This window comes from Cereibacter sp. Soil_C_27 (genome assembly GCF_057657095.1).
Map to the genome: position 1 here is coordinate 272,716 of NZ_JBDGJD010000004.1, position 55,598 is coordinate 328,313.

The window sequence follows — 55,598 nt, forward strand, 5'->3', positions numbered from 1 at the left end:
GTGAAGATCGACACCGACCGGCATCTGGGGCCGGAAGGCGCGGTGGTGCGCGCGGCGGGCGAGGCCGTCGGCCATGTCACCACCGCGGAATACGGAAGCCAGATGCTGTCGCTCGGCGGGGTGCAGCACCTCACCGGCGGCTCGAAAGCCGAGGGCCGGGCGACCTGCGCCGCGCTGCTGGCGCTCTGCAACAGCGAAGCGGTGGAGCTTGCCATCGACGGCGGCTCGAGGGTGCTGGTGCAGGCCGGACAGGCCCCGGTGGTCGATGGCACGCGCGAAAGGCGGATGCGCGTCGGCTGCGGCTCGGCCACGATCGGCATGTTCGCGGTGCAATGGCAGGGGCTGGTGGACGAGGTGGTGGTGGTCGACGACCACATCACCGGCGTCGTGTCGGAGCATCAGGCGGGCAAGGTGCTGGGCTGGGCCGAGACCGGCATCCGCATCCTCGGCCACCGCTCGACGCCGGGCCGCTATTTCCGCGTGTCGGAGCCGGGGCTCGGCTGGGGTGGCACGCGGCTGACCGACCCGCTGGAGATCCTCGGGCCGTGGAACCCGAAGAAGGGCGCAAGGCCGGGGCTGACGCTGCTGATGGTCTCCACCACCGGCGAGGATCACGGCTATTTCGTGCTGGACGAGGCCCTGCAGCCGGTGCGGTATCCCTTGCCCGAGGCACTGCAGGCGACGGTGGGGCTGATCGCCGAGAATTGTGAACCCTCGCTTTGCACGGTGCTCTTCGTCGGCGGGGCGGGCGGCTCGCTCAGGGCGGGGGTCGCGCGCAACCCGGTGCGGCTGACCCGCTCGGTACAGGCGGGCGAGACGCGGCTGACCGCGGGCGGGGCCGAGTGCTTCATCTGGCCGGGGGGCGGGATCACCTTCATGGTCGATGTGACGCGGCTGCCCGCGGGCGCCTTCGGGTCCGTCCCCACCCCCGCGCTGGTGGCCCCGCTGGAATTCACCCTGCCCCGCGCCGCCTATCTGGCGATGGGCGGGCACGAGGCCGCGATCCGTTCGCTGGAAGGCATGCTGGCCGAAGGCGGCGAATATGCCACCGCCGCCCGGCTGGAGCCTTGGCCGGAGGAGCGGCGATGACCGCCGTCGCCGCCCTGCTGCCGGACGGCAGGCTGCATCTGCAGCACGGCCCGATCGACCTGATCCTCGGCGCTGACGGCGCCCCGGAGGCGGTGCGGCACGGCTTCCGCCGCGCGATCCGCCGCTTCGACGGGCTGTTGGAGGAGCTGGTGGCGGAACTTCCCGCCCTGCGCTCGCCCGAGGCCTTGCCCTTGCAGGGCCCTGTCGCCCGCAGGATGGCCGAAGCCGTCACCCCCTACCGCGCAGGCTTCATCACCCCGATGGCGGCGGTGGCCGGGGCGGTGGCGGATGCGGTGCTGGCGGCGCTGGCCGGGCCGGAGATCCTCAAGGCACATGTGAACAACGGCGGCGACATCGCGCTGCATCTCACGCCGGGACAGAGCCTGATCGCCGCCATCGCGCGCGGGCAAGCGCCTTCGAAGGATTTTGCAGGAGTTTTTCAAAACTCTTTCCCGCCCGACCGGCTGATGCTGCGCCATGCCGACCCGGTACGGGGCATCGCCACCTCGGGCTGGCGCGGGCGCAGCTTTTCCCTCGGCATCGCCGATGCGGTTACAGTGCTGGCCCGCACCGCCGCCGAGGCCGATGCCGCAGCCACCATCATCGGCAATGCGGTGGACCTGCCCGGCCACCCCGCCATCCTGCGCCGCCCCGCCTGCGAGATCCAGAGCGACAGCGATCTCGGCAATCGTCGGGTCACGACCGGCGTCGGGGCGCTGAGCGCCGCGGAGGTGGCGCAGGCCCTCGACCGCGGGCAATCGGTCGCAATCGCCCTGCACCGGCGCGGGCTGATTGCAGGGGCCGCGCTTTTCCTGCAACGTGAGGGGCGAACCCTCGGCCACGCTGCCCTGTCGGCCCAGATACCGGAGCCCTGCCTTGCCTGAGTTCACCCTGCGGAAGATGTCGATCCATCTGGAAGAGATCCACCACGACGGCGGCCCGCCCGGCATCACGCCGAAGCTGCGCGGCGCGATCCTCGCGGTGGTGAGGAACCCCTTCGCCGGCAGCCATGCCGCCGATCTGCAGCCCGCAATGGAAGACCTCAAGCCGCTGGGGCTGGCGATGACCGACAAGCTGATCGCGGCACTCGGCGGGCGCGAGGGGATCGACGGCTATGGCAAGGGCGCGCTGGTCGGCGCCGCGGGCGAGATCGAGCATGGTGCGCTCTGGCATGTGCCGGGCGGCTACGCGATGCGCGAGCGGCTGGGCGAAAGCCGGGCCATCGTGCCCTCGGCGATGAAGGTGGCGGGGCTCGGCGGCGCGCTGGATGTGCCCTTGGGCCATATCAACGCGGCCTATGTCCGCAGCCACTTCGACGCGATCACCGTCACCGTGGCGGACGGGCCGCGCCCCGACGAGATCGTCTTCGTGCTGGCCATGGCCAAGGGCGGGCGGGTGCACAGCCGGATGGGCGGGCTGGAGGTCTGGCAGGTCAAGGGCGAGGACGGGCTGCGCTGATGCGGGGGCTGGTGGCAACAGCCCTGTTGCTGCCGGGCACCGCCCTCGCCTGCGCCCTGCCGCCCTCCATCGTGATGACCCTGCCGACCGGCTACTACATGGCCGGCGCCGCCGCGACCGTGGCGCTGACCGCGCTTCTGGGCAGCGCCAAGGCCCTGCCGGAGATGCGCGACCACCGGATCTGGACGCGGCGGGTGCTGCTGCCGGTCACGGTGACGAGCTACGTGTCCTTCCTCGGCTTCCTCGCCCTCCTTCTGATCGGCTTCTTCGGCAGCCGCGATCCGATGCACAATCTGATGACGCTGGTGTTCTGGACGGTGATCTGGGTCGCCCTGCCCTTGGCCTCGATGCTCTTCGGCAATCTCTGGCGCCCGATCAACCCGTGGACAGCCCCGGTCCGGATCACCCGCACGCTCTTGGGCCGGCAGGGCGGCATCGGCCTGTCCCGCCTCGGGCATCTTCCGGCGGTGGCGGGATACCTCGGCTTCGGCTGGTTCCAGATCGTCTCGCTCTCGCCCGACGATCCGGCGGTGCTGGCCGGGGTGGCGCTGGTCTACTGGCTCGTCATCTTCGCGCTGGCGGTGGCCGAGGGCGAGGACTGGCTGGAACAGGGCGAGTTCCTGACCGTCTACTTCGGCTTCGTCGCGAAGATCGCGCCCTTCTGGTTGCAGGTCAGCGGGCGGCGGGCCGATCTGATGGCGGGGTTCCCCGGCACGCAGGTTCTGGCCATGCCGCCCCTCGCCCCCTCGGCCACGGCCTTCGTCACGCTTGCGCTGGCGGTGCTGACCTTCGACGGGCTGCGCGAGACCTTCTGGTGGATGGGGCTGATCGGGGTCAACCCGCTGGAGTTTCCCGGCCGCTCCGCCGTCATGGGGATCAACACGCTGGGGCTTCTCGCGACATGGGCGCTGACGGCGGCAACGATCCTCGGCGCACTGGCGCTGGGGCGCAGGCTCGGCGGCACCAACCATGGTCCGGTGATGCTCAGCTTTCTCGCCATCGCAGCGGGCTATCACGGGGCGCATTACCTCGTGACGCTGCTGACCTCGGGCCAGTTCACCCTCGCCGCGCTGAACGATCCGTTCTTCCGCGGCGATGCGCTCCTGGGGCTCTCGGCCTTCTACGTCTCCTTCGGCTTCATGACCGATGCCGCCAGCATGACCCTGATCTGGAACGCGCAGTTCGCGGCGATCCTCGGCGCGCATCTTCTGGCGGTGATCCTCGGGCTCAGACTGGCGGGATCGGTGCAACGGATCGCCCATCTTCCGGTCACCGCGCTGATGGTCGGCTATACGCTGCTCGGTCTCTGGCTGCTTTCTTCACCGACGGGGGCATGAGCATGGAAAATCCATCGACTTTGGCCCCCCGGCCCGACAGAGTTCGTCCCAAGGCATCGGCGCCGAAAGCCGAATGCCATCGTCCAACAGCGGAGACATGCGCATGAAATCCCATCTGATTGGCACCACCCCGTCGCGGCGCTCGGTTCTCAGGGGGCTGACGGCGGCCAGCGGCGCGCTGGCGGTCGGCGGCTTTCCCGGCTTCCTGCAGGCGCAATCCTCGGCGCCGATCAAGCTCGGGTTCCAGCTGCACCGCACCGGCATCGGCGCGGCCTACGGGCGCTGGTACGAGCGCACGACGCAGGCCGCGCTGAAGGTGCTTAACGAGGCGGGCGGGATCAACGGCCGCCCGGTCGAGGTGATCTTCGAGGATGACGGCACCGACCCGAAACGCGGCTCGGAAGTGGTGGAGAAGCTGGCGAGCCAGCATGGCTGCGACGCGATCTTCGGCCCGCTGTTCAGCCATGTTGTGATCGGCTCCGCCCCCCGTGCGGGCGAGCTGAAGGTGCCCTATCTGGTCTGCTCAGAAGGCTTCCACGTCGCCTCGGGCATGCTGAACCGCTGGACGCTGCAGCCGGGCATCACCGATGTGCGGGCGCAGGTCACCGCGATGGCGCCCTGGGTCACGCAGACGCTGGGCAAGAAGGTGACGATGGTCTTTCCCGACTACGCCTTCGGCCATGACCACCGCGACTTCTTCACCGCGGCTGTCGAGGCGCAGGGCGGCGAGGTGATCGCGCAACTGGCGATCCCGCCGACCGAGACCAGCTTCACCCGCTACTTCCCGCGCATCCCGGCCGAGACCGAGGTGCTCTATCACGTCATGGTCGGCCCGGCGGTGCTGACTTTCGTCAAGGAGCTGGGCGAGTTCTACGGCTCGGGCGAGAAGCCGCAGATCTTCGGCTTCATCGACTCGCTCGAGGCGGTCGATCTTGCCAGCCCGGGTCTCGAGTTCCTCGAGGGCACGCATTTCTGGGAAGGCCAGTGCCGCACCCAGCAGCCCGACGCGACCGAGGCCGAGATCGCCTATCGCGCCGCGGTGGGCGTCGACGCCAACGGCGCCTCGGTCGCCGACCCCAAGGACATCTCGACCTACAGCCACATGTTCTCCTGCTGGGAGACGCTGTTCATCCTGAAGGCCGGGATGGAGGCGGCGGGCTATCAGTCGACCGCCGACCGGCAGAAGCTGGTCGAGGCGATCGAGGCGATGACCACGATGAGCGCGGGCACCGAGCATCCGCAGGGCGACAAGCGCTTCAACGGCAAGACGCATCAGGTCTTCGGCCATCAGTTCATCAGCCGGGTCGAGGGTGGCAAGCTGATCCGCGTCCATACCACGAGCCTCGAGGACGGCATGTACGACGACATGGTGGATTACACCACCCAGTCGTTCTGAGAAAGGCAGGGGGCTCCGGCCCTCGCGGAACCCATTGGATTTCGGACCTTTTCTCCTTCTTGCCCTGATGGAAGGGCTGGTGATGGCGGCGGTGCTCGCCCTCACCGCCGTCGGGCTGTCGCTGGTCTTCGGCGTGATGCGCGTGGTCAACGTGGCGCATGGCGAATTCTTCATGCTGGGCGCGGTGGCGGCGTGGTTCGTCACCTCCTCTATGCCGGGGCCGCCCTGGCTCGGCTTCGTCGCGGCGCTGCTGCTGGCGCCGCTGGCCGTGGCGGCAATTGCGGCGCTGGCCGACCGGCTGGTGCTGAAGCGGCTGAACTACGACCCCGAGGCGACCATCGTCGCCACCATCGGCCTGCTCTACATCCTGCAGCAGGCGGCGCTCAGCCTCTACGGCCCCGATGCCCGCCCGGTGCCCGCGCCCTTCGAGCTGCGGCTGCAGCTGCCGTGGTTCGGCTATTCCGGCTACAAGCTCTTCGTCGTGGCGGCGGCGGGGCTGGTGCTGCTGGCCGTGTGGCTCATCATGACGCGCAGCCGGATCGGGCTGGTGATGCGCGCGACCCAGATCGATCGGCCGACGGCGCAGGCCTTCGGCATTGACGTGGACCGGGTCTATGCCGGGGTCTTCGCCATGGGAGCGGGGCTGGCGGCCATCGCGGCGGTGCTGATCGTGCCGATCCAGCAGGCGCATTACCTGATGGGGGGCGACCCGCTGCTCCTCTCCTTCATCGTGGTCATCATCGGCGGTCTGGGCAGCCTGCGCGGCACGCTGGTGGCGGCGCTGCTGATCGGGCTCAGCGACGGGGTGATCTCGGTCTTCTACGCGCCGACGCTGGCCAAGATCCTCGCCACGCTCTTCGTGGCCCTCGTGCTGGTCTTCCGCCCGCAGGGCCTGTTCGGAGCCAAGGCATGAAGGCGCTCGCCCTGCATCTGGCGCTGATCGCGGCGCTTCTGGCGGTGCAATTCGTGCTGCCGCCCTACCACTACACCAATGTGGCGCGGGTCATGGTGCTGGCGGTCTATGCCATGGGCTACAACATCGCCTTCGGCTACACCGGGCTTCTGTCGCTCGGCCACGCGCTGTTCTTCGCGGCGGGGATGTATGCCACGGGCCTTGCGGTGCAGGGTGCGCCGGCGCTGCTGGCCCTGCCGCTGGGCATGCTGGCCGGGGGGGCGATGGCGCTGGCCGTCGGGCTTCTGGCGCTGCGGACGGCGGGCGTCGCCTTCATGATCGTCACGCTGATGTTCGCGCAGGCCGGCTATCTGACCATCCTCTATTACGGGCCTGTCACCGGCGGCGACGAGGGCTTCGTGCTGGCCCGCGAGGCGCGGATGCTGGCGGGGCTCGATCTTTCCGCCGATGGGCCGCGCTATCTGACGGCGCTGGTGATCTTTGGCGTGGCACTGCTGGCCAATCTCGCGCTGGTGCGCTCGGGCTTCGGGCGGGTCATGGTGGCGATGCGCGAGAACGAGGAGCGCAGCCGGATGCTCGGCTACGACCCGTTCCGCACCAAGCTGATCGCCCTCACCCTCTCCGGCCTCTATTCCGGCACGGCGGGGGCGGCCTATGCGCTGATGTTCGGCTATGTCGGCGCCAGCTTCGCCGCGATCCAGTATTCGATCCTGCCGCTGCTCTGGGTGCTGCTGGGTGGGGCCGGCACGGTGCTCGGCCCGTTCGTCGGCGCGCTCCTGATGTTCTACCTGATCGACCTGAGCAGTTCGGTCACCGATGCCTCGAACCTCGTCGTCGGCGTGGCGCTGCTGGTTCTGGTGCTCTTCGCTCCGAAAGGCATCCTTGGCACGATCCGCGAGCGGGGGGCGAGATGGCTGCCATGATCCTCGAGGCGCGCGGGCTGACGCGGCATTTCGGCGGGCTGCGGGCGATCCATGCGGTCGATTTCGATCTGGCGCAGGGTGAAATCCACGCGCTGATCGGGCCGAACGGGGCGGGCAAGACCACCTTCGTCGGCCTCCTCTCCGGGCGCATCCCGGTCGAGGCCGGGACGATCCGCTTTGCCGGAGACGACATCACCCGCCTGCCCGCGCATCGGCGGGTCCGGCGCGGCATCGCCTATACCTTCCAGATCACCTCGATCTACCCCCGGCTCAGCGTCCACGACAACCTCGCGCTGGCCGTGAAGCAGCGGGGCACCGCCGACCTTGGGCGCGAGACGCTGGCGGCGCTGGAGCGTGTCGGGCTCGCCGGGCGGGCCGAGCAGGAGGCCGGAGCGCTGGCCTACGGTCACCAGCGGCTGCTGGAGATCGCCATGGGGCTTGCGCTCTCGCCCCGGCTTCTGATCCTCGACGAGCCGACGCAGGGGCTGGCCAATGCCGAGATCGACACCTTCAAGGCACTGGTCCGCTCGGTCGTGCCCGAGACGACGGTGCTCCTGATCGAGCACAACATGGATGTGGTGATGGATCTGGCCGACCGGATCACCGTGCTGAACTTCGGCGAGGTTCTGGCCTCCGGCTCTCCCGCGCAGATCCGCGCCAACGAGGCGGTGCAGACCGCCTATCTGGGGGGTTGAATGCTGCGGCTGGACGGGATCGACGCGGGCTATGGCAACGTGCAGGTGCTGCGGGGGCTGAGCCTGGAGGCTTCGCCGGGCGAGGTGCTCTGCGTCATGGGGCGCAACGGGGCGGGCAAGACGACGATGCTGCGCGCCATCATGGGGCAGGTGAAGTTGACAGCTGGCAACATCACGCTGGACGGGGCGCGGATCGACGGGCTGCCGCCCCACCGGGTGCCGCGGCAGGGCATCGGCTATGTGCCGCAGGGGCGACGGCTGTTCGGGCCGATGACGGTGGCCGAGAACCTCGAGATCGGGCTGATGACCCGTGGCAAGGGGGCCTCGACACGGGAGCGGGTGCTGGGGCTGTTTCCCCGGCTGCGCGAGCGGCTGGGGCAGGTCTCGGCCACGCTGTCGGGTGGCGAGCAGCAGATGCTGGCCATCGCCCGCGCGCTCTGCCTCGAACCGCAGGTGCTGCTGCTCGATGAGCCGACCGAGGGGCTGCAACCCTCGATGATCGCACTGATCCGCCAGACGGTGACGGCGCTGAAGGCGACGGGAGTGGCGACGGTGCTGGTCGAGCAGCGGGTGGAGGCGGTGCTGAGCATGGCCGACCGCGTCGCCTTCGTCGAGAACGGCGCGGTGGCCGAGGTTGTGGCAGCAGCGGGGCTGGCGGCGGATGCGCCGCAGTTCCGGCACTATGTGGGGATCTGAATGGGGTTGGTCGCAGGCGTCGATGTCGGCGGAACCTTCACCGATCTGGTGATCTTCGACACCGGCACGGGGGCGGTGCGGCTGGCCAAGGTGCCGACCACGCTCGACAATCAGGCCTTCGGCGTGCTGGCGGCGCTGGAGGCGGCGGGGGCATCGCTGCCCGAGGTCGATCTGATCGTGCATGGCACGACGACGACCACGAACGCGGTGCTGGAACGGGCGCTGTGCCGGACCGGGATGATCACCACCGAAGGCTTCCGCGACGTGCTGGAACTGGGGCGGCGGACGCGGCCCAACCCCTATGGGATGACCGGGCGCTTCGTGCCGGTGATCCCGCGCGACCTGCGGCTCGAGGTGCCGGAGCGGATGGATGCGCGGGGCCGGGTGCTGACGCCGCTGGACGAAGGGGCCCTGCGCGCGGCGCTGGACCGGCTGATCGCCGCGGGCTGCGAGTCGCTCGTGCTGCATTTCCTGCACAGCTACGCCAATCCGGCGCATGAGCGCCGTGCGGCCGAGATCGCCGCCGAGGTCTGGCCGACGCCCTATGTAACCATGGGCCATGCCCTTCTGTCGGAGAGCCGCGAGTTCGAGCGGGGGGTGACAGCGGCGGTCAACGCTTCGGTCCAGCCGCTCCTGGAGCGGTATGTCGCGCGGCTGGCCGGGGAGCTGGCGACGCGGGGTTATCGGCGTGATCTTCTGGTGATGAACGGCAATGGCGGGATGGTGTCGGCCGGGATGGTAGCGCAGGAGGCGGTGAAGACGGTGATGTCGGGCCCGGCCTCGGGGGTGATGGCCGCCGTCTACACCGGGCGGCGGGCGGGGATGCCGAACCTCGTCACCTATGACATGGGCGGGACCTCGACCGATGTGGCGCTGATCCGCGACGCGCGGGCGCCGGTGTCGAACGAGATCGAGCTGGAATATGCCATGCCGATCCATGTGCCGATGGTCGATGTGCGCACCGTGGGCGCGGGCGGCGGGTCGCTGGCGCGGGTCGATGCCGGGGGGATGCTGCGGGTCGGGCCGGAAAGCGCGGGATCGGTGCCGGGGCCGATCTGCTACGGGCGTGGCGGGACGCGGCCGACGATCTCGGATGCGAACCTGTTGCTGGGGCGGCTCTCGCCCGAGCGGTTCGGGGCGGAGCGGGACCGGGTGCGGGCGGCCTTCGCCGAGGAGATCGGCGCGCCTCTGGGCCTTGGGCCGGAGGCGGCGGCGGAGGCGGTGATCCGCATCGCCAACACCCATATGGCAGGGGCGATCCGCATGGTGTCGATCTCGATGGGCGCCGACCCGCGCGACTTCGCGCTGTTCGCCTTCGGCGGCGCGGGGCCGCTGCATGCCGCGGCTCTGGCGCGCGAGTTGGCGATCCCGAAGGTGCTGGTGCCGGCGCGACCGGGGATCACCAATGCGCTCGGCTGCGTGGTGGCCGATCTGCGGCACGACTTCGTGCGCACGCTGAACCGCCCGCTGGATCAGGCCGACATGGCCGAGGTGCAGGGCATCATCGCCGCCCAGGAGGCGCAGGGCCGGGCGCTGATCGGTGCCGAGACGCTGAGCCTGACCGAGGTGCGGGCGGAATACTCTGCCGACATGCAGTTCGTCGGCCAGACCCATCTGCTGCGGGTGACGCTGCCCAGCGCCACCCCCACCCGCGAGGCGCTGCAAGAGCTGTTCGAGCGCGCCTACCACGCGCGCTTCCGCGTCGATCTGCCGACGATCCGCGCCAATCTGGTGAACCTCAACGTCTCGGTGATCGGGCGGCGACCTGAGATCGACCTGTCGCGGCTGATCGACCCGGAGGGGCGGCGGGCCGTGGCGGAGCCTGCCAGCAGCCGCCCGGTCTGGTTCGGCGGCTGGCGCGAGACGCCGGTCTACTGGCGCGACCACCTGCCGCTCGACCCGCAGATCGTGGGCCCGGCGATCATCGAGCAGATGGACACGACCATCGTGGTCGAGCCCGGCGACCGGGTGACGGGCGATGCCGAGGGCAATCTCGTCATCCTGATCGGAGGTCACGATGCTTGATCCGGTGACGCTGGCGGTCATTCAGGCGGGGCTGCAGCAGGTCTGCGACGAGATGGACCTGACCTTCTCGCGCGCCGCCTTCTCGCCGGTGATCGCCGAGGCCGACGACCGCTCCGACGGAATCTATGCCGCCGAGGACGGCGCGCTGATCGCGCAAGGGGCGCGCGGGCTGCCGGTCTTCGTCGGCACGATGCAGTTCTCCACCCGCCACATCGTCGAGCGGATCGCAGCGGGGCTGACCCTGCCACCGGAGCCGGGCGACATCTATATCGTCAACGACCCCTATCTCGGCGGCACGCACCTGATGGATGTGCGCTTTGCCCTGCCCTTCTATCGGAACGGCAGGATCTTCTGCTGGCTGTCCAACACCGGGCACTGGCCCGACACGGGCGGTGCGGTGCCGGGGGGCTTTTCCGCCTCGGCGACCAGTGCCGAGCAGGAGGGGTTGCGGCTGCCGCCGGTGAAGCTGTTCAAGCGCGGGGTCATGGACCCGGAGCTATGGCAGGTGATCTGCAGCAACATCCGGGTGTCGGAGCAGCGGATCGGCGACGTGCAGGCCCAAGCCTCGGCGCTTCTGGTGGGGGCGGAGCGGCTGGCGGCGCTCATGGACCGCTACGGCGACGCCACGGTGGCCGAGGCGATCGCCGAGATGCGCAGCCTTGCGGCGCGGCAGATGCGGGCGAACATCGGGCTGATCCCGGAGGGCAGCTATCGCGCGACGGCGATGATCGACAGCGACGGGGTGGTGAACGAGCCCTTGACCATCGCGCTGACGGTGACGCGCGAAGGCGGGCGGCTGACCTTCGATTTCACCGGCTCGTCTCTGCCCTGCGCCGGGCCGATGAACTCGGTCCGCGCCACGACGCTGTCCTCGGTCTATCTGGCGATGCGGCACATCTTCCCCGATGTGCCGATCTCGGCCGGGGCCTTCGCGCCGCTGGAGGTGACGGGGATCGAGGGCACGTTTCTGGACGCGCATTATCCCCGCCCGGTCTCGGGCTGTGCCGCCGAAGTCAGCCAGCGGATCGCCGAGGCGGTCTTCGCCGCGCTGGTGCAGGCGATCCCCGATCGGGTGACGGCCTCGCCCGCCGGGACCAGCGGCAACTTCGGGCTGGGCGGGCATGACCCGGAAAAGTGCCGGGACTACGTGATGTATCAGATTTCGGGGGGCGGCTATGGCGGCAATGCCCGGGAGGACGGGCTGTCGAACGGCTGCTCGACCATCGGCATCTCGAAGGCGCCGCCGGTGGAGATCATGGAGCAGACCTATCCCGTGCTCTACCGCCGCTACGCGCTGCACGAAGGCTCCGGCGGAGCCGGAGAGCATCGCGGCGGCTTCGGGCTGGACTACGAGATCGAACTGTTGCGTGGGCAGGCACGGGCGAGCTTCGTGATGGATCACGGGCGGAGCGGGCCGCAGGGCGCGCTGGGCGGGCAGGACGGCGCGGTGAACCGGGTGGAGGTGACGCGGAGCGGCGTGGTGATGGTGCCGGAGCATCTGTCGAAGGCGCAGGACATCCTGATGCAACCCGGTGACCGGGTGCGGGTGCGCACGCCCGGCGGGGGCGGCTATTGCGACCCCGCGAGGCGCGATCCGGCGCTGGTGGACGAGGATGTGCGGCTTGGGCGCTATTCGGCGGAGGAGGCGGCGCGGCTGTTCGGCAGATAGCTGCCCTTCAGCCCGACGATCGCCTCCTGCAGGCGCAGAGCAGCGGGGCGCAGCCGGGCATCGACCGGATGCACGAGGAACCAGTGCCGCTCGATCGGCAGGCCGGGGGCGGAGAGCTGCACCAGTTGGCCGAAGCGCAGCTCGTCCATCACGGTGTGCAGCGACAGGAAGGCGATGCCGAGCCCGGCGATCACCGCCTGCTTGATGGTCTCGTTCGAGTCCATCTCCACGAGGTCGATCACCTGCCCGTCGCCCAGCCGGTCGAGGTAGCGCGACATGAGAAGCCGGGTGCCGGAACCCTCCTCGCGGGCGAGGAAGGTCTGGGTGAGAAGGTCCGGCACCGGCACCTCGCGCCCGGCCAGAGGGTGGTCGGGCCGCGCCACCAGACCGTGCGGATGCGGGCCCAGCGCCACCGAGGCGACCTCGGGCACGCGGGGGGGGCGGCCCATGATGGCCAGATCGACGACATGGCGCTGCAGGTCCTCGACGATCTGCTCGCGGTTGCGCACGCGGAGCGCCACGCGAATCTCGGGGCAGAGCTCCTGCAGCCTGCGCACGAGGAGCGGGGCGAAATAGCGCCCGGTGGAGACGACGCCCAGCGTCACCTGCCCGGAACGGCCCTCGCTGACCGCCATCACTTGGTATGAAGCCTGCGACAGAATGACATCGATCCGCTGCGCCGCCTCCAGCACCGCCTCGCCCGCCGGGGTCAGGGTGAAGGCGGTGCTCTCGGGGCCCCGGTTGAGCAGGGGGAGGGCGAAGACCTCTTCCAAGTTCTTGATCTGGTTGTGGATTGCCGGCGGCGTCAGGCCGATTTTCTCGGCTGCGGCGGTCAACGAACCACGCTCGGCCACCGCTGCCAGCGCGCGCAATTGCTTCAAAGTGAGGGCATCCAGCCGGATCATTCAGTTTTCCTGAAGCAAAGTTCAGTCTTATTAAATTCCATGGAACGCCGGTTTTGGCAAGGGTCGTCCCATCGAACGTGGGAGTTTACCGTGTTGTCCAAACCTGCGGCTCTGCCGACCCAAGCCGTCCCCGCCGCCCTGCATGAGGTCATGCTGCGGCTGGCAGAGGTCTCCATCGACATCGCGCATCGCATTGCCCGGGGCGGGATCGACGAGGATCTGGCCGGGGCGCGCGGGGTCAATTCGGACGGCGACGGGCAGAAGGCGCTGGACGTGATCGCCGACGATGCCTTCCGCGCGGCGCTGCAGGACACGGGGGTGCGCTACTACGCTTCGGAAGAGCAGGAGGAGGCGGTGGTGCTGAACCCTGCGGGAACGCTGGCGCTGGCCATCGATCCGCTGGACGGGTCTTCCAACATCGACACCAACCTGTCGATCGGCACGATCTTCGCGATCTATCCCGCCGAGGAAACTGCTGCGCAGAGCTTCCTGCGCAACGGCATCGACCTGCTGGCGGGCGGCTATGTGATTTACGGGCCGCAGTGCTGTCTGGTGGTCTCCTTCGGGGCGGGCACGCTGAAATATGTGCTCGACCCCGAGACGCAGGGCTTCGTGCTGGTGGATGCGGCGGTGAAGGTGCCGCCGAGCTCCAGCGAATTCGCGATCAACGCCTCGAACTACCGCCACTGGCCCAAGCCGATCCGCGCCTATATCGACGATTGCGTCGCGGGCACCGAGGGGCCGCGCGGGCGGAACTTCAACATGCGCTGGCTCGCGTCGCTGGTGGCCGAGACGCATCGCATCATCTCGCGCGGCGGGGTGTTCCTTTACCCGAGGGACAGCCGCAAGGGCTACGAGCAGGGGCGGCTGCGGCTGCTCTACGAATGCGCGCCCATCGCCTTCGTCATCACCCAGGCGGGCGGCGGAGCGACGGACGGGGAAAACCCGATCCTGACGGCGGCGCCCGCGCATCTGCATGCCCGCACCCCCTTCGTCTTCGGTTCATCGGAAAAGGTTGCCCGGATTTCGGCTTACCACGACCTCCCCGAGCACGAAACTTCCGCCCTCTTCGGCAATCGCGGCCTCTTCCGGAGCTGAGTTCATGAGCAAGAAACACCCCATCATCGCCGTCACCGGCTCGTCCGGCGCGGGCACATCGACGGTCAAGCACACTTTCGACCAGATCTTCCGCCGCGAGGGCGTCACCGCGGTGTCGATCGAGGGCGACGCCTTCCACCGCTACAACCGCGCCGAGATGAAGGCCGAGCTCGACCGTCGCTATGCCGCGGGAGACATGACGTTTTCGCACTTCTCCTTCGAGGCCAACGAGCTGGGCGAGCTGCAGCGGGTGTTCCGCGAATACGCCGAAACCGGCACCGGCAAGACCCGCACCTATGTGCATGACGCCACCGAGGCCGAGAAGACCGGCGTCGCGCCGGGAAACTTCACCGAATGGGCGCCGTTTCCCGATGACAGCGACCTTCTGTTCTACGAGGGGCTGCACGGATCGGTGGTGAACGACGAGGTGAACCTTGCCGAGCTGGCCGATCTGAAGATCGGCGTGGTGCCGGTGATCAACCTCGAATGGATCCAGAAGATCCACCGCGACCGCGCCACCCGCGGCTACACCACCGAGGCGGTGACCGACGTGATCCTGCGCCGGATGCATGCCTACGTCCATTGCATCACGCCGCAGTTCACCCGAACCGACATCAACTTCCAGCGGGTGCCGGTGGTCGACACCTCGAACCCGTTCATCGCCCGCTGGATCCCGACCGCCGACGAGAGCCTCGTCGTCATCCGCTTCCGCAATCCGCGCGGGATCGATTTTCCCTACCTGACCTCGATGATCCACGGCTCCTGGATGAGCCGCGCCAATTCCATCGTCATTCCCGGCAACAAGCTGGACCTCGCGATGCAACTGATCCTGACCCCGCTGATCGAGCGCCTCGTGCGCGAGAGCAGGCGCGCCTGAACCCGGAGGAAACCCGACATGGCCCTGATTACCCTCAGACAATTGCTCGACCATGCCGCGGAGCGCGGCTATGGCGTGCCCGCCTTCAACATCAACAACATGGAGCAGGGGCTGGCGATCATGAAGGCGGCGAAGGCCGTCGACGCGCCGGTGATCCTGCAGGCGTCCCGTGGCGCGCGCAGCTATGCGGGCGACATCATGCTGGTGCACATGGTGCAGGCGCTGGCCGAAACCTATCCGACGATCCCGATCTGCCTGCATCAGGACCACGGCAACAACGAGGCCACCTGCCTGTCGGCGATCCGGCACGGCTTCACCTCGGTGATGATGGACGGCTCGCTGGAGGCCGACATGAAGACCGTGGCCTCCTATGACTACAACATCGACATCACCCGCCGCGTCACCGATTGCGCGCATTGGGTAGGCGCCTCGGTGGAGGGCGAGCTGGGGGTGCTGGGCAGCCTGGAGAAGGGCGAGGCCGAGGCGGAGGACGGCTCGGGCGCCGAGGGCAAGCTCGACCACAGCCAGATGCTGACCGACCCGGATCAGGCGGTGGATTTCGTGCAGCGCACCGGGGTCGATGCTCTGGCCATCGCCATGGGCACGAGCCACGGCGCCTACAAGTTCAGCCGCAAGCCGGACGGCGAGATCCTCGCCATGTCGGTGATCGAGGAGATTCACAAGCGGCTGCCGGGCACGCATCTGGTGATGCACGGCTCGTCCTCGGTGCCGCAGGAGCTGCAGGACCTGATCAACCGCTACGGCGGGCAGATGCCGCAGACCTATGGCGTGCCGGTGGAGGAGATCGAGCGCGGCATCCGTCACGGGGTGCGCAAGGTCAACATCGACACCGATTGCCGCATGGCGCTGACCGGGCAGTTCCGCAAGGTCGCCATGGAGAACCCGGCGGAGTTCGATCCGCGCAAGTTCCTGATCCCAGCGATGAAGGAGCTGGAAACGCTGGTGCGCGACCGTTTCGAGCGGTTCGGCACCGCGGGCAATGCCTCGAAGATCACCGTCATCCCGCTGGATGACATGGCCAGACGCTATGCAAGCGGCACCCTTGATCCGGCGATCGGCGCCGCCAGGGCCGCGTGAAGGGAGGACGCATCATGGATACCAAGGCGACCGAAATCAAAGGCAAGGAACGCTACAAGGCGGGCGTGCTGAAATACGCGCAGATGGGGTATTGGGATGGCGACTACGAGCCGAAACCGACGGACCTGCTGGCCCTGTTCCGCATCACCCCGCAGGAGGGCGTCGACCCGATCGAGGCCGCCGCCGCCGTGGCCGGCGAATCTTCCACCGCGACATGGACCGTGGTCTGGACCGACCGGCTGACGGCCTGCGACCAGTATCGCGCCAAGGCCTACAAGGTCGAACCCGTGCCGGGCACGCCGGGGCAGTATTTCTGCTATGTCGCCTACGACCTGATCCTGTTCGAGGAAGGCTCCATCGCCAACCTGACGGCCTCGATCATCGGCAACGTCTTCTCGTTCAAGCCGCTGAAGGCCGCGCGCCTGGAGGACATGCGCCTGCCGGTGGCCTATGTGAAGACCTTCAAGGGGCCGCCGACCGGCATCGTCGGCGAGCGCGAGCGGCTGGACAAGTTCGGCAAGCCGCTGCTGGGGGCCACCACGAAGCCGAAGCTGGGGCTGTCGGGCAAGAACTACGGCCGGGTGGTCTACGAGGGGCTGCGCGGCGGGCTCGACTTCATGAAGGACGACGAGAACATCAACTCGCAGCCCTTCATGCACTGGCGCGACCGGTTCCTCTATTGCATGGAGGCGGTGAACCTCGCCTCGGCGCGGACCGGCGAGGTGAAGGGGCATTACCTCAACATCACCGCCGGGACGATGGAGGAGATGTATGCGCGGGCGGAGTTCGCCAAGCAGCTGGGGTCCGTCATCGTCATGGTGGACCTGATCGTCGGCTGGACGGCGATCCAGTCGATCTCGAACTGGTGCCGGGCCAATGACATGATCCTGCACATGCACCGCGCGGGGCATGGCACCTACACGCGGCAGAAGAACCACGGCATCAGCTTCCGCGTCATCGCCAAGTGGCTGCGGCTGGCGGGGGTGGACCATCTGCACGCGGGCACGGCGGTCGGCAAGCTGGAAGGCGATCCGCCGACGGTGCAGGGCTATTACAACGTGCTGCGCGAGACCAAGAACGAGGTCGACCTGCAGCGCGGCATCTTCTTCGAGCAGGACTGGGGCGATATCCGCAAGGTCATGCCGGTGGCCTCGGGCGGCATCCATGCCGGGCAGATGCACCAGCTTCTGAGCCTCTTCGGCGACGATGTGGTGCTGCAGTTCGGCGGCGGCACCATCGGGCACCCGATGGGCATCCAGGCGGGCGCCACGGCGAACCGCGTGGCGCTGGAGGCGATGGTGCTGGCCCGCAACGAGGGCAGGAACATCGACGTGGAAGGGCCGGAGATCCTCCGCGCCGCCGCGAAATGGTGCAAGCCGCTGGAAGCCGCCCTGGATACCTGGGGCAACATCACCTTCAACTACACCTCAACCGACACCTCGGACTTCGTGCCGACGGCCTCGGTCTCGATGTAAGGAGCGAACGGATGCGTATCACACAGGGCTGCTTCTCGTTTCTGCCGGACCTGACGGACCAGCAGATCACCGCGCAGGTGGAATACTGTCTCGGCAAGGGCTGGGCGATCGGCATCGAATACACCGACGAGCCGCACCCGCGGAACACCTATTGGGAGATGTGGGGCAACCCCATGTTCGACCTGCGCGACGCCAAGGGGGTGATGATGGAGCTGGACGAGTGCCGCAAGCTGCACAAGGACGTCTACATCCGCATCAACGCCTTCGACAGCACACGCGGCTTCGAGACGGTGACGATGAGCTTCATCGTCAACCGGCCCAAGCACGAGCCGGAAATCCGCATGATGCGGACCGAGGTGGACGGGCGGTCGATCCGCTACACCCACAGCATCGCCCGCTGATCCGCACCTCCCTGCGGAGCGCGGGCGGCAAGGCTGGGGGGCTTCGCGCCCCCCAGACCCCCCCCGGGATATGTAAGCCAAGATGAAGCTGCAGGAGTCTGCGATGAACGACGAAAGCCCGGCGCCGCCGACCAGCATCGATCTGCGCGCCGAGTACGAGAGCTCTGGCGCGCGCGAGGTGCTGGAGGAACTCGACCGCGAGCTGATCGGGCTGAAGCCGGTCAAGGACCGCATCCGCGAGACCGCGGCGCTGTTGCTGGTGGAAAAGGCGCGGCAGAAGCTGGGGCTGGCGCATGAGACGCCGACGCTGCACATGAGCTTCACCGGCAATCCGGGCACCGGCAAGACCACCGTCGCGCTGAAAATGGCGGGGCTTTTGCATCGGCTGGGCTATGTGCGCAAGGGCCATCTGGTCAGCGTGACGCGCGACGATCTGGTGGGGCAATACATCGGCCATACCGCGCCCAAGACCAAGGACGTGCTGAAGCGCGCCATGGGGGGCGTGCTGTTCATCGACGAAGCCTATTACCTCTACCGGCCCGACAACGAGCGGGATTACGGGCAGGAGGCGATCGAGATCCTGTTGCAGGTGATGGAGAACAACCGCGACGATCTGGTGGTGATCCTCGCAGGCTATGCCGACCGGATGGAGAATTTCTTCAACTCAAACCCCGGCTTCCGCTCGCGCATCGCGCATCACATCGAGTTTCCCGACTATACCGACGTCGAGCTGCACCAGATCGCCGGACATATGCTGGCCGACCAGAACTATCTGCTGACGCCGGAGGCCGAGGCGGCGCTGACCGATTACATCTCGCTGCGGCGGGCGCAGCCGCATTTCGCCAATGCCCGCTCGATCCGCAACGCGCTGGACCGGGCGCGGCTGCGGCAGGCGAACCGGCTGTTCAGCGGCTCCACCGGGCCGGTGGATGCGGCGGCGCTCTCGACCATCACCGCCGAGGATATCCGGGCGAGCCGGGTGTTTCAGGGCGGGCTGGAGAGCGAGCGGCGGCGGGTGGAGACCTCGGCATGATCAAGGCGATCATCTTCGACGTCGACGGCACGCTGGCGGAAACCGAGGAGCTGCACCGGCGCGCCTTCAACGACACCTTCGCCGCGATCGGGGTGGACTGGCACTGGGACCGTGACGACTATCGCGAGCTGCTGACCACGACCGGCGGCAAGGAACGGATCGCGCGGTTCCTGCGGCATCAGGCGGGCGATCCGGCGCCGATGCCGGTGGCCGAGATCCATGCGTTGAAGACCGCGCGCTATGTCGAGCTGATGGCGGCGGGGCAGATCGAGCTGCGGCCCGGCATCGCCCAGCTGATCCACGAGGCACAGCTGGCCGGGGTGCGGCTGGCGGTCGCGACGACCACGAGCCTGCCCAATGTCGATGCCCTGTGCCGCGCGGTGCTGCGCCGGCCCGCCGAGCGGATCTTCGAGGTGGTGGCGGCGGGCGACATGGTGCCCGCGAAGAAGCCTGCGCCCGACGTCTATCTGCTGGTGCTGGAGCGGCTGGGGCTGGAGGCCGCCGACTGCGTGGTGCTGGAGGATTCGCGCAACGGGCTGCGGGCGGCGAAGGCGGCGGGGTTGCGCTGTCTCGTGTCTCCGGGTTTCTATACGCGAACAGAGGATTTCACCGGGGCCGACCGGCTGCTGGCGTGCTTTTCGGAGCTTGGCGGGCTGGCCGGGCTGCAGGAAACGGTTGGGGCTTGAGGGAATGGCATGGCGGCGGTGATCTTCGATCTGGACGGAACGCTGGTCGATTCCGCCCCCGACATCCATGCGGCGCTGAACCGGACGCTGGCCGAGGAGGGCGCGCCGCCGCTGACGCTGCCGCAGGTGGTCGGCTTCATCGGCAACGGGGTTCCGGTTTTGATCGAGCGGGTGATGCAGGCACGGGGCGAGCCTGCCGATGCGGCGCGGCACCGCGATCTGCATGACCGTTTCATGCGTCATTACAATGCCGATCCGGCAACGCTGACCACGGTGTTTCCCGGCGCCGAGACCGCGCTGCGCGGGCTGGTGGCCGCGGGCTGGCGGATCGGGCTCTGCACCAACAAGCCCGAGGCGCCGTCGCGCGACATCCTGAGCCGTTTCGGGCTGCTCGACCTCTTCGCCATCGTCATCGGCGGCGACAGCCTGCCGGTGAAGAAGCCCGATCCGGCCCCGCTCCATGCCGCCGCGGCGGCCTTTGCCGAGGGGCCGGTGCTCTATGTCGGCGACAGCGAGGTGGATGCGGCGACGGCGGCGGCGGCAGGACTGACCTTCGCGCTGTTCACCGAGGGTTATCGCAAGACTCCGGTGCATGACCTGCCGCATCATGGGCTGTTCAGCCATTTCGACGAGCTTCCGGCGCTGCTGGAAACCCTCGCCCGCCGCTGAACCGGTTTTCCCTTTCCGGCAAAGACCTATATCCTCGGGTGACGGCCATTTGCCGCAAGGAGGAAACATGACGGCATCGCACTGGATCGGCACCGAAGGGCCGGAGCTGAACCGCAGACCCGCACATCGGCTCTGGCTGATGGATCAGGCGCGCAGCCTCTTCGATTTCTTCCTGCCCGCCTTCAACCCGGCAGGCGGTTTTTTCGCGCTCGACACCGAGGGGCGGCCGATGCCGGGCAGCCCGCGCCAGCTGCACGAGACGACGCGGATGGTGCATTGCTATGCGATGGGCCATCAGCTCGGTCTGCCGGGCGCCGACCGGATGGTGGATCACGGCATGGAATTCCTCTGGACCCGGCATCGCGATGCGGCGCAGGGCGGGTATTTCTGGGGGATCGACGACGCCGGGCCGACCAATGCGACGAAGCAGGCCTACGGCCATGCCTTCGTGCTGCTGGCGGCCTCCTCGGCCAAGGTGGTGGGGCATCCCGATGCGGACCGGCTCCTGGCCGATGTGACCGAGGTGCTGCACGAGCATTTCTGGGATGCCGAGGCCGGAGCCACGCGCGAGGAGTTTACGCAGGACTGGCAGCCGCTGAGCGGCTATCGCGGTCAGAACTCCAACATGCATCTCACCGAGGCGCTGATGGCGGCCTATGAGGCCACCGCGGATCTGACTTACCTCGGCATGGCCGAGCAGATCGCCGATCTGATCATCAACCGCCATGCCCGTGCCGCAGGCTGGCGGGTGCCAGAGCATTTCGATGCCAACTGGCAGCTCGACCGCGATTACGAGGGCGATCCGATGTTCCGCCCTGCCGGCACCACGCCCGGGCACGCGCTGGAGTGGAGCCGGCTTCTAGTGCAGCTCTGGCAGCTGGGCGGGCAACAGGTGGGCTGGATGCACGAGGCGGCCGAGGCGCTGTTCCTGACCACGGTGGCGACGGCGTGGGACCGCGAGCGCGGCGGCTTCTACTACACGCTCGACTGGGACGACCGCCCGTCGCGGGCCGACCGCTTCTGGTGGCCCTGCTGCGAGGGGATCGCCGCGGCCTCGGTGCTGGGGCAGATGAGCGGCGGTGCGCGGTTCGAGGAGTGGTATCGGCGGATCTGGAACTTCTCCGCCTCCCATCTGATCGACCGGGAAAATGGCGGCTGGTTCCCCGAGCTGGACCCCGACCTTCTGCCGGTGAACCGGGTTTTCCATGGAAAGCCCGACATTTATCATGCCGTGCAGGCCTGCCTGATCCCGCTCGTTCCGGCCAATGGCAGCGTCACCCGGGGGCTGCGGGACGGGCTTCCCAACCTTACCGCATGAAACAGAAAAAAACTTCAGGTTGTCGGGAACCTCTCGGCGGCGCGGAGGTTTTGCTGATATCCCCGTGGCCGGCGAGTATCCCCAAACGCCTGCCCTTTACCGCCACGGGTTATGCGCCGTCAGTGGGGCCATCCCTCCCTTACTGACGGCGCGCCCCTTTCCCCACATCGACGGTGCGGCGCACTCATCAGCGCACGTCCTGCAACGAAAAAGTCCCGGCAGGTGCCGGGCCTTATCTGTTGGTGTCCGGCGGCGCGCTGGCGCCGCCGGAAGCCGGATTAGCCGTCGATGCGGTCGGCCACGGCCTTTGCGAAAGCCGCCACGACGCCGGCGTAGACTTCGGTGCTGGTCGGCGGGATCACCGTGATGTCGGTGCCCGCGGGCATCATCGGCAGGGCCTGGTCCATCGTGACCGTCAGATCGAAGGTCTCGAAGTTGGAATTGTTGTTCATGTCGATCACGTTGACCGTGCCCTGAAGCTTGGTCTCGGCGCTGCCCACGGCGGCCTGGAAGTAGTTGGCCAGCTCGACTTCGGACATGTCGATCTTGATGTCCATGCCCTGATCGGCCAGACGGCCCACCAGTTGCGCCGCGATGGCGGCTTCCAGATCGGCGTCGAGCGTCTGCCAGTAGGCGGCAGCCTCGGGATTGTTGAGATCGTTGAGCGAGGTCTGCACGTCGATCGATTTGATCATCGGCAGGTCCTGCGCGAAAGCGGGAACAGCAAGGAGAGCGCCCAGAAGGGCGGGAGCAATAGCTTTGCGAAACATTGTAAGATCTCCGAACGTATGAGGAGGGATCATCCGGCGCCATGCCGGATCGTCCGACGCTTTAGAAACGCCCGGCGCGGAAGATCGGTTCCGTCTTTATCAAGCGATTACATGAGGGGGCGTTGTTCGACCCGTTCCAGATCGACGACGGCCAGCTGCGCCAGCAGGCGGCGGTCGCGGACCTGCAGCCGCCCGTCCGACCAGTTGGCCAGACCGGCCTCGCGCAGCTTGCGGATCGTCTTGTTGGTATGCACCAGCGAAAGGCCCAAGGCATCCGCCAGATCGTGCTGGCGGAAGGGCAGCGGCACTGTCCCACCCTCCAAGAGCCCCAGCGCCGAGAGCCGTTCGTGCATCCTGAGCAGCGCCCAGGCGACCCGCTGCAGCGCATCGCGCTGGCCCAGAGTGGCGATGGTCTCGCCCAGGAAATGCTCTTCCACCGCCGAGATCCAGGTCAGGTCGTAGGCGCGCTCGGGCGAGTCGCGGAACAGCTCCCAGACGCGGGCGCGCTCGAAGACGCAGAGCACCATCGGCGAGGAGGCCTCGGCGGAGTGGCGCAACTCGCCGGTGATCCCCGCCTGCAGGCCGAGGAAATCGCCTGGAAAGAGGAAGTTGATGACCTGCCGCCGCCCGTTCTCCAGCGTGGTGTAGCGGATGCCCTGCCCGCGCAGCACGGTATAGAGCTCGGACGAGGCGTTGCCTTCGCTCATCAGGGTGGTGCCACGCTCCACATGGCGTTCGGCGACCTTGAAGCTTTCCATGAAGGCCAGCTCTTCCGCCGAGAAGGGCTGGAAGATCGGCATTTTCCTCAAGGGACAGCAGCTGCAGGAAAGACTGTGCATCTCGACCTATCTTAACGAGTATATGTCACAGATTAATGCGCAATGCGCGGCGATGCCGCAAGGGTATGCTCCAATTCAGGAGAAAACCCATGACCCCGCCCTCAGCGGTCACCCCCACGTGCCTCATTGCCTTGAAACATTTCGTCGTGGCGCAGGACATCGCGCTCACCATCGCCGAGTTCGATCCGACCATCCATGTGATCCTCGTCACCGACCCGCAGAGCATCATGCTGTCTTCCGGGGTGGAGCGGCTGTGGCTGGCCTTTCTGGGGATCAGCCCGTCGCGGATCGACGACGACCCGCTGGCGCAGGCGGTGCTGGCGCGGGGCGGGCAGCTGGTGCTGATCAACGACGAAGCCGAGGAAATAGGCGACAGCGACCGCTGGTGGGTGCTGCCCCGACCGTTCACTACGGAAGCCGTGCTGAACCTGATGACGCGGGCGAGCGAAGCGGTGTGAGGCAGGCGCTGCGCCGGGCGGGGGGCTGGCGGAGCGGCGTTTTGGGGAGTGGATTGGCGGTGCCTCGTGAACGGAGTCGGCGGCCGGTGGATACTCGAAACTCGACGGCTTTTATAGTCAGGGTTGTCGCCTTTGCATCGGCCCTGCATGACGTGCTGGATCACTGAATAAGCGTGCAATCCGCGCCCTTGTCCCGTCCGCATCGCGCCACCAAAAAGACGTGATCGCCCATGATTGATTGCGCCGGAGGTCATTGAAAGACGGATGAGCACGCGCCGGGCACCCGGCCTGATCCTCGCGCTTTCCGGCCCGCTCACTCCGTGCAAAGACACGGGACATCATGGCAACGATCACGTCGAAAATCGCCTTCACCCTCGACTCCTTCAACCTGAACCAGCTCGTCGAAGACACCGACTATCTGACGATGGAAAACGAGATGACGCCCTGGAGCGACTATCCCGACCAGTTCGGCTATGGCGTGGATTTCTCGACCTTCATCGCGTTCGGCGGCGATGCGATCCAGTTCGCCAATGGCACGGTCACCGGCGGCACCGTCAACAACGTGATGCTGATCGACGACGCGAACGAAAGCTACAAGACGCTGATCGAGCTGGACGGGCTGTCGATTTCCGCGACGCAGGCCGTCAAGGCGGTGCAGACGGTCTCGGGCGCGGATGATCTGAAACTGCTGAAATCAGCATTCCGCGGCGCGGACAGCTTTGTTCTGTCCAACAAGACTGATGTGATGAGCGGGTTCAACGGCAACGACACGATGAGCGGGAAGAATGGCCGCGACGCGCTTTCCGGCGATGGCGGCAAGGACACGCTCTATGGCGATGGCGGCAATGACACGTTGTCGGGCGGGGCGGGCAATAACCGGCTCCATGGCGGCAAGGGCGCGGATCAGCTGACCGGCGGCGCCGGGGCGGATATGCTTTTCGGCGGCAAGGACGGTCAGCGGGATGTCTTCGTCTTCACTTTGGCCTTAGAGAGCAAAGCCGGGCGGCGCGACACGATTCAGGAATTCCAGAGCAAGGATGACATCGATCTGCGCGGCATCGACGCCAATGGCGACATGGCGGGCGACCAGGCTTTCGGCTTCGGCAGCAAAGCGGCCAGCTATGCGGTCTGGACCGTCGATGCCGGCAAGGACCTGCTGGTGCGCGCCGATGTGACGGGCGACGGCAAGGCCGATCTGGAGATCAAGGTGATGGGCGTGGACCAGCTGCTTGCCAGCGATTTCCTGCTCTGACGGCGCAGGCGGCAGAGAACCCCGAAAGACAGAGGCCCCGGTTTGTCACCGGGGCCTTTGTTTCAGCATCGCATCGCTCAGGCGTTCAGCGTCTCGGTCGAGGAGAAGAACATCGCCTGGCTGACGGCGGAGCGGACCTGATCTTCGGAATAGGGTTTGGTGATCAGGAAGGCCGGTTCCGGGCGCTTGCCGGTCAGCAGCCGCTCGGGGAAGGCGGTGACGAAGATCACCGGCGTGTCGTCGAACTGCTTGAGGATGTCGTTGACCGCGTCGATCCCCGAGGAGTTGTCGGCCAGCTGGATGTCCGCGAGGATCAGGTCGGGACGTTCCTTGCCCGCGAGGGCGACGGCCTCGGTGCGGGTGCGAGCGATGCCGGTCACGCCATGGCCCATCTCGCGCACGATGGCGACGATATCCATGGCGATGATCGCCTCGTCTTCGATGACCATGATCCGGCCAGCGACCGAGTTGGCCATCTCGCGCTGTGCGATATCGACAAGCTCGCCCGCCTCTTCGGCGTCGATCTGCATGATCGCGGCGATCTCGTCATGGTGGAACCCTTCGATGGCGTGCAGCAGCAGCGCCTCGCGGGTGTTGGGGGTCAGATGCGCCATGTGATCCTGCGCGCGCTGCGACAGGCGGCTGTCAGGCTCGCCCAGCGGGGCGCCCGCACTGGCCCAAACAAGGTGGAAAGCATGGAACAGGGCCACTTTGGGGCTTTCGACCGCAGTGAAAATGCTCGTATCTTCAAGGATCGCCTCAAGGGTGGCCGCCGCAAACCGGTCCCCGGTTTCCTGGCTGCCGGTCAGGGCACGGGCATAACGGCGCAGGTATGGGAGATTGGTCCCGATCAGGCTGGCGAGGTCGGGCTTCGCTTCGGACGTCATGTACAAATTCCCTTGTGCGTCACATTCTCGGGAACCGAACGCACCCGGGCGCGTTCGGTTCCCGGGGTTATAACAACTTTCGTGAAGGGCGTGACGGATTAAATGGCAAAACGGGATAAGTCGGGGATGCAGCAACAGATCGACGAGAATCTGAAACGGGTCTACGAGGAAGCCCTCGAGCAACAGGTGCCCGACAGGTTCGCCCAGCTTTTGGAGCAGCTGCGCCAGAAGGAAGAGAAGAAATGAACACGCCGCAAAGCCTGCCGCAGGCCTCGCGCGATCCAAGGGATGAGCTGCCGGACCACCTGCCCGCCCTGCGCGCCTTCGCCATCAGCCTGACCCGCAACGTCGCCGTGGCCGACGATCTGGTGCAGGACACCATCGTGAAGGCATGGACGAATTTCGACAAGTTCACCGAGGGGACGAATCTGCGGGCGTGGTTGTTCACCATCCTGCGCAACACCTTCTATTCCGACAAGCGCAAGCATCGCCGGGAGGTGCCCGACCCCGAGGGCGTCCACGCGGCGTCGCTGTTCGTCAAACCCGCGCATGACGGCCGCATGGCCTTCACCGACTTCAGTGCCGCTTTCGACAAGCTGTCACCGGAGCATCGTGAAGTTCTGATACTGGTCGGCGCCTCGGGTTTTGCGTATGAGGATGCAGCGGTTATGATGGGTGTCGCAGTCGGCACCGTGAAGAGCCGTGCAAACCGGGCGCGGGCGCGTCTGGCAGAGCTGCTGCATCTGGAAAAGGGCGAAGAAATGTTCTCTGGGGTGGATGGTCAAACTCTCGCGGTGATGTCGCGATCCGGGATGACTGCCGCATGATATTTGGGGCCGGGCGGCCCAGCCGCTTTGCTGACAGGATCGGCTTTCGTTTTGCCTTCCTTCTGGCCGTGGCGCTGCTGCCTCTCGGAGTGATCTCGATGGTGCAGTCCGCCGCGGTCCTGCGTGAGGCCGCGGCGCGATCCGAGGCTGCGTTGACCGGCGAGACGATGCGCGCCTCGGAGAACGAGGTGCATCTGATCCAGCGCGCGCAGGGCTCTGCGGCCGCGCTGTCTCAGGTGATCAAACCGCTTCTCAACACGCCGGAGGCCTGCACTGACGCGCTGCAGGCGGTGCTGCGCGAGTCGCAGGCCTATTCGCTGGTCGGCTATATCCCGGTCAGCGGGGTGATGACCTGTTCGTCCTCCGCCACAACCGAAGACCTGAGCAGCAGCAAGCGCGTCGCTGAAGCGATGTCGGCGATGCGCCCGATGCTGCAGACCAGCCCGATGGGCATGCTGTCGCAGACGGCTGTCGTGATGATCACCCATCCCGTCTTCGGGCCGCAGGGCGATCTTCTGGGCGTCATCCTCGTCTCCCTGCCACATGACGGGCTGATTGCCCGGGCTACCCTCAGCCCCGAGCTGAACCCGCCGGTGCTGATGACCTTCAATCAGGAGGGGATGGTCCTGACCTCCTCAGTCGGGCTGGAACGGGTGGAAGAGATGCTGCCGCGCGACCGGGCGTTGAAGGCATTGGCGGGAGACAGCGACCTGTCCTTCACCGCGGAAACCGGAAGCGGGTCGCAGCGGGTTTTCTCAGTGGTGCCGATCATCCCTGGAACGCTCTACGCTCTCGGCTCCTGGGACAAGGATACCGGCAACTGGGTGACGCGGGCCGCGCCTGCCGCCCTGCTGCCTGCGCTGATGTGGATCGCCTGTCTGATGGTTGCCTGGCTCGCCTCGGAGCGGCTGATGACGCGGCATATCCGCAGCCTGCGCGGCGCGATCACCGCCTTTTCCGGCGGCTCGCGCGCGCTGGACAAGCATGATTTCAGCGCCGCGCCCTTCGAGATACGGCAACTTGCCGAAGCTTTCGACCGGATGACCGATACCATCCTGCATGACGAGGCTGAGCTGGAGGACATGGTTCACCAGAAGGAGGTTCTGCTGCGCGAGGTGCATCACCGCGTGAAGAACAACCTGCAACTGATCGCCTCGATCATGAACATGCAGATGCGGCAGGCCCGCACCCCCGAAGCCAAGGGGCTGATGAAGGGGCTGCAGGACCGGGTGATGAGCCTCGCCACGATCCACCGGGGGCTTTACCAGACAACCGGCCTGACCGATATCCGCGCCGACGAGCTGTTGTCGGACATCGTGCGGCAGGTGGTGAATCTTGCCACCGGCCCCGGCAGACGGATCGAGGTGCATACCGATTTCGGCGACCTGCGGCTGACCCCGGATCAGGCGGTGCCGCTGTCGCTGCTGCTGACCGAAGCGCTGACCAATGCGATGAAATACGCGGGCGCCTCGGATGGCCGGATCCCGCGGCTCGACGTGTCGCTGCACCGCGAGGGCGCGGTGGCGGCGGTGCTCGTGGTGACGAACACTGTCGGCGCGCGCCAGCAGGCGGCGGAGACGATGGATGTGGGCACCGGGCTCGGCGCGCAACTGCTGTCGGGCTTTGCCCAGCAGATCGGCGGTCAGGTGGAGGTCACCGACACGGACGACATCCACCGGCTGAGCGTGACCTTCGACGTCCGCCCGCTGACCGAAGCCGAAGCCCGCAACGAAGTCGCCGAGAGCGAGAGCTGACAGCAGAACGGCGGCAGGATCGCTCCCGCCGCCGTCGGTCGCTCCTCGGTGCGAGGGATCAAGACGGCGGCGCGCCGGCCTGCGTCTCGGCCAGAAGGGTCGCCAGCTCCTGACGCATCTCGGCCAGCCGTGCCGCATCGGCCGGGCTCTGCGGTTGGGCCAGCGCATCGGCATAGGCGTCCAGCACATGCTGCTCGCCGCTCTGCACCTGCTTGAGAATGTCCGCGTCGATCTCGTCCACGAAGGCGCGGACCGAGACGACGGCGCGGTTAACCGTGGACATGAAGCTGCCGTCAGCATCCGGCCGGCGACCTGCCGCCATCAGCATGGCGGTGATCTCGCCGATCTGGCGCTGGTGCAGGCTGCGGAAGCGTTCGGCGATCGGGCGGAACTCGGGCTCGGCCTTCGTCACCATGGTCTCGAACCCTGCAAGCACATCGACGCTGCGGGTGTGCAGCGTCTCGAGGGTCTCCAGCGCGGTCTCTGTCTGCGTTGCCGTCATGTCACTCGTCCTTTGCAATGGGATGGGCCGGGTTAACGCGAGCGTCTCGCGGGGGTTCCGGCCCCCCGGCTGCGGTCACATGCGGCGAGACGCCGCACGCGGGCCAAGGAAGAACCACAGGATGAAGCCGACGACCGGCAGGAGGATCACGATGAGCGCCCAGACCACCTTGGTGCCGGTCGAGGCCGCCGAGCCGAAGATCGACACCAGCGCCCAGATGTCGAGCGCGAGGATGATCAGACCGCCGAAGCCCCGCAATTGAAACATGTTCATTTCCACGATGTCACTCTCCTGTTTGCACCAAGGCCCTGCTGTCGGGCCTTCGGCCCGGGGGCCGACCTGCGCTCAACGCCGGCCGGAGCATGGTGGTTCCGGGTGGCCCCCAGCGGAACCGCGGCGCGCAACGCTGCGTTTTCCAAGCAGAAATCCAGACGACCCCGACCTTCAGCCAGTAAGGAGACTTCACATGCTCGGATGGGCCCTGACCTTCCTCGTCATCGCGCTGATCGCCGCTGCGCTTGGTTTCGGCGGCATCGCCGGCACCGCCGCCGGTATCGCCAAAATCCTCTTCGTGGTCTTCATCGTGCTGTTCCTGATCGCGATGATCGCCCGCGCGGTGCGTGGCAAGCCGCCAATCTGACGCTATTGCGGGCCGCCTGTTCGCGGCTCAGGCATCGAGAAAGGCACGGACGGGCTGGACAGAGCGTTCCGGCCCCTCCTCTTGCGGCACGTGGCCCAGTTGCGGCAGCAGCACGGTTTCGACATGGGGCAGAGCGCGGTCATAGCTGCGCGCCGTGCCGACCGGGATCACGCCGTCCTCCTCCCCCCAGAGCAGCAGCACCGGCGCCTCGACCCGCGCCAGGATCGGCTCGGGCGGCACCAGCACCGTCTGGCGCATCCGCTCCAGCATGGCGGCGCGCACGCCGGGGGCCCGGATCAGATCGTAATAGCGACTCACCAGCGGCTCGGTGACGGCGGCGGAGTCGGCGAAGGCCGCGCCGAGGGTCAGCCGCAGCAGCGGTCGCGGCAGCCAGAGCCGCAGCGCGCTGGCCACCACCGGCACTTCCGGCGCGACGCCATAGGTGAAGCCGGGACTTTCGTAGCCGTCGGGCGAGACCAGCACGAGCTTGCGCACGCGTTCGGGATGGGTGGCGGCAAAGGTGAAGGCGATGCGCCCACCGATGGAATTGCCGACGAAATCCGCCTGTTCCAGCCCCAGCCTGTCCATGATCCCGAGGATCACCGCCATTACCCGGGCGTCGGAATAATCGCCGGTCCGGTCGGCGGGCGAAAGGCCATGCCCAGGCAGATCGAAGCGGATCACCCGCCGGTCGGTCTCCAGCAGCCGCGCCCAGTCGTTCCATGTGTGCAGCGACGAGCCGAAGCCGTGGATCAGGATCACCGGGCGCCCGTCGCGCGGGCCGGTATCGCGCATGTGCAGCGTGGTGCCCGCCACTTCGACCAGATCTTCGGGGCTGAGAAGATACTGCGCCTCGACGGTGGCGCGGGGCAGATCCGGGGTCCAGAGCACGATGGCGAGGCCAAGGACGAGAGATCCGGCAAGGTTGATCAGACCGACAAGCTTCAGGAACCGCTGCTTACTCATGAGACCCACTTGGACCGCCGCACCGAAAAGGGTGCGACTTTTTGACACGCTACTGGGCGGGCACATAGCTGAGTCCGGCGCAGGATCAAGAGCGGCGAACGCCAAGTCACTCTGCTGCAAGGCAGAATTAATTCTGCACCGCATCATTAACAATTCCATAAACTTGATCCTGCTCAAGTTGAGATTGCTGCGGGTGCATTACGATTTTTACAATGGTTCGGCATCGCTTGCCCGATCCGAGACGGGAGCGAGGCAGAGGATGGCAGAGGGGCAGACGAAGCCGGATGGCTATGGCGAGGCGCTCGACCGGGCGTCGCGCTCGATGATCGCCGGGACGACGCGGGGGCTGGCGCCCTCGGTTCTGGTGAATGCCGCGACCGACTGGGCGCTGCACATGGCCGCCGCCCCGGGCAAGCGGGCAGAGCTGGCGGAGCGCGCACTGCACAACGCGGCGCGGCTGGCCGGGTCGGCCTTCGGCGGGGCGCCCGCTGTCGTCGACCGCCGCTTCGCCGCGCCCGAATGGGATGCGCCTCCCTTCGCCGCGATGCGCGATGCCTTCCTGCTGACCGAGGACTGGTGGCAGGCCGCCACCACCGGGCTGCGCGGCATGGCACCGATGCACGAGGCGGCGCTGAGCTTTGCCGTGCGGCAGGGGCTGGACGTGGTCTCGCCCGCCAACCTGCCCTTCCTCAACCCCGAGGTCATCGCCCGCACGGTCGAGACGAGGGGCGAGAACCTGCAGCGGGGCAGCGCCAACTTCCTGCACGACCTCTGGCGCAGCGCGCACCCTGCGCCGCCGGAAGACCCGGCGCTGCAGATCGGGACGGGCCTCGCCGCGACGCCGGGCAAGGTGGTGGCGCGCACCCATCTGATGGAGTTGATCCAGTACAGCCCAAGCACCGAAACCGTGCATCCCGAGTCGGTGCTGATCGTCCCGGCTTGGATCATGAAATACTACATCCTCGACCTCTCCGCCCAGAACTCGATGGTGCGCTGGCTGGTGGCGCAGGGCTTCACCGTCTTCATGGTCTCGTGGCGCAACCCCGGATCGGAGGACCGCGACCTGGGGATGGAGGACTACTTGGCGCAGGGCCCCTTGGCCGCGCTGGAGGCGGTTCTGGCCATCACCGGCGCTCAGCGGGTGCACGCCGCGGGCTACTGCCTAGGCGGCACGCTGCTGGCCATCGCTGCCGCCGAGATGGCGCGCAGGGGCGACGACCGGCTGGCCTCGCTCACGCTCTTCGCGGCGCAGGTCGATTTCTCCGAGGCGGGCGAGCTGGCGCTGTTCATCTCCGAGGCGCAGGTGGCGCTCTTGGAAGACATGATGTGGCATCAGGGCTATCTCGACAGCGACCAGATGAGCGGGGCCTTCACGCTCCTGCGGTCGCAGGACATGATCTGGTCGCGGATGGTGCATGACTATCTGATGGGCGAGACGCCGCATGCCACCGATCTGATGACATGGAACGCCGACACGACCCGGATGCCCTACCGGATGCATTCGGACTACCTGCGCCGGCTGTTTCTGGAAAACCGGCTGTCGAACGGCAAGTTCGAACTCGACGGCCACAAGATCTCGCTCACCGACCTGCGGTTGCCGATCCTCGCGGTAGGGACCGAGACGGATCATGTCGCGCCATGGAAATCGGTGTTCAAGATCCAGCGGCTGACCGAGACGGAGACGACCTTCGTGCTCACCTCGGGCGGGCACAATGCCGGGATCGTCTCGGAGCCGGGACATGCGCATCGCCATTATCGCATTGCCACGACCCAGCGCGACGATCCCTATCTCGACGCCGACGACTGGCTGGCGTCGCAGCTCCCGGTGGAGGGCTCCTGGTGGCCCGCCTGGGCGGCTTGGCTGGCGGCGCGTTCGGGGCCACAGGGCAAGCCGCCGCCGATGGGCAAGCCGCGCAGCGCCCATGCGCCGCTCTGCGATGCGCCCGGCACCTATATCCTTCAACGCTGAAAGGCCTGTCATGCTCACCGGAAAATTCGGGCTCGTGGTCGGCGTCGCCAACGGGCAGTCCATCGCCGCGGGCTGCGCCGCGGCCTTCGCCGAGGCTGGCGCCACCTTGGCGCTGACGCATCTCAACGACCGCTCGCGGCCACATGTCGCCGCGGTGGCGGAGGCGGTGGGGGCCGAGATGCTGCTGCCGCTCGATCTCACCACACCCGGCGCGCTGGAAGCGGTGTTCGAGCGGATCGCGCAGGATTGGGGGCGGCTCGACTTCCTGCTGCATTCGGTCGCCTTCTGCCCGAAGGAGGATCTGCACGGCCGCGTCACCGATTGCTCGGCCACGGGTTTCGCCGAGGCGATGGACATCTCCTGCCACAGCTTCCTGCGCATGGCCCGGCTGGCCGAACCGCTGATGAAAGATGGCGGCAGCCTGATGACGGTCAGCTATTACGGGGCCGAGAAGGTGGTGGACAATTACAACATCATGGGCCCGGTGAAGGCGGCGCTGGAGGCCTGCACCCGGCATGTCGCCGCAGAGCTGGGGCCGCAGGGCATCCGGGCCAACGTGCTGTCGCCGGGGCCCATCGCCACCCGCGCGGCCAGCGGCATCGACCATTTCGACGCGTTGATCGAGGATGCCAAGACCCGCTCGCCCGAACGGCGGCTGGTGACCATCGAGGAGGTGGGCGCGGTCGCGGCCTTCCTCGCCTCCGACGCCGCCTCGGGCGTCACCGGCACCGTGACCCATGTTGATGGAGGCCGCCATGTTCGGATGTGACCCGAGCTTCACCACGATCGAGAACCGCACCCTCGACGAGCTGCAGATCGGCGACTCCGCCGAGGTGGAGCGGGTGCTGACCACCGAGGATATCGAGCTCTTCGCCGTCATGTCGGGCGACGTGAACCCGGCGCATCTGGATGCGGCCTATGCCGAGGACAGCGATTTCCACCATGTCATCGCCCATGGCATGTGGGGCGGCGCGCTGATCTCGGCCGTGCTGGGCACCCGGTTGCCCGGCCCCGGCACGATCTATCTCGGCCAGTCGCTGCGCTTCCGCCACCCTGTCAGCCCCGGCGACCGGATCACCGCCCGTGTCACCGTGCGCGAGATCGACCGTAGCAGCGCCAAGGTGACGCTGGACTGTCTCTGCCAGAACCAGCGCGGCGAGCCGGTCATCACCGGCGAGGCGCTGGTGCTGGCCCCGCGCGAGAAGGTCAGCCGCCCGGTCACCGCGCTGCCCGACGTGCGGCTGCACAAGGCGGGCGCGCGCTTTGCCGCGCTGATCCAGCAGGCGCGGGCCTTCCCGCCGATGACCACGGCGGTGGTCCATCCCTGCGACGACCTGAGCCTGATCGGCGCATTGCAGGCCGAGGCTGCCGGGATCATCGCGCCGCTCTATGTCGGGCCGCGGGCAAAGATCCTCGCCACCGCCCGCGCGGCGAATGTGACGCTGGACGAAAGCCGCATCGTCGATGCGCCGCACAGCCATGCCGCCGCCGAGCTTGCCGTGGCGCTGGTGCGCGAGGGGCGGGCGGCGGCGCTGATGAAGGGCAAGCTGCACACCGACGAACTGCTTTCGGCAGTGCTCTCGCGTGAGACCGGGCTCAGGACCGAGCGGCGGCTGAGCCATGTCTTTGCGCTGGACGTGCCGGATGTGGACCGGATGCTGTTCATCACCGACGCGGCGATCAACATCGCCCCCGATCTCGAGACGATGCGCGACATCGTGCAGAACGCCATCGACCTCGCGCTGGCGCTGGGTCTGGCCGAGCCGCGCGTGGCGCTCCTGTCGGCGGTGGAGACGGTGACGGGCAAGATCCCCTCCACCCTGCTCGCCGCTTCGATCTGCAAGATGCATGACCGCGGCCAGATCAGCGGCGGGCTGGTGGACGGGCCGCTTGCCTATGACAACGCGATCTCGCTGGAGGCAGCGGCGGCGAAGGGGATCACCTCGGGCGTGGCCGGGCGTGCGGATGTCCTTGTGGCGCCGAACCTCGAGAGCGGCAACATGATCGCCAAGCAGCTGATCCATCTGGCAGGGGCCGAGGCCGCGGGCATCGTGATCGGCGCGCGGGTGCCGATCGTGCTGACCAGCCGCGCCGACAGCCCCGCCGCGCGTCTAGCCTCGGCTGCCCTCGCCCGGCTGCATGCCGAGGCTGCGCCGCGAAAGCCGCTGGCATGACGCCGGTCTGGCTGGTGCTGAACATCGGCTCGTCGACAATCAAGTTCGGCGTCTATGCCGTGGCCGACAGTCAGCCGCTGGCGCGCGGTGCGGTGGAGGCCGTGGGGCTGGCGCCGAGGCTCAAGGCCGTGCTGCAGGGAGAGCCGCTGCAACTCGTGCTTCCTGAACGGCTGGGCGATACCCGCGCCCAGACGCGCTGGCTGCTGAGCCTGCTGGAAGACCGGCTCGGTCCGCTCGACCTGCGCGCCGCCGGGCATCGGGTGGTTCATGGCGGGACCGAGTTTGCAGCGCCGACCTTGCTTGACGCGGAGGTGATCACCCGGCTCGAGGCGCTGTCGCCGCTGGCGCCGGGGCATCAGCCCTACAATCTGGCAGGGATCGCCGTGGTGGCGGCGCATTGGCCGGGGGTGCCACAGGTGGCCTGCTTCGACACGGCCTTCCACCAGCACCGCAAGCAGAGTGCCAAGCTCTATGCCCTGCCGCGCCACCATGCCGAGGGGGGCATCCTGCGCTACGGTTTCCACGGCCTGTCCTACAACTACATCGCCGCGCGGCTGCCGGAGGTTCTTGGGCCGGTGGCCGAGGGGCGGGTGATCGTCGCCCATCTGGGCAGCGGCGCCAGCCTCTGCGCCATGCGGAGGCGCCGGAGCGTCGAGACGACGATGGGGTTCAGCGCGCTGGACGGGCTGGTGATGGGCACCCGCTGCGGCCAGATCGACCCCGGGGTGCTGCTGCATCTGATGCGGCAGGGCATGGATGCGGCCGCGCTGGAGCGGCTGCTGGGGCGGGAGAGCGGGCTTCTGGGGGTTTCGGGGCTCAGCTCCGACATGCGCGACCTGCTGGAAAGCGACCGGCCCGAGGCTGCAGAGGCGGTCGAACTTTTCGTCGCCGCGGCCGTGCGGCAGATCGGCGGGCTGGTGGCGGGCCTTGGCGGGCTCGACGCGCTGGTGTTCACTGCCGGTATCGGCCAGCACGCTCCGGCAATCCGGGCGCAGATCCTGCAGGCTTTCGGCTTTCTGGGGCTGACGCTGGATGCGGCGGCGAATGCGGCCAATGCCACGCTTCTGAGCACCCCGGACAGCGCGGTGGCCGCCGCGATGATTCCCACCGACGAGGAGGCGGTGATCCTTGCCGGTGTCCGGCAGCTGGCGCGATAGCGCTCACGCGACGACCATTCGCGACATCTTGCCGAAATCGGAAATGGGTGGCCATTTTCTGCCGACAAAACAAGGAACTGCCGAAGCTTCCCTTGGGTAAATGAACTTTTTCCGCCCGGAATGCGTTAAGTCTGGAAAGGACCGCGCGGATGGGCCGTGCGGCACAAGCCGGAGACTAGCATGCCGACCCAGCTTCCCACCCTTCTCATCCCGGGCCTCGTCCTGATGCTCGCCGTCGCCGCCTGCGGTGACACCCGCACCCAGCGCGCGGCCACCGGCGCCCTCGGCGGAGCCGTGGTCGGCGAGGTGATCTCGGACGATCCGGTGACTGGCGCGGTCATCGGCGGCGTGGGCGGCGCGGTCCTGCCCTGAACGCAAATGGCGGAGGCCCTGCCTCCGCCATCTGTCACTTTCTGCGGGCGCGACCCTAAGGCCGCGCCCTCCCATCTCAGAACGGGCTGTCGGGGAAGTAGAACTGCTCGGCGTTCTCCGGCGTCACCAGCTGCGAGCCGATGATGAAGCGGCCCGAGACCGGGGTCGAGGACACCAGACCCAGCGCGGTCAGCTCGATCGCAGTCGAGATCTGCGCCGGCGGATAGGTCACGTTGGCCGGAAGCTGCGGGTCCTTGTCCATGATGCGCTTGATGATCTCCTTCATCCCGGCGCCGCCCATGATCCACATCTCTTCGGTGCGGCCCGCCTGCGCGATGGCTTCCATGGCGCCCACGGCCATGTCGTCATCCGCCGCCCAGACCGCGTCGATTTCCGGGTATTTCGACAGGAAGTCCTGCATCACGTTGAAGGCGTCGTCGCGGTTCCAGTTGCCGAACTGCATGTCCAGCACCTCGATCCCCGAACCGTCGATGGCTGCGGTGAAGGCGTCGACCCGCTCGTTGTCCAGCGTGGTCGGGATGCCGCGCAGCACGACGATCTTGCTGCCGGACTCGAGGTTCTCCTTGAAGTATTCACCCGCGGTGCGGCCGAAGCCCGGGTTGTCACCCGAAACGTAGAGGTTCTCGATCCCCGGCACCGAGAGGCCGCGGTCGACGACCGTCACCCAGATCCCGGCTTCCTTCACCGCTTGCACCGGCGAGGTCAGCGGCTCGCTCTCGAAGGGCAGCACCACCAGCGCGTCGATGTCGCGGGTTGCCACCATGTCCTCAATGTCATTGACCATTTTGCCCGCATTGCCCGCCGTGGCCAGCACGAAGGTCAGCTGCGGGTAGGTCTTCTCGAGCCGTGCGATGGTGTCCTGCGCGTGGAAGTTCAGCCCGCCCATGAAGCCATGCGTGGCCGAGGGGATGGCGACGCCGATGGTGAACTCCTCGGCCTCCTGCGCGGAGACGCTGGTGCCAAGCGCCGCGCCGACAACCGCAACCCCGGCCAGAAAATGTCTGCGTATCATTCTATTCCTCCCATGGAATTTCACCGCTGGTCTGCGGCTTTCTTTTCACGCTGCAAGACGACAGCGAGAATGACGATGACGCCCTGAATCGTGCCGTTGAGATAGGGGCTGACGATCGAGGCGAGGTTCAGGATGTTGTCGATCAGGCTCAGGATCAGCACGCCGACCACCGTCCCCCAGACCCGACCGTAGCCGCCCTTCAGCACCGTGCCGCCGATGATGACGGCGGCGATCGCCTCCAGCTCCCACAGCACGCCGGTCGAGGCCGAGGCCGAGCCGAGGCGCGGCACATACATGATGGTGGCGAGGCCCACGAGCAGACCGAGCAGGGCATAGGTGGCGATGCGCACCCGCACCACGTTGACGGCGGAGTATTTCGCCACCTGCTCGTTGGCGCCGATGGCGGCGGCATGGCGCCCGTAGGCGGTCTGGCGCATGACGATCTCGCCCGCGATCGCGACGAGGGCGAAGACGATGATCGGCCAGCTGATCCCGAGGAAGCCGTCGTAATAGACCGGCCGGTAGATCGCCCGCAGATCGAAGTCGAGCGACAGCGTGCCGCCATCGGCCAGCCAGGTCACCAGCGAGCGGTAGATGCCCATGGTGCCCAGCGTGACGATGAAGGCCTCGATCCCCACCTTGGCCGTCAGGAAACCGTTGAGGAACCCGGCCACCAGCCCCGCGGTGGCCGCCACCAGCATGCCGACAAGGATCACCGGCCAGCCGACGCCCATGCTGGGGATCAGCGCGTTCATCGACATGATCATCAGCCCGGCGATGAAGGCGGCCATCGCCCCCACCGACAGGTCGATCCCGCCCGAGGTGATGACGAAGGTCATGCCCACGGCGATGATGCCGATGAAGGCCGAGCGCGCCAGCACGTTGGTCACGTTGCCGTAGCTGAGGAAATTGTCGTTCAGCCAGGCGCCCAGCGCCACCAGCACGATCAGCGCCAGCAGCGGGCCCAGCACATGCAGGCTGAAACGCTTCGTCGAGGAGGGTGCAGTCGTCGCGGTCATGCGCTTGCCTTCTGGTTGGTCATGCCCATCGCGTAGCGCACGATGGTCTGCTCGCTGATCGCCTCGCCCTCGACCTCGCCGACGATCCGGCCCGAGGCCATAACCATCACCCGGGTCGCAAGCCCGATGACCTCCGGCATCTCGGAGGAGATGACGATGACGCTCTTGCCCTCGGCCACGAGGCGGTTGATGAAGCTGTAGATCTGCTGCTTGGTGCCGATGTCGATGCCGCGCGTCGGCTCGTCGATGATGACGATGTCCGGCTCGGCCAGCATTGTCTTGGCCAGCAGCAGCTTCTGCTGGTTGCCGCCCGACAGGTTGCCCGCGTTCATCGCCTTGTCGCCGACGCGGATGTCGAAATCGCCGATCGCCTTGTCCAGCGCCCGCGCCTCGGCGGGCTTGTCGATCAGGCCGCGGGTGAAGCGGTCCAGCGCCAGCAACGTCAGGTTCTCGTCCAGCGGCTTGCCGAGCAGGAGACCCTTCTCCTTGCGGTCCTCGGTCAGATAGACCAGCCCGGCCTGCAGCGCCGCCATCACCGAGCCGCGCGGCAGGGGCTTGCCCTTCACCGCAACCTCGCCGGTCGCCTCGCGCAGCCCGACCACGCCCTCCATCAGCTCGGTGCGGCCCGAGCCGACCAGCCCGGCAAAGCCCAGCACCTCGCCCTTGCGCAGGGTGAAGGAGGCATCCGTCACCAGACCGGGCACGGTCAAGTGCTTCACCTCCAGCACCACCTCGGCGCCGGGCTGATGCTTCGGCGGGAAGAGGTCGGAGAGCTCGCGCCCCACCATCGCCTCGGCCATCGCGTCCTCGGTCAGGCCCTTCGCCTCGGTCGTCAGCACCCGTCGCCCGTCGCGCAGCACCGTCACGCGGTCGGCGATGCGGGCGATCTCGTCCAGCTTGTGCGAGGTATAGAGGATCGCCGCCCCCGCCGCCCGCAGCCGGTCGATCTGCTCCAGCAGCGTATCGGTCTCGCGGTGGGTCAGCACCGCCGTCGGCTCGTCCATGATCAGCACGCGGGCGTCGAGGCCCAGCGCCTTGGCGATCTCCACCATCTGCCGGTTCGGCACCGAGAGGTTCGAGATCACCTCGCGCGGGTCGATGGCACAATGCAGCCGCTCCAGCAGGCGACGGCTCTCGGCCTGCATCGCGGCGTGGTCGAGGAAGGGCCCGCGCTTCAGCTCGCGCCCGAGGAAGATGTTCTGCTCGACCGTCAGCTGCTGGGCGAGGTTGAACTCCTGATGGATCATCACGATCCCGGCGCGCTCCGCCTCGCGCGAGGAGGCGAAGCGGACGGGCTGGCCAACCAGCACCACCTCGCCCTCGGTCGGGGCAAGAAAGCCCGAGAGGATCTTCATCGTCGTCGACTTGCCCGCGCCGTTCTCGCCGATCAGGGCGTGAACCTCGCCGGGCCGCAGGTCGAAATCGACGCCATGCAGCACCTGCACCGGGCCGAAGCTGCGCGAGACCTGCCGGATGGCGAGGACAGGCTCGGTCATTTCAGCGAGACCCAAGCCGCGTTCTTCTGCGACGAGCGGATGCAGGCGTCGACGAACATCATCCCCTCCAGCCCATCCTGCAGCGTCGGGAAAGTGACGCCCGCCGGCGCCTCGGACCCGCTGCGATGCGCGATGATCGCCTCGGCGGCCTCGGCATAGATGTTGGCGAAGGCCTCAAGAAAGCCCTCGGGATGCCCGGCCGGCGTGCGTGTCAGCCGCTCGGCCTCCGGCCCCATGCCGGGGCCGCGCCGGGTCAGCAGCCGCTTCGGCTCGCCTAGCGGGGTGAACCACAGGTTGGTCGGGTTCTCCTGCGCCCATTCCAGCCCGCCCTTCTCGCCATAGACGCGCAGCCGCAGCCCATTCTCGTGGCCGGGGGCCACCTGGCTGCACCAGAGCATCCCCTTGGCGCCGCCCGCGAAGCGCAGCATGACATGGGCGTTGTCATCGGTGCGCCGCCCCTCGCCGAAGCTGTCGAGATCGCAGGCGAGGCTCTCCAGCTCCAGCCCGGTGACGAAGCGCGCGAGGTTCCAGGCGTGGGTGCCGATGTCGCCGGTCGCCCCGCCCATGCCGCTGCGCTCGGGGTCGTTGCGCCACTCGGCCTGCTTGTTGTCGGGAGCCGCGGGGGCGGCCAGCCAATCCTGCGGATATTCCACCTGCACCACGCGGAGACGCCCCAGCGCCCCCGCGTCGATCATCGCCTTGGCCTGACGCACCATCGGGTAGCCGGTGTAATTGTGCGTCAGCACGAACAGCGCCTCGGCCCCCTCGGCGGCCTTCACCAGCTTCTTCGCCTCGCCCAACGTCGCCGTCAGGGGCTTGTCGCAGATCACATGGATACCGCGCTTGAGGAACTCGCGCGCCACCGGGGCATGCATGTGGTTCGGGGTGACGATGGCCACCGCCTCGATCCCGTCGCCCAAGCGCCCCTCGCGCTGCGCCATGGAGGTGAAATCGCTGTAGATCCGGTCTTCCGGCAGGCCGATGGCCCGGCCCGACTCCCGCGCCTTCTCGGGGGTGGAGGACAGAGCCCCCGCCACGACCTGGAACTTGCCATCCATCCGGGCCGCGATGCGATGCACCGCTCCGATGAAGGCCCCTGCCCCGCCGCCCACCATGCCCAGCCGGATCGGCCCCTCGCGCCGTGCGAATTTGCTCATCTGTCCAGCCCCATCATGCGGCGGTTTGCGGCCTCGTCGGTGCCGCCGACCGCGAAATCGTCGAAGGCGTTCGGTGTCACGCGGATGATGTGGTCGCGCACGAACTGCGCCCCCTCGCGGGCGCCGTCCTCGGGATGCTTCAGCGCGCATTCCCATTCGACCACGGCCCAGCCGTCGAAATCCGCCGCCGTCAGCTTGGAGAAAACCGCGCCGAAATCCACCTGCCCGTCGCCGAGGCTGCGGAACCGCCCGGCCCGGTTGACCCAGGATTGATAGCCGCCATAGACCCCCTGCCGCCCGGTCGGATTCAGCTCGGCGTCCTTCACGTGGAACATCCGGATGCGCTCGGCATAGATGTCGATGTTGTCGAGGTAATCCAGCGCCTGCAGCACGTAATGCGAGGGATCGTAGAGCATGTTGGCCCGCGCATGGTTGCCGACCCGCTCGAGGAACATCTCGTAGGTGATGCCGTCATGCAGATCCTCACCGGGGTGGATCTCGTAGCAGAGGTCGATACCGCAGTCCTCGGCATGGTCGAGGATCGGGCGCCAGCGCTTCGCCAGCTCATCGAAGGCCGCTTCGACCAGACCGGCCGGGCGCTGCGGGAAGGGGTAGAGATAGGGCCAGGCCAGCGCGCCGGAGAAGGTTGCCATCGCCGTCAGCCCGAGGTTCTTCGAGGCGGAAAGCCCCTTCATCACCCGGTCCACCGCCCATTCCTGCCGCGCCTTGGGATTGCCATGCACCGACGGGTCGGAGGCGAAGCCGTCCATCATCTCGTCATAGGCCGGATGCACGGCGACGAGCTGGCCGTGCAGGTGGCTGGAAAGCTCGGTCACGGTGATGCCGTTTTCCGCGGCCTCACCCTTGAACGTGTCGCAGTAATCAGTCGAGGAGGCGGCGAGATCGAGGTCGATGAACCGCGCATCCCAAGTCGGCACCTGCACCCCGACATAGCCGCAGTCGGCCGCCCAGCGGGTGATGCCCTTCCAAGAGTTGAAAGGCGCCGTATCGCCCGCGAACTGCGCCAGAAACAGCGCAGGGCCCTTAATCGTCTTCATGCGTGTCCTCCCTCGGCCGCCACCGCTGCAACGACCGGCATCCATCGATGTAATCGTTTGCATCTCCCACTATATTGGCCTTGCGACCGTTTACAACGATTTTTCCGAGCAGCATGATGCGGCGGATCAAGGAGTCTGTGGGTGCGTCAGAAAACAGCGGGAATACAGGATGTTGCGCGTCTGAGCGGGGTGTCGACCGCCACGGTCAGCCGTGCCTTGTCGCATCCCGAACGGGTGGCCGAATCAACCCGCGAGGCGGTTCTGAGGGCGGTGCAGGAAACCGGCTATGTCGCCAACACGCTGGCGCGCAACCTGCGGCGCAGGCGGACAGGCAGCGTGCTGGCGCTGGTGCCCAATCTCGCCAACCCGTTCTTCTCGCAGATCCTCTCGGGCCTCTCCTCGGTGCTCAGCCCCGCAGGCTATGGCCTCTTGATCGCCGACACGCTGACCGACCCCGATCCGCTCCGGCGGCTGGCCCAGTATTTCGACAGCGGGCTGGCCGACGGGCTGGTGATCTTCGACGCCACCCTGCCCGACCCCGACCTGCTGAAGCGCGCGCATCCGCCGGTGCTGATGGCCTGCGAATGGGGCGGTGACCTGCCCTCGGTGACGGTGGACAATGCCGAGGGCGCCGCCATCGCCATCCGGCATCTGCACGAGATGGGCCATCGCCGCATCGGCCATGTCACCGGCCCGCGCGGCAACGTGCTGACCGAGAGTCGCCTGCACGGCACCCTTGCGGCACTGGCGGAGCTCGGGCTTGCCTTGCCGGACGAATGGATCTTCACCGGCGATTTCGGCCTCGCCTCGGGCGCCTCGGCTGCGGCGCGCTGGCTGGCCCTGAGGGATCGGCCGACCGCGGTGTTCTGCTCCTCCGACGAGATGGCCTGCGGCTTCATGGGGGCGCTGCAACATGCCGGGGTCTCGGTACCGGGCGAGGTGTCGGTGGTGGGCTTCGACGACATCGAGGTGGTGGGCCATCTGACCCCCGCCCTCACCACCATCCGCCAGCCGCGGCGCGAGATCGGCGAACGCGCGGCGCATCTGCTGATCGGCATGATCGACCAGCGCAGCCTCGGCGGCCCGTCGGAGCGGATCGCGGTGGACCTGATCCGGCGGCAGAGCGTTACCTCTCCCTGCTGACCTTTTCCGAAAGGGATCGCCATGCCAACCCCGCCCCCCTTGCTCGGAACGCTGGAATCCGCGCTCTACGCCGAGGACCTTCCGGCGGCGCGGGCGTTCTATCACGGTCTCCTCGGCCTGCCGGTGCTGGTTGAGGTCGAGGGCCGGCACGTCTTCTTCCGCTGCGGCGCGGGCGTACTGCTGGTCTTCAACCCCACGGAGACCACCCAGCCCTCGCGCAACCCGGCGCTGCCCGTGCCGACGCATGGGGCGACAGGGCAGGGCCATTTCTGCTTCGCCGTCTCCGCCGCGGATCTCGAGGCTTGGCATTCCTATCTGGAGGCGGCAGGCGTTCCCGTCGAGGCGGATTTCCACTGGCCCGGCGGCGCGCGCTCGATCTACGTCCGCGATCCGGCGGGTAATTCGGTCGAATTCGCCGATCCCGCACTCTGGGATCTGGCGCGCGATTCCTGACAGATTTGCCTCCGCAAGCGGCGCGCCGATCAGGAATTGCAATCTAAGATTGCATCGCGATCCCGCACTTCCCGCTCCAAGAATGCTCGGCCTTCTGCGCTTCATCCTAAAGCACCAGAAACGCCGCTCCTTTGCGCCGTCGGCGATAATTGGCTTGCGATGGGACGTGATCCTGCCATCATTCCCCGGCACCATTTGCAGCACCTGTTCGACCGTTCTGACCATTTGACTCCAACTCCTTTCGTCCGCTGTGCCTCTGGCCCGGATGACCGAAAAATGCCCCGGATGATCCGCGATCTGTCTCCCATTCTTCTGGCCGCCCCTGCCGAGCGCGTTCCTGACGCGCCTGCGGGCCCCTGCCATGGGCAGCAGCCGCCCCGCCCCCGTTTCGGCGCCGTCCGGCGCCTCTCCTCCTCCTGTCGCGCTTCCCTGCGACGGGTCTCCTTCTCCTGCCCGCGCGGCGGAGAGTTTTCATCGACACTTGGCTTGGTAAGGAATTTGTAATGAAGGCTGTCATACTCGCCGGAGGCTTCGGCACGCGTCTCAGCGAAGAAACCGGGATCGTTCCCAAACCGCTGATCGAGATCGGCGGGCGTCCGATGCTCTGGCACATCATGAAGATCTATGCCGCGCATGGCGTGGACGAGTTCATCGTCTGCTGCGGCTACAAGGGCAATCTGATCAAGGACTATTTCGTCAACTACTTCCACCGCAACAGCGACATTACCGTCGATCTGCGGGACAACTCCATCGAGGTGCGTCGCCCGGCGACCGAACCGTGGCGTGTGACGCTGGTCGATACCGGCCCCGACAGCCTGACCGGCGGGCGGATCAAGCGGGTGCGCGACCATATCGGCGACGACACCTTCTGCATGACCTATGGCGATGGCGTCTCCAACATCGACATCGGCAAGCTTCTGGCCTTCCACCGCGAGCAGGCGACGCTGGCGACGGTGACCGCCGTGCATCTGCCGGGCCGCTTCGGCGCGCTGGATTTCTCCGGCGACAACCCCAAGGTGCAGCGCATCCGCGAGAAGAGCCTGCAGGACGGCCAGACCATCAACGGCGGCTTCTTCGTGCTGGAACCCAAGGTGCTGGATTACATCGAGGGCGATCTGACCACTTGGGAAGAAGAGCCTCTGCAGCGTCTGGTGGCCGAGGGCGAGCTGTCGGTCTACCGCCACGACGGCTTCTGGCAGAACATGGACACGCTGCGCGACAAGCACCTGCTGCAATCGCTGTGGGACAAGGGCAACCCGCCCTGGAAGATCTGGTCCTGATCCAAACCCCGTCCGGCAGCCCGATCCAGCATCGGGCCTGCCGAGCGGTCCGCCCTCTCACGGCCCCGCGCCGCGAGACCGGCAGACACACGGAACCAGTCCGAAAGGGTCACGATGCGCGTCCTGTTCACCACCGGAAATCCCTTCCTGCCGCAGCAGACCGGCGGCGCGCAGTCGAGCACCAACCAGCTCGCCACCTCGCTCGTCGCCAAGGGCCATGCCCCCGCAGTGATGTGCCGCCTGAAGGCCGGCGGCTGGACGGAGGTCAGCGCCCGGATCAGCAAGCGGCTGAGCGGCGGGCATTTCGCTTGGGGGCGGGTGAACGGCTACAGCGTCTACCGCGGCTGGGACCCGACGCAGGCGGCCGAAGTGGCGCGCCGCTTCCGCCCCGATGTCGCCGTGGTGCAGAACGGTGAGACCATGGCCATTGCCCGCTGTCTCGAAGAGGCGGGGGTGCCGGTCGTGCTCTATTTCCGCAACGTCGAGTTTCAGGAGCTCGGCGGCGACCCCTCGTCCTTGCGCAACGCGCGCTACATCTCCAATTCGCGCTTCACGGCGGGCAAGTTCCACGCGGCCTATGGCATCACCTCCACTGTGATCCCACCGCTGATCGACTCCTCGCTCTACCGCACGGCGAACAGCCGCGAGAATGTCACCTTCATCAACCCCTATCAGCTCAAGGGTCTCGACATCGCCATCGGCATCGCCGAACGCTGCCCCGAGATCCCGTTCAGCTTTCTCGAAAGCTGGGTGCTGAACGACGATTACAAGAAATCCCTGCTGGAACAGCTTGCGCATCTGCCCAACGTGACCCTGCGACCCCGGACCGGGGACATGAAATCGGTCTATGGCAAAGCCCGCCTCCTTCTGGCGCCGAGCCGCTGGGAAGAGGCTTGGGGGCGGGTGGCCTCGGAGGCGCATTGCAGCGGGATCCCGGTCATCGGCTCCAACCGCGGCGGGCTGCCCGAGGCAATCGGCTCGGGCGGCATCATCCTCGATCCGGACGGGCCGCTGGACGATTGGGCCGAGGCGGTGCGCAGGCTCTGGCACGACGACACCGCCTATGCCCATGCCTCGGCTGCCGCCTTCGCCTTCGCCGCCCGGCCCGAGATGGACGCAGATGCCCAGCTGACGACCTTCCTCGAGGTGCTGCGCGGCGCGGCGGCGGCGCGGGGCTGAGGCTCAGCGTCCGCGCGAGAACTGCTTCTTCAGCGCAGCATAGCGCGTCGGGCCCAGCACCGTCCGCGCCACGCGCTTCACCACATCCTTGCCCTCACCGAAGGACCGCAACTGCGGCACCTGCGCCAGAACCGAGGCCAGATCCGGGGTGATCAGCCGATGCGTCTCCAGACAGAGCACCGGCTTGCCCGAGAGCTGCGCGATGCGCAGCGCCTGACTGTTCTCGCTTTCGATGAACAGCATCGCGTCGCTCCGGCGGTAATACTCGGCCTTGAAGCTGCCATGCGCGCCCAGCCGCTGCCGCTCGGCCTTGCTCGGCAGGTCGAGCATCACCAGCCGGTCATAGGCGATGCCGCGCGCCGCAAGCCAGGCCTCGGTTTCCGGACGATACTTCTCCAGCCGGCTGGTGACCAAGGCGCCGATCCGCCGCTTGGTCGAATAGAGCGGCCGCGCGTTGGTCAGGAATGCAAGATAGGCTGCGCCATCGTCATTCTCCGCTTCGGTCGGATCGAGGCAGAGCACCCCGTCGATATCGACGCAGCTTTGCGCCAGCCATTTGTGATGCATGAAATTCCACTGGAACATCCGCGGTTGCGGCACCACCTCGAACACCAGATCGGCCTCGGGATGCTGCGGCTTGATGCCGTAGACCGCGGCAAAGACATGCTCCGCCGCGATGCCTGCAGCCTCGATCTTGGCCCGCGCCCCGGCCATCGCCGTGCCGCCATGGATACTGTCGTCAAGCACCAGCACCCGCCGCCGCGCCGCCCCCGGCGCCAGCTTGGTGACCCCCGTGGCATAGCTGCGGCCCTCGACATAGCTGTCGATATCCGAGAGCGGGATGTTCACCGCAAGGCTCAGCAGATTGGCGGCCAGCAGCCCGCTGCGCGGGATCCCCACCACCAGATCAATGTCCGGCGGCAGCCGGTGCAGGTTCTTCAGGATCGCCTCGTTCATGTCGGCAATGGACCGATACTGCATCTCATCTCTCCTTGGTCATCGGTCTGAGCCGCCGCACGCCACCCTCGGCCAGCCGGAGCGCCTCACCCAGCGTCGCCCGGCCCGAAGGGAACAGCGCGATCAGCGCCACGAACAGCACGTAGGACAGCGCCGCCCCAGAAAGCAGCGCTGGCAGCGGCGCCCCGGGCAGCAGCGGCCGGGCAAGCCAGACCGCCGCCAGCGCCAGAAGCCCCGCCAGCACCTTTGGCCCCGCCGCAGCGATCATGTCGCCCACCCGCACCGGCCCGCTGCGGCAGACGAACCACCAGAGCACCGGCGTGCGCAGATAGTCGCTGACCGACACCGCGATGGCCACGCCGACCGCGCCATAGGGCAGGCCGGCGACGAAGGCGACCGTGGCGATTGCCGCGGTGGCAAAACCCCAGAGCATGTAGTCGGTCGAGCGGCCCTGGCTGATGAACAGCCAGCCTGCCGGGTTGTTCAGCGGCTGCAGCAGCCCGGCAAAGCCCAGCGCCATGAAGATCGGCACCGCCCCGCGCCATTGCTCGCCCAGCGCGAAGGGGATCAGCACATCGGCCAGTGCCGTCGCTGCGGCGACCCCAGGCATCGTCACCAGCATGGCCAGCCCCAGCACGCGCAAGAAGGCGTTGCGATAACGCCCCGGCTCCTCCTGCATCCGCGACAGCGCCGGGACCATCACCCGCGACAGCGGATTGGTGATCTGGCTCACCGGCATCAGCAAAAGCTTGTAGGCCCGGTCGTAAAGCCCGAGCTGCCCGCCGCCCCAGTAGCGCCCGATCAGGATGTTATCGAGGTTGCGCCCGAAGAAATTGGCGAAGTTGAACCCAGTGATCCCGGCCCCGAAACCCAAGAGCGCCCGCCCCCCCTCGACCCCGCGTGGCGGGCCCGGGCGCCAGCGCGAACTGGCCCACATCAGCCCGGTCGGCAGCAGCACCCCCGCCAACTGCCCGGCGAAGAGCGCCCAGTAGCTGGGGCTCACAAGCGCCCAACCCGCGGCCACCGCCAGCGATACGAGGGCGCCCGTGACGCTGATCAGCGCCAGCCGCCCGTATTCCATCCGCCGATTCAGCAGCGCACCATGCTGCGCGCCCAACCCGCCGATGGCGATGATCGACGCCATCGCCGCCACCAGCGGGCCCACCCGCGGCTCCTGATAGAAAAGCGCGACCAGCGGCGACAGCAGCGCCAGCCCCGCAGCCAGCGTCAGGCTGAGGCCGACATTGATCCAGAAGAGAAAGTTCACCTCGGCATGCCGGATGTCCTTCTTCTGGATCGTCGCCTGCAACAGCCCGAAATCCTGCAGCATTCCCAGCAGCGCGATCACCGGGGCGCACATCGCCACCAGACCGAAATCCTCGGGCTCCAGCAGCCGCGACAGGATCAGCACAGAGGCCATCTGCGTCGCGATCATCACCGCCTGCGAGGCGGCGATGGCCACGGCACCGCGCCCGACCGAGCGGCGCAGCGGACCTTCCGGCGGATCGAAGGGGCTCGGCCCCGCTGTCACCTGCGGCTCACCAGGTCTTCGATTCGGCCTGCCGGTTCGGCAGCACCGAGAGGAAGCGCAGCGGCATGGCCGGGATCAGCGCCGGATCATGTGCCGCCAGCTTCCACATCAGCGCGAAGGTCGGCTTCTTGCGCTGCAGCAGCGCCCGCACGAAGAGATAGCTGTAGGCCCGCCGATAGCGCCGGATCATCCCGCCCAACGTCGCCCGATCCTCGGGCCCTAGGTCGAAGCGGCGGCCGACGCTCTGGAAGAACATCAGCATGTAGCCAATCCGGTCCACCACCTTGGTCGACGTCCAGTCGAAGGCGTCGAAATAGATGTTCACCCCCTGACCGCAGAAGACGTTGCACTTCCACGACACGACGGTGCGCGCATCCGCCATCACCAGCGAGATCCAGAACATGTGGTCCTCGCCCGCATTGCGCAGATCGGTGTCGAAGCGCAGCCGCGCGACGAAGCTCTGCCGCACCACGATGGTGGAGGTCTGGCTCAGATAGGTCTCGACATAGGCGCTGGTCAGGATCCTGCGGTCGAAGCCGAGGATCGGCAGGTCGGGATCGATGACCGTCACCCCCGGACCGCGCTCCTCGCGCAGAAGCCGCAACCGCTTGGTGCGATTGAAATAGGTGATGTCATCCTCGGTGCGGATGTGATCGCAGAAGTAGAAGTCATGCCCCTGCTCCAAAAGGGCGAGGGCATCGCCCAGATGGCAAGGCGCCCAGAAGTCGTCGGAATCCATGAAGGCGACATAGTCGAAGCTGTCCTTCGCCACCGCCTCCAGCCCGGTGTTGCGCGCCGCCCCCGGCCCGCCGTTCGGCTGGCTCAGCAGCGTCACCCGCGCGCGCTGCGCCGGGGCCAGCAGGTCCACCTCCGCAGCGGCGGGAACGGGCGAGCTGTCGTCGACGACGAAGACATGCAACGACGCACCGTCCGGAAGCTCCTGCTGGAAGATCGAAGTCAGCGCCCGGGTCAGAATGCCGGGGTCGCGTTGATAAAACGGAATGACGATCGCAATGCGCATAATGGGTCCTGAAAATCGACTGATGCCCAAGCCTGCGGCATGGCGGCCCCGCTCGCAAGGGTTCAGCGTGGCGGAACAGGAAAAGAGATCCGGCGCGCCGCGGGAGGTGGCGGTTTCCTGCGCGTTCCGGCGACCCTTCCCTTCATCGCACCGTCATCTAACGACGAATTCGGCATGCAGCGCACCTGCGGCATTGATGCTCTTGAGGATGTCGATCATGTCATGCGGCGCGACCCCCAGCGCATTGAGCCCCGCCACCACCTGCGACAGGGTCGTGCCGCTCTGTACCTCTGCCAGTCCCTTGCCCTGATCCTGCTCGATCCCGACATCCGTCCGCGGCACCACGATGGTCTCGCCCGCGCTGAACGGGTTCGGCTGAACCACCGCCGGCGCCTCGTCGACCCGCAACGTGAGCCCCCCCTGCGCCACCGCGACCCGACTGATGCGCACATCCTCGCCGATGACGATGGTGCCCGACCGCTGATCGACAACCACCCGCGCCGTGGTCTCCGGCTCCACCAGCAGGTTCTCCAGCCGGCCAAGCACATGGGCGGGAGACCCCATGCGCGCGGCGCCCAGATCTAGGGTCACCGTGCCGGAATCGGTCATGCGGGCGATGTGTCGCCCGAATTCGCGGTTTATCACCGTTTCAATCCGCCCCGCCGTGGTGAAGTCCGGCGTGCGCAGGGCCAGCCGCATCGAGTTCAGCCCGCTGAAATCGAAGTCCACCTCCCGCTCCACCCGCGCGCCGGCCGGAATGCTCCCTGCCGTCGGCACGCCCTGCACCACCCGCGCCGCCTGCCCCTCTGCCGACACGCCCCCCGCGATGATCGTGCCCTGCGCCACCGCATAGATCTGCCCATCCGCGCCGTTCAGCGGCGTCATCACCAGCGTGCCGCCGAGCAGGCTCTTGGCATCGCCGATCGCCGAAACCGTCACGTCGATCTGTGCCCCCGCCCGGGCGAAGGGCGGCAGGGTGGCGGTGACGAAAACTGCGGCGACATTCTTGGGCCGATACTGCTCGCCCGCCACGTTCACGCCGAGCCGTTCCAGAAGGTTCGACATGATCTCTTCGGTGAAAGGCGCGTTGCGCAGCCCGTCGCCGGTGCCGTTGAGACCGACCACGAGCCCGTAGCCCACCAGATCGTTGCCCCTGACGCCGTCGAACTGCACGAGATCCTTGATGCGGATCGTTCCCGCAGCGGCAGGCAAGGCCACAAGCACCAGCAAAAGGGCGAGGCGGAGCATCAGAGATAGTCCATCAGGCTGAGCCGCGAGATTCGTTCGGTCAGTGAATAGAGCGTCTCGAGCTGGGTCTGAGTCGCCTCGAGCGAGGTTGCGGTTTCGTAGCTATCGACCCCCAGCAGATCGACGCGGGCGATCTGCAGCGCGGTCTTCTCGGCGGCATTGCGCGCGGCGGCGGCCTCGATCCGCGCCTCGGCCATGCCGACCTCGGCGGCAAGCCCGGTGCGGCCCGACTGGCTTTCGATCAGGCTTTCCGCCGCCAGCCGCGCCACCCTGCCGCGCAGGTCGCTGTCACCGGCAAAAGCCCCGCGCCCGAGCAGCGCGCCCAAGGCAAGGCCCTTCAGCGTGTCGCGAATCGCGGGATCGCTGGCGGTAACGCCGAGCGACACGCGATCGGTCGGGCCGACGCCGAGCGGGGCGAGCGGCGCGCCGCCGAGATAGGCGACGCTGGCATAGCCCGCCGGATCGTCGAACCAGGTATTCACCGCGGTCTCCAGATCCTCCGGGCTCGCTGCGCCCAAGCTTGCCGCCTCCACTGCAAGCAGGATCGTCTCGGCATCGACCACGGCAGCACTGCCCGTCTCCACCCCCGAGAGCAGGGCGCGTCCGGCAAAGGTGGTGTTGAGAGAGGAGACAACCGCCTCGAACTGCAGAAGCGCGGTGTCCCCCGCCGGGTCGATCAGCGGGGCGGTGCCCGCCGTGCCTGCCGTGAGCAGAAGCGGCGCGGTCTTTCCGGCGAGATCGTCGATCACCGCCAACACCGACTGGATGCCCGATGCCATGGCCGCCGCCTCGTCGCTGGCCTGCTTGAAGCCCTGCAATCGCGCCAGCGAGCTGTCGATCCCGCCCAGTGTCGCGAAATCGCCCGCGAGCTTCCGCCCGGTGTCGGCGGCAGTGCCGGTGACCATCTCGGTCGAGAGCCGCTGTGCCTCGGCCTTCAGGGTCACGGCCTGACGGCGGAGCATGAAGCTGTGGGCGAGATCGCCCAGGGTGACTGTGGGCATCTACATCTCCAGGAGCAGCTTGATGAGTTCGTCCACGGTCTGGACGATCTTGGCATTGGCGGCATAGGCCTGTTCGATCAGCAGCATCTGCTGCATCTCGGCATCGCTGTCGACGCCGTTCTCCAGCTCCTGCTGATGCAGCGTGTCCCAACGTGCTGTGGCGAAACTCGCCTCGCTCTCCGCCGCCAGCCGCGCAGTCGAGACATCCGACAGAAGATCGGCGGCCAGAGCCGAGAAGCTGCGCGTACCCGAGGTGAAGCCGGACACCGGAACGCGGTTGGCGGTCAGCGCCGTTTCCAGGGCGGTGAGCAGGGTGGCGTCGCCGATCGGGCCGGCGGGGGCCTTGAGACCGTCGCGCAGGCGGCGCAGGAGGCCGCCCCGATCGGGGTCGACCAGCGCGTTCACCGACAGACGCTCCGCCAGCCCGACCTCGTCGGCGGGCAGGAAGGTCAGGCCGTCATCGGTGAAGAGGCCGGGATCACCGGGGGCAAGGGACGGGTCCACCGCAGGGTCGGCGAAGCGTTCGACCAGATCGCGGGCCAGCGCGTCGAGCAGGCCCTGCGCCTGGGGCGCCAGCTCGTCGCGGATGGCGAAATTGGCAGCGAGTGAGCCTCCGGCGATCAGGCTCGCGGCACCGGCCGTGTCGATGTTGCGGCCCTTGAGGGTGAGGCCGGAGAGAAGACCAGCAGCCAGCGTCATCTCGGGGACGATGACCGGATGCGGGGTGAAGCCGATCTCGGCGGGCAGGCCGTCGAGCAGGACGGCGCCCGCGGTGGTGAAGAGGGCGATCTGGCCGAAATCGCGCTGCATCTCGCGGATCGGCACGATGGAAGAGATTTGATCCACCAGTTGCTGGCGCTGGTCCTGCAGTGCCGAGACATCGCCGCCCGAGACCGCGTGTTCGGTGATCAGCCGGTTCAGCTCGTAGACGCCCTGGATCGCCGTGTTCAGCGCGCCGACCTGCTTGGCGATGGCGGCATCTGCCGTCATCCGCGCGCCCTGAACTTCGGCAGAGGCGGAGGCCAAGCCGTTCACCAGCGACTTCGCGCTCCGCAGCACCTCATTGAGCCGGGCGTCGGAGTCGGGGCGGCTGGCGGCGGAGATCAGCGCAGTGTCGAAGGCCGCGATCCTGTCGATCAGCGAGCCTGAGGCGGTCGTGCCCAGCGCCGTCTCGATCCGGTTGAAATAGGCCGCCCGCGTGTCCCGGTCGCCAGTACTGGCCTCGGCGCCACGGCGGTCGGCCAGAAGCACCCGGTCCACGATCCGGGTGACGCCGACGATCCGCACGCCATGCGATTCGGTGCCGAGGGTGCGCGACGAGACCTCCAGCACGCGGCGGGCGTAATGCTCGTTCATCGCGTTGGCCACGTTGTTCGCCGTGACCTCTGCCGCGCGGGAGGCGTAGGTCAGGCCGGAGAGGGCGTTGGACAGGCTGCCAGACAGGCTCATCTCTCACCTCATCGCTTGATGTTGGTCGTTTCCTGCAGCATTTCGTCGACGGTCTGGATGATCTTGGCATTGGACGAATAGGCCCGCTGCGTCTGGATCAGGTTGGTCAGCTCTGCCGCGACATCTGTGGTCGAGCCCTCGCGCGCATAGCCGATGATCGACCCGGTTGGGCCGTCGCCCGCATCCCAGAGGAAGAAGGAGCCCGAGACCGGCGAGACCTGGAAGGTCTGGTCGTCCATGGCGATCAGGCCGTTGGGGTTGGGCACATCGACCAGCGGGATCTGGTAGATGACCCGGGTAAAGCCGGTGTCATAGGTGGCATGAATGAAGCCGCTCTTGTCGATCTCCACCGCCGTGAGGTTGCCGACCGGTGAGCCGTCCTTGGTGATCGAGGTGGGTGCGAAGCTGCTGGAGAGCTGGGTCAGCCCGTTGGTATCGCCCACCTTGCCCACCGTCACCTCGATCGGCCCGCCCTCCACTGTAAGGGTGACGCTGCCGGTCACCGGATCGTAGGGCGGGCTGGCGCCGATGGCCGTGACGCTGTTCAGCGTGCCGCCATTGGTGCGCGAATCGTTGAAGACCAGAAGGTATTCGCCCACCACGGCGCCACCACTGGCGGAATCGGTGATCTCCATCGTCCAGGTATTGGTCGCGGGATCGGTGGCCAGCGCCGGCAGCGTCGGCGTGAAGGTGACGTCGAGTGTTTCCGAGGTTCCGAGGTTGCCGAAATACTCGATGGAGGTGGTGCGCACATTGCCCGAGGCGCCGAACTCGGTATCGACCGCGGGCAGGTTGATGCCCATGTTGATCTTGGTCGTGGGGTCGCCCGCCGTCTGGTTGGCGTTGATCACCACGGGTTCCAGCCCCACCATCGTGTCGCGCGGCATCGTCGGCACCGTGCCGTCGGCATCGGCGGGCCAGCCCATGAGCACGAGGCCCGATTCGGTCATCAGCACCCCGTCGGCATCGGTGTGGAACGAGCCGGTCGAGGTCATCATCAGCGGCTGGTCGCCCGACATGCTGTCGAGGCTGGAGGCTGAAATGACCGGCAGCATGCCCCGGCCCGAGATCGCCAGATCCATCGGGTTGGAGGTGGCGATCAGCGCGCCGCGCTCGTCGATCAGCCGCATCGTGCTGGCCCGCACCCCGCCTGCGGAATATGTGCCCGAGCCGGTGGTGCCGGTGATCACCATGCAGTCGAAATCCGCTGCCGCCCGCTTGTAGCCAAAGGTGCCGGAGTTCGCGATATTGTCGGCAATCGTCGCGAGCCGCGTGGCATTGGCATTGGCATTGAGCCCGGCCACGCCGGCATTCAGCGAGGAGGAAATCGTCATGGAGAGGCGCCTTTCTGCAGCTTCGACCTGTTGCTGCGACGACCCTGCGCCCGGACCTTAAGATCAGGCTAACGGGGCCTCAGCGGTCGCGGCGCAGCAGGATCACCTCCAGCCGGTTGTTGCGCACCACCATCGGGTCGGGCGTGACGGGCTTGCGGTCGGCATAGCCGGTCACGCGCTGCATCCGCTCGGGTACCATGCCCGCGGATTCGATCAGGTCGCGCATCTTCTGTGCCCGCGCGGTCGAGAGATCCCAGACCGGATTCTCGATCAAGGTGATCGGATAGCTGCGGACATGGCCGTTGACCGCGATCTGGTTCTTGGTCAGCACCAGCGTGTCGCCGAGCAATCCTGCGATGTCGCGCAGCACCTGACGCGGCTGCTCGCTGTCGCCCTCGAACAGCGCGACATCGGGAAGGTCGAAGATCTCGATCACCAGACCCTCGTCGGTGATCCGGGTGACGACATGGCGCAGCGCGCGCTCCATCGTCATGCTTTCCCCGGATTTCCCGCTCAGCATCTTCTCGATCTCGGCCATCTGTGCCGCCTCTTCGGCCTCGGGCCCGCCTGCGGTGTCGCCGCTGGCCTTCTCTTCGGCCGTCGGGGCCTGATTGGCGGCGCCGGTCCCGGTCTGGGTCATCGAATTCTCGGAGAAGACGGAATCGCCGCCGAAGGCACCGTCGCCGCCGCCCGAGACCCGGTTCATCGGAATCGTCGGATTGAAATAATCGGCCAAGCCCTTGCGTTGCTTTTCCGTCGTCGCGTTCAGCAGCCACATCAGCATGAAGAAGGCCATCATGGCCGTCACGAAGTCGGCATAGGCCACTTTCCACGCCCCCCCGTGGTGCCCGCCGCCCTGTATGACCTTCTTTCGCTTGACTATGACTGGCGCGGCATTTGACTGCTCGGCC

At 67.3% G+C, this 55,598-nt stretch carries 55 protein-coding genes (2 of these 55 only partly in view); 35 read left to right on the forward strand and 20 right to left on the reverse strand.

What is annotated here, in order from left to right; translation table 11 throughout:
* The 11 genes from AC3A5Z_RS16145 to AC3A5Z_RS16195 form a co-directional block, all read left to right on the forward strand.
* Nucleotides 1–1,089, forward strand: the 3' portion of a protein-coding gene (locus tag AC3A5Z_RS16145) for a 6-hydroxynicotinate reductase (protein WP_487520351.1). Its footprint begins 342 nt before the window's first position; the window shows 1,089 of its 1,431 coding nt (coding positions 343–1,431); its start codon lies off the left edge, out of view; the stop codon is at nucleotides 1,087–1,089.
* A complete protein-coding gene (locus tag AC3A5Z_RS16150) occupies nucleotides 1,086–1,973 on the forward strand; it encodes a UPF0280 family protein (RefSeq protein ID WP_487520352.1) in 888 nt (295 codons plus the stop codon). Before AC3A5Z_RS16145 ends, AC3A5Z_RS16150 begins: the two co-directional genes overlap by 4 nt.
* A complete protein-coding gene (locus AC3A5Z_RS16155; protein ID WP_487520353.1) occupies nucleotides 1,966–2,547 on the forward strand; it encodes an amino acid synthesis family protein in 582 nt (193 codons plus the stop codon). The genes AC3A5Z_RS16150 and AC3A5Z_RS16155 overlap by 8 nt, the downstream gene beginning before the upstream one ends.
* Nucleotides 2,548–2,558: 11 nt before the next feature.
* Nucleotides 2,559–3,884, forward strand: a complete 1,326-nt coding sequence (locus AC3A5Z_RS16160; protein ID WP_487520354.1) for a hypothetical protein — start codon at nucleotides 2,559–2,561, stop codon at nucleotides 3,882–3,884.
* A gap of 103 nt (nucleotides 3,885–3,987) precedes the next feature.
* On the forward strand, nucleotides 3,988–5,280 hold the full coding sequence (locus AC3A5Z_RS16165; RefSeq protein ID WP_487520355.1) for an ABC transporter substrate-binding protein: 1,293 nt from the start codon (nucleotides 3,988–3,990) through the stop codon (nucleotides 5,278–5,280).
* Between the two features lie 34 nt (nucleotides 5,281–5,314).
* A complete protein-coding gene (locus tag AC3A5Z_RS16170) occupies nucleotides 5,315–6,193 on the forward strand; it encodes a branched-chain amino acid ABC transporter permease (RefSeq protein WP_487520356.1) in 879 nt (292 codons plus the stop codon).
* Entirely contained in the window at nucleotides 6,190–7,116 is a 927-nt protein-coding gene (locus AC3A5Z_RS16175; RefSeq protein WP_487520357.1) for a branched-chain amino acid ABC transporter permease, read from the forward strand. Before AC3A5Z_RS16170 ends, AC3A5Z_RS16175 begins: the two co-directional genes overlap by 4 nt.
* Nucleotides 7,113–7,811 (forward strand): ABC transporter ATP-binding protein, encoded by a 699-nt coding sequence (locus AC3A5Z_RS16180; RefSeq protein ID WP_487520584.1) that lies wholly within the window; start codon nucleotides 7,113–7,115, stop codon nucleotides 7,809–7,811. Before AC3A5Z_RS16175 ends, AC3A5Z_RS16180 begins: the two co-directional genes overlap by 4 nt.
* Nucleotides 7,812–8,507: an ABC transporter ATP-binding protein gene (locus tag AC3A5Z_RS16185; RefSeq protein WP_487520358.1), complete on the forward strand. Its 696-nt coding sequence runs from the start codon at nucleotides 7,812–7,814 to the stop codon at nucleotides 8,505–8,507.
* Nucleotides 8,508–10,532, forward strand: a complete 2,025-nt coding sequence (locus AC3A5Z_RS16190; protein ID WP_487520359.1) for a hydantoinase/oxoprolinase family protein — start codon at nucleotides 8,508–8,510, stop codon at nucleotides 10,530–10,532.
* Entirely contained in the window at nucleotides 10,525–12,201 is a 1,677-nt protein-coding gene (locus AC3A5Z_RS16195) for a hydantoinase B/oxoprolinase family protein (RefSeq protein ID WP_487520360.1), read from the forward strand. The genes AC3A5Z_RS16190 and AC3A5Z_RS16195 overlap by 8 nt, the downstream gene beginning before the upstream one ends.
* Here AC3A5Z_RS16195 and cbbR read toward each other — a convergent pair.
* Complete coding sequence (gene cbbR, locus AC3A5Z_RS16200; RefSeq protein ID WP_487520361.1) at nucleotides 12,162–13,106, reverse strand: LysR family regulator CbbR; 945 nt, start codon at nucleotides 13,104–13,106, stop codon at nucleotides 12,162–12,164. The genes AC3A5Z_RS16195 and cbbR overlap by 40 nt on opposite strands.
* Before the next feature lie 150 nt (nucleotides 13,107–13,256).
* Between cbbR and AC3A5Z_RS16205 the strand changes: the two genes are divergently transcribed.
* The 9 genes from AC3A5Z_RS16205 (at nucleotide 13,257) to AC3A5Z_RS16245 (ending at nucleotide 21,761) form a co-directional block, all read left to right on the forward strand.
* The gene (locus AC3A5Z_RS16205; RefSeq protein ID WP_487520585.1) at nucleotides 13,257–14,204 is read left to right on the forward strand and encodes a class 1 fructose-bisphosphatase; all 948 of its coding nucleotides are present in this window, start codon (nucleotides 13,257–13,259) and stop codon (nucleotides 14,202–14,204) included.
* 4 nt (nucleotides 14,205–14,208) lie between these two features.
* Nucleotides 14,209–15,081 (forward strand): phosphoribulokinase, encoded by an 873-nt coding sequence (locus tag AC3A5Z_RS16210; protein WP_487520362.1) that lies wholly within the window; start codon nucleotides 14,209–14,211, stop codon nucleotides 15,079–15,081.
* 18 nt (nucleotides 15,082–15,099) lie between these two features.
* Entirely contained in the window at nucleotides 15,100–16,179 is a 1,080-nt protein-coding gene (gene fba, locus AC3A5Z_RS16215) for a class II fructose-bisphosphate aldolase (RefSeq protein WP_444667685.1), read from the forward strand.
* A gap of 14 nt (nucleotides 16,180–16,193) precedes the next feature.
* Nucleotides 16,194–17,654, forward strand: coding sequence for a form I ribulose bisphosphate carboxylase large subunit (locus AC3A5Z_RS16220; RefSeq protein WP_487520363.1), 1,461 nt, complete (start codon nucleotides 16,194–16,196; stop codon nucleotides 17,652–17,654).
* Nucleotides 17,655–17,665: 11 nt separating this feature from the next.
* On the forward strand, nucleotides 17,666–18,055 hold the full coding sequence (locus AC3A5Z_RS16225; protein WP_487520364.1) for a RuBisCO small subunit-like domain-containing protein: 390 nt from the start codon (nucleotides 17,666–17,668) through the stop codon (nucleotides 18,053–18,055).
* A 103-nt stretch (nucleotides 18,056–18,158) separates the two neighbouring features.
* Nucleotides 18,159–19,088, forward strand: a complete 930-nt coding sequence (gene cbbX, locus AC3A5Z_RS16230; protein WP_487520365.1) for a CbbX protein — start codon at nucleotides 18,159–18,161, stop codon at nucleotides 19,086–19,088.
* A complete protein-coding gene (locus tag AC3A5Z_RS16235) occupies nucleotides 19,085–19,774 on the forward strand; it encodes an HAD family hydrolase (protein WP_487520366.1) in 690 nt (229 codons plus the stop codon). The genes cbbX and AC3A5Z_RS16235 overlap by 4 nt, the downstream gene beginning before the upstream one ends.
* 9 nt (nucleotides 19,775–19,783) lie before the next feature.
* Nucleotides 19,784–20,443, forward strand: coding sequence for a phosphoglycolate phosphatase (gph, locus tag AC3A5Z_RS16240; protein WP_487520367.1), 660 nt, complete (start codon nucleotides 19,784–19,786; stop codon nucleotides 20,441–20,443).
* Nucleotides 20,444–20,510: 67 nt separating this feature from the next.
* Entirely contained in the window at nucleotides 20,511–21,761 is a 1,251-nt protein-coding gene (locus AC3A5Z_RS16245; RefSeq protein WP_487520368.1) for an AGE family epimerase/isomerase, read from the forward strand.
* Nucleotides 21,762–22,039: 278 nt separating this feature from the next.
* Here AC3A5Z_RS16245 and AC3A5Z_RS16250 read toward each other — a convergent pair whose 3' ends face one another.
* Nucleotides 22,040–22,456 carry a hypothetical protein gene (locus AC3A5Z_RS16250; RefSeq protein ID WP_487520369.1) on the reverse strand — a complete coding sequence of 139 codons (417 nt, stop codon included), beginning with the start codon at nucleotides 22,454–22,456 and terminating at the stop codon, nucleotides 22,040–22,042.
* Between the two features lie 182 nt (nucleotides 22,457–22,638).
* Nucleotides 22,639–23,331, reverse strand: coding sequence for a Crp/Fnr family transcriptional regulator (locus AC3A5Z_RS16255; RefSeq protein ID WP_487520370.1), 693 nt, complete (start codon nucleotides 23,329–23,331; stop codon nucleotides 22,639–22,641).
* A gap of 128 nt (nucleotides 23,332–23,459) precedes the next feature.
* Here AC3A5Z_RS16255 and AC3A5Z_RS16260 point away from each other — a divergent pair, with 128 nt between their 5' ends.
* Both AC3A5Z_RS16260 and AC3A5Z_RS16265 read left to right on the forward strand, forming a co-directional pair.
* The gene (locus AC3A5Z_RS16260) at nucleotides 23,460–23,828 is read left to right on the forward strand and encodes a hypothetical protein (RefSeq protein WP_487520371.1); all 369 of its coding nucleotides are present in this window, start codon (nucleotides 23,460–23,462) and stop codon (nucleotides 23,826–23,828) included.
* A gap of 340 nt (nucleotides 23,829–24,168) precedes the next feature.
* Nucleotides 24,169–25,080: a calcium-binding protein gene (locus AC3A5Z_RS16265; protein WP_487520372.1), complete on the forward strand. Its 912-nt coding sequence runs from the start codon at nucleotides 24,169–24,171 to the stop codon at nucleotides 25,078–25,080.
* A 77-nt stretch (nucleotides 25,081–25,157) separates the two neighbouring features.
* On the opposite strand, the gene AC3A5Z_RS16270 is transcribed toward AC3A5Z_RS16265, so the two are convergent.
* Entirely contained in the window at nucleotides 25,158–25,967 is an 810-nt protein-coding gene (locus AC3A5Z_RS16270) for a response regulator (protein ID WP_487520373.1), read from the reverse strand.
* Between the two features lie 102 nt (nucleotides 25,968–26,069).
* Here AC3A5Z_RS16270 and AC3A5Z_RS16275 point away from each other — a divergent pair, with 102 nt between their 5' ends.
* Genes AC3A5Z_RS16275 through AC3A5Z_RS16285 form a run of 3 tightly spaced genes read left to right on the forward strand, consistent with a single transcriptional unit; the run spans nucleotide 26,070 to nucleotide 28,548 of the window.
* Entirely contained in the window at nucleotides 26,070–26,213 is a 144-nt protein-coding gene (locus AC3A5Z_RS16275; protein WP_487520374.1) for a NepR family anti-sigma factor, read from the forward strand.
* The gene (locus tag AC3A5Z_RS16280; protein ID WP_487520375.1) at nucleotides 26,210–26,794 is read left to right on the forward strand and encodes an RNA polymerase sigma factor; all 585 of its coding nucleotides are present in this window, start codon (nucleotides 26,210–26,212) and stop codon (nucleotides 26,792–26,794) included. The genes AC3A5Z_RS16275 and AC3A5Z_RS16280 overlap by 4 nt, the downstream gene beginning before the upstream one ends.
* Nucleotides 26,791–28,548 (forward strand): histidine kinase dimerization/phosphoacceptor domain -containing protein, encoded by a 1,758-nt coding sequence (locus AC3A5Z_RS16285; protein WP_487520376.1) that lies wholly within the window; start codon nucleotides 26,791–26,793, stop codon nucleotides 28,546–28,548. Before AC3A5Z_RS16280 ends, AC3A5Z_RS16285 begins: the two co-directional genes overlap by 4 nt.
* 58 nt (nucleotides 28,549–28,606) lie before the next feature.
* Here AC3A5Z_RS16285 and AC3A5Z_RS16290 read toward each other — a convergent pair whose 3' ends face one another.
* Nucleotides 28,607–29,050, reverse strand: coding sequence for a DUF2383 domain-containing protein (locus AC3A5Z_RS16290; RefSeq protein WP_487520377.1), 444 nt, complete (start codon nucleotides 29,048–29,050; stop codon nucleotides 28,607–28,609).
* Nucleotides 29,051–29,125: 75 nt separating this feature from the next.
* Entirely contained in the window at nucleotides 29,126–29,329 is a 204-nt protein-coding gene (locus AC3A5Z_RS16295) for a PLD nuclease N-terminal domain-containing protein (RefSeq protein ID WP_487520378.1), read from the reverse strand.
* Nucleotides 29,330–29,516: 187 nt separating this feature from the next.
* On the opposite strand from AC3A5Z_RS16295, the gene AC3A5Z_RS16300 reads away from it, so the two are divergent.
* Nucleotides 29,517–29,690 (forward strand): DUF1328 domain-containing protein, encoded by a 174-nt coding sequence (locus AC3A5Z_RS16300; protein WP_487520379.1) that lies wholly within the window; start codon nucleotides 29,517–29,519, stop codon nucleotides 29,688–29,690.
* 27 nt (nucleotides 29,691–29,717) lie between these two features.
* On the opposite strand, the gene AC3A5Z_RS16305 is transcribed toward AC3A5Z_RS16300, so the two are convergent.
* Nucleotides 29,718–30,656, reverse strand: a complete 939-nt coding sequence (locus tag AC3A5Z_RS16305) for an alpha/beta fold hydrolase (protein WP_487520380.1) — start codon at nucleotides 30,654–30,656, stop codon at nucleotides 29,718–29,720.
* Nucleotides 30,657–30,915: 259 nt separating this feature from the next.
* Here AC3A5Z_RS16305 and AC3A5Z_RS16310 point away from each other — a divergent pair, with 259 nt between their 5' ends.
* From AC3A5Z_RS16310 to AC3A5Z_RS16330, 5 genes are all read left to right on the forward strand, one after another.
* Nucleotides 30,916–32,625, forward strand: coding sequence for a PHA/PHB synthase family protein (locus AC3A5Z_RS16310; RefSeq protein WP_487520381.1), 1,710 nt, complete (start codon nucleotides 30,916–30,918; stop codon nucleotides 32,623–32,625).
* 10 nt (nucleotides 32,626–32,635) lie between these two features.
* Nucleotides 32,636–33,394, forward strand: a complete 759-nt coding sequence (fabI, locus tag AC3A5Z_RS16315) for an enoyl-ACP reductase FabI (RefSeq protein ID WP_487520382.1) — start codon at nucleotides 32,636–32,638, stop codon at nucleotides 33,392–33,394.
* The gene (locus AC3A5Z_RS16320; RefSeq protein WP_487520383.1) at nucleotides 33,381–34,799 is read left to right on the forward strand and encodes a bifunctional enoyl-CoA hydratase/phosphate acetyltransferase; all 1,419 of its coding nucleotides are present in this window, start codon (nucleotides 33,381–33,383) and stop codon (nucleotides 34,797–34,799) included. Before fabI ends, AC3A5Z_RS16320 begins: the two co-directional genes overlap by 14 nt.
* The gene (locus AC3A5Z_RS16325; protein ID WP_487520384.1) at nucleotides 34,796–35,956 is read left to right on the forward strand and encodes an acetate/propionate family kinase; all 1,161 of its coding nucleotides are present in this window, start codon (nucleotides 34,796–34,798) and stop codon (nucleotides 35,954–35,956) included. Before AC3A5Z_RS16320 ends, AC3A5Z_RS16325 begins: the two co-directional genes overlap by 4 nt.
* Nucleotides 35,957–36,136: 180 nt before the next feature.
* On the forward strand, nucleotides 36,137–36,328 hold the full coding sequence (locus tag AC3A5Z_RS16330; protein ID WP_487520385.1) for a hypothetical protein: 192 nt from the start codon (nucleotides 36,137–36,139) through the stop codon (nucleotides 36,326–36,328).
* A gap of 76 nt (nucleotides 36,329–36,404) precedes the next feature.
* Here AC3A5Z_RS16330 and AC3A5Z_RS16335 read toward each other — a convergent pair whose 3' ends face one another.
* From AC3A5Z_RS16335 to AC3A5Z_RS16355, 5 genes are read right to left on the reverse strand one after another with little or no spacing between them, the layout of a single operon-like run.
* Nucleotides 36,405–37,361, reverse strand: coding sequence for an ABC transporter substrate-binding protein (locus AC3A5Z_RS16335; protein WP_136792449.1), 957 nt, complete (start codon nucleotides 37,359–37,361; stop codon nucleotides 36,405–36,407).
* Between the two features lie 20 nt (nucleotides 37,362–37,381).
* On the reverse strand, nucleotides 37,382–38,380 hold the full coding sequence (locus tag AC3A5Z_RS16340; RefSeq protein ID WP_136792450.1) for an ABC transporter permease: 999 nt from the start codon (nucleotides 38,378–38,380) through the stop codon (nucleotides 37,382–37,384).
* A complete protein-coding gene (locus tag AC3A5Z_RS16345) occupies nucleotides 38,377–39,876 on the reverse strand; it encodes a sugar ABC transporter ATP-binding protein (RefSeq protein ID WP_487520387.1) in 1,500 nt (499 codons plus the stop codon). The genes AC3A5Z_RS16340 and AC3A5Z_RS16345 overlap by 4 nt, the downstream gene beginning before the upstream one ends.
* Nucleotides 39,873–41,033, reverse strand: coding sequence for a Gfo/Idh/MocA family protein (locus tag AC3A5Z_RS16350; protein WP_487520388.1), 1,161 nt, complete (start codon nucleotides 41,031–41,033; stop codon nucleotides 39,873–39,875). Before AC3A5Z_RS16350 ends, AC3A5Z_RS16345 begins: the two co-directional genes overlap by 4 nt.
* Nucleotides 41,030–42,091: a sugar phosphate isomerase/epimerase family protein gene (locus AC3A5Z_RS16355; RefSeq protein WP_487520389.1), complete on the reverse strand. Its 1,062-nt coding sequence runs from the start codon at nucleotides 42,089–42,091 to the stop codon at nucleotides 41,030–41,032. Before AC3A5Z_RS16355 ends, AC3A5Z_RS16350 begins: the two co-directional genes overlap by 4 nt.
* A gap of 141 nt (nucleotides 42,092–42,232) precedes the next feature.
* Here AC3A5Z_RS16355 and AC3A5Z_RS16360 point away from each other — a divergent pair, with 141 nt between their 5' ends.
* The 4 genes from AC3A5Z_RS16360 (at nucleotide 42,233) to AC3A5Z_RS16375 (ending at nucleotide 46,146) form a co-directional block, all read left to right on the forward strand.
* A complete protein-coding gene (locus tag AC3A5Z_RS16360) occupies nucleotides 42,233–43,234 on the forward strand; it encodes a LacI family DNA-binding transcriptional regulator (protein ID WP_487520390.1) in 1,002 nt (333 codons plus the stop codon).
* Nucleotides 43,235–43,255: 21 nt separating this feature from the next.
* Nucleotides 43,256–43,687, forward strand: coding sequence for a VOC family protein (locus AC3A5Z_RS16365; protein ID WP_487520391.1), 432 nt, complete (start codon nucleotides 43,256–43,258; stop codon nucleotides 43,685–43,687).
* Between the two features lie 503 nt (nucleotides 43,688–44,190).
* Nucleotides 44,191–44,967: a glucose-1-phosphate cytidylyltransferase gene (rfbF, locus tag AC3A5Z_RS16370; RefSeq protein WP_487520392.1), complete on the forward strand. Its 777-nt coding sequence runs from the start codon at nucleotides 44,191–44,193 to the stop codon at nucleotides 44,965–44,967.
* A gap of 114 nt (nucleotides 44,968–45,081) precedes the next feature.
* Nucleotides 45,082–46,146 (forward strand): glycosyltransferase, encoded by a 1,065-nt coding sequence (locus AC3A5Z_RS16375; RefSeq protein ID WP_487520393.1) that lies wholly within the window; start codon nucleotides 45,082–45,084, stop codon nucleotides 46,144–46,146.
* A gap of 3 nt (nucleotides 46,147–46,149) precedes the next feature.
* Here the strand turns inward: AC3A5Z_RS16375 and AC3A5Z_RS16380 are convergent, their stop codons facing one another.
* The 8 genes from AC3A5Z_RS16380 to AC3A5Z_RS16415 form a co-directional block, all read right to left on the reverse strand.
* Nucleotides 46,150–47,127: a phosphoribosyltransferase gene (locus AC3A5Z_RS16380; RefSeq protein WP_487520394.1), complete on the reverse strand. Its 978-nt coding sequence runs from the start codon at nucleotides 47,125–47,127 to the stop codon at nucleotides 46,150–46,152.
* 1 nt (nucleotide 47,128) lies between these two features.
* Entirely contained in the window at nucleotides 47,129–48,634 is a 1,506-nt protein-coding gene (locus AC3A5Z_RS16385; RefSeq protein ID WP_487520395.1) for a lipopolysaccharide biosynthesis protein, read from the reverse strand.
* 7 nt (nucleotides 48,635–48,641) lie between these two features.
* Nucleotides 48,642–49,655: a glycosyltransferase family 2 protein gene (locus tag AC3A5Z_RS16390; protein ID WP_487520396.1), complete on the reverse strand. Its 1,014-nt coding sequence runs from the start codon at nucleotides 49,653–49,655 to the stop codon at nucleotides 48,642–48,644.
* A gap of 153 nt (nucleotides 49,656–49,808) precedes the next feature.
* Complete coding sequence (locus AC3A5Z_RS16395) at nucleotides 49,809–50,906, reverse strand: flagellar basal body P-ring protein FlgI (protein ID WP_487520586.1); 1,098 nt, start codon at nucleotides 50,904–50,906, stop codon at nucleotides 49,809–49,811.
* A complete protein-coding gene (locus AC3A5Z_RS16400) occupies nucleotides 50,903–51,904 on the reverse strand; it encodes a flagellin (RefSeq protein ID WP_487520397.1) in 1,002 nt (333 codons plus the stop codon). The genes AC3A5Z_RS16395 and AC3A5Z_RS16400 overlap by 4 nt, the downstream gene beginning before the upstream one ends.
* The gene (gene flgK, locus AC3A5Z_RS16405) at nucleotides 51,905–53,353 is read right to left on the reverse strand and encodes a flagellar hook-associated protein FlgK (protein ID WP_487520398.1); all 1,449 of its coding nucleotides are present in this window, start codon (nucleotides 53,351–53,353) and stop codon (nucleotides 51,905–51,907) included.
* A gap of 8 nt (nucleotides 53,354–53,361) precedes the next feature.
* Nucleotides 53,362–54,687, reverse strand: coding sequence for a flagellar hook protein FlgE (locus tag AC3A5Z_RS16410; RefSeq protein ID WP_487520399.1), 1,326 nt, complete (start codon nucleotides 54,685–54,687; stop codon nucleotides 53,362–53,364).
* Between the two features lie 79 nt (nucleotides 54,688–54,766).
* Nucleotides 54,767–55,598: the 3' portion of a flagellar motor protein MotB gene (locus tag AC3A5Z_RS16415; RefSeq protein WP_487520400.1), read on the reverse strand. Its footprint extends 2 nt past the window's final position; the window shows 832 of its 834 coding nt (coding positions 3–834); only part of the start codon is in view: it crosses the right edge, with 1 base visible at nucleotide 55,598; its stop codon occupies nucleotides 54,767–54,769.

Bases quoted from the DNA above. Each gene is read 5' to 3' on its own strand.
- AC3A5Z_RS16150 (WP_487520352.1), top strand. From the start codon at position 1,086: ATGACCGCCGTCGCCGCCCTGCTGCCGGACGGCAGGCTGCATCTGCAG.
- AC3A5Z_RS16165 (WP_487520355.1), top strand. From the start codon at position 3,988: ATGAAATCCCATCTGATTGGCACCACCCCGTCGCGGCGCTCGGTTCTC.
- AC3A5Z_RS16175 (WP_487520357.1), top strand. From the start codon at position 6,190: ATGAAGGCGCTCGCCCTGCATCTGGCGCTGATCGCGGCGCTTCTGGCG.
- AC3A5Z_RS16180 (WP_487520584.1), top strand. From the start codon at position 7,113: ATGATCCTCGAGGCGCGCGGGCTGACGCGGCATTTCGGCGGGCTGCGG.
- AC3A5Z_RS16185 (WP_487520358.1), top strand. From the start codon at position 7,812: ATGCTGCGGCTGGACGGGATCGACGCGGGCTATGGCAACGTGCAGGTG.
- AC3A5Z_RS16190 (WP_487520359.1), top strand. From the start codon at position 8,508: ATGGGGTTGGTCGCAGGCGTCGATGTCGGCGGAACCTTCACCGATCTG.
- AC3A5Z_RS16195 (WP_487520360.1), top strand. From the start codon at position 10,525: ATGCTTGATCCGGTGACGCTGGCGGTCATTCAGGCGGGGCTGCAGCAG.
- cbbR (WP_487520361.1), bottom strand. From the start codon at position 13,106: ATGATCCGGCTGGATGCCCTCACTTTGAAGCAATTGCGCGCGCTGGCA.
- AC3A5Z_RS16205 (WP_487520585.1), top strand. From the start codon at position 13,257: ATGCTGCGGCTGGCAGAGGTCTCCATCGACATCGCGCATCGCATTGCC.
- AC3A5Z_RS16210 (WP_487520362.1), top strand. From the start codon at position 14,209: ATGAGCAAGAAACACCCCATCATCGCCGTCACCGGCTCGTCCGGCGCG.
- fba (WP_444667685.1), top strand. From the start codon at position 15,100: ATGGCCCTGATTACCCTCAGACAATTGCTCGACCATGCCGCGGAGCGC.
- AC3A5Z_RS16220 (WP_487520363.1), top strand. From the start codon at position 16,194: ATGGATACCAAGGCGACCGAAATCAAAGGCAAGGAACGCTACAAGGCG.
- AC3A5Z_RS16225 (WP_487520364.1), top strand. From the start codon at position 17,666: ATGCGTATCACACAGGGCTGCTTCTCGTTTCTGCCGGACCTGACGGAC.
- cbbX (WP_487520365.1), top strand. From the start codon at position 18,159: ATGAACGACGAAAGCCCGGCGCCGCCGACCAGCATCGATCTGCGCGCC.
- AC3A5Z_RS16235 (WP_487520366.1), top strand. From the start codon at position 19,085: ATGATCAAGGCGATCATCTTCGACGTCGACGGCACGCTGGCGGAAACC.
- gph (WP_487520367.1), top strand. From the start codon at position 19,784: ATGGCGGCGGTGATCTTCGATCTGGACGGAACGCTGGTCGATTCCGCC.
- AC3A5Z_RS16245 (WP_487520368.1), top strand. From the start codon at position 20,511: ATGACGGCATCGCACTGGATCGGCACCGAAGGGCCGGAGCTGAACCGC.
- AC3A5Z_RS16250 (WP_487520369.1), bottom strand. From the start codon at position 22,456: ATGATCAAATCGATCGACGTGCAGACCTCGCTCAACGATCTCAACAAT.
- AC3A5Z_RS16255 (WP_487520370.1), bottom strand. From the start codon at position 23,331: ATGCCGATCTTCCAGCCCTTCTCGGCGGAAGAGCTGGCCTTCATGGAA.
- AC3A5Z_RS16260 (WP_487520371.1), top strand. From the start codon at position 23,460: ATGACCCCGCCCTCAGCGGTCACCCCCACGTGCCTCATTGCCTTGAAA.
- AC3A5Z_RS16265 (WP_487520372.1), top strand. From the start codon at position 24,169: ATGGCAACGATCACGTCGAAAATCGCCTTCACCCTCGACTCCTTCAAC.
- AC3A5Z_RS16270 (WP_487520373.1), bottom strand. From the start codon at position 25,967: ATGACGTCCGAAGCGAAGCCCGACCTCGCCAGCCTGATCGGGACCAAT.
- AC3A5Z_RS16275 (WP_487520374.1), top strand. From the start codon at position 26,070: ATGGCAAAACGGGATAAGTCGGGGATGCAGCAACAGATCGACGAGAAT.
- AC3A5Z_RS16280 (WP_487520375.1), top strand. From the start codon at position 26,210: ATGAACACGCCGCAAAGCCTGCCGCAGGCCTCGCGCGATCCAAGGGAT.
- AC3A5Z_RS16285 (WP_487520376.1), top strand. From the start codon at position 26,791: ATGATATTTGGGGCCGGGCGGCCCAGCCGCTTTGCTGACAGGATCGGC.
- AC3A5Z_RS16290 (WP_487520377.1), bottom strand. From the start codon at position 29,050: ATGACGGCAACGCAGACAGAGACCGCGCTGGAGACCCTCGAGACGCTG.
- AC3A5Z_RS16300 (WP_487520379.1), top strand. From the start codon at position 29,517: ATGCTCGGATGGGCCCTGACCTTCCTCGTCATCGCGCTGATCGCCGCT.
- AC3A5Z_RS16305 (WP_487520380.1), bottom strand. From the start codon at position 30,656: ATGAGTAAGCAGCGGTTCCTGAAGCTTGTCGGTCTGATCAACCTTGCC.
- AC3A5Z_RS16310 (WP_487520381.1), top strand. From the start codon at position 30,916: ATGGCAGAGGGGCAGACGAAGCCGGATGGCTATGGCGAGGCGCTCGAC.
- fabI (WP_487520382.1), top strand. From the start codon at position 32,636: ATGCTCACCGGAAAATTCGGGCTCGTGGTCGGCGTCGCCAACGGGCAG.
- AC3A5Z_RS16320 (WP_487520383.1), top strand. From the start codon at position 33,381: ATGTTCGGATGTGACCCGAGCTTCACCACGATCGAGAACCGCACCCTC.
- AC3A5Z_RS16325 (WP_487520384.1), top strand. From the start codon at position 34,796: ATGACGCCGGTCTGGCTGGTGCTGAACATCGGCTCGTCGACAATCAAG.
- AC3A5Z_RS16330 (WP_487520385.1), top strand. From the start codon at position 36,137: ATGCCGACCCAGCTTCCCACCCTTCTCATCCCGGGCCTCGTCCTGATG.
- AC3A5Z_RS16335 (WP_136792449.1), bottom strand. From the start codon at position 37,361: ATGATACGCAGACATTTTCTGGCCGGGGTTGCGGTTGTCGGCGCGGCG.
- AC3A5Z_RS16340 (WP_136792450.1), bottom strand. From the start codon at position 38,380: ATGACCGCGACGACTGCACCCTCCTCGACGAAGCGTTTCAGCCTGCAT.
- AC3A5Z_RS16345 (WP_487520387.1), bottom strand. From the start codon at position 39,876: ATGACCGAGCCTGTCCTCGCCATCCGGCAGGTCTCGCGCAGCTTCGGC.
- AC3A5Z_RS16350 (WP_487520388.1), bottom strand. From the start codon at position 41,033: ATGAGCAAATTCGCACGGCGCGAGGGGCCGATCCGGCTGGGCATGGTG.
- AC3A5Z_RS16355 (WP_487520389.1), bottom strand. From the start codon at position 42,091: ATGAAGACGATTAAGGGCCCTGCGCTGTTTCTGGCGCAGTTCGCGGGC.
- AC3A5Z_RS16365 (WP_487520391.1), top strand. From the start codon at position 43,256: ATGCCAACCCCGCCCCCCTTGCTCGGAACGCTGGAATCCGCGCTCTAC.
- rfbF (WP_487520392.1), top strand. From the start codon at position 44,191: ATGAAGGCTGTCATACTCGCCGGAGGCTTCGGCACGCGTCTCAGCGAA.
- AC3A5Z_RS16375 (WP_487520393.1), top strand. From the start codon at position 45,082: ATGCGCGTCCTGTTCACCACCGGAAATCCCTTCCTGCCGCAGCAGACC.
- AC3A5Z_RS16380 (WP_487520394.1), bottom strand. From the start codon at position 47,127: ATGCAGTATCGGTCCATTGCCGACATGAACGAGGCGATCCTGAAGAAC.
- AC3A5Z_RS16390 (WP_487520396.1), bottom strand. From the start codon at position 49,655: ATGCGCATTGCGATCGTCATTCCGTTTTATCAACGCGACCCCGGCATT.
- AC3A5Z_RS16400 (WP_487520397.1), bottom strand. From the start codon at position 51,904: ATGCCCACAGTCACCCTGGGCGATCTCGCCCACAGCTTCATGCTCCGC.
- flgK (WP_487520398.1), bottom strand. From the start codon at position 53,353: ATGAGCCTGTCTGGCAGCCTGTCCAACGCCCTCTCCGGCCTGACCTAC.
- AC3A5Z_RS16410 (WP_487520399.1), bottom strand. From the start codon at position 54,687: ATGACGATTTCCTCCTCGCTGAATGCCGGCGTGGCCGGGCTCAATGCC.